This is a genomic window from Flavobacterium sp. K77, assembly GCF_021608205.1.
Taxonomy (GTDB): Bacteria; Bacteroidota; Bacteroidia; order Flavobacteriales; family Flavobacteriaceae; genus Flavobacterium; species Flavobacterium turcicum.
Window position 1 is genome coordinate 173,015 of record NZ_JAKIHO010000004.1, and the last position, 57,671, is coordinate 230,685.

Here is a 57,671-nt window from a genome sequence, read left to right on the forward strand (position 1 = left end):
GCCAGCTGCTGTACCATTCATTTGTTCCCAAGTGTAAGTTAAAGCATCACCATTGCTGTCAGCGCCTACTGCGGTTAGTGTAAATGGTGTTGACAAAGGAATACTGTATGATGTAGTTGTTGTAACAGTAGGGGCAGTGTTTGCTATTGTAGTTTCTACTTCGCACGTATTACCATTGATTGTGGCCGTCATCTGTTGAATGCTTATTGCGTGAAAATAAGCATCGCTGTTATTTTGAATATTTGGCGGACAAATACCTGCGTAACCCATAATTGTTGAGCCGCTACCTGGCTCTAAACCGGATACAGATGAAAATTGGCATGCATTATTTTGGGTGTGCCCTGCACCAAATTGGTGACCTATTTCATGGCATACGTAGTCAATATCGAAAGGGTCAAATTGAGGAGTTACAATTCCGGTTACTCCAGCGCCTTTGTTAGCGCCACAAGGTCCAGTACCTGCAATACCACCGCCTCCTGTACTAAATACATGACCGATATCGTAATTGGTAGCACCAATTAACCCAGTAATGTTAGGTGTGTTTGCACTTAGCATTTGGCTTCCATCATAATTGTCGTAAGGGTCGGCATCAGGTGTAGCATCAATGTTAACTCCATTTCTATAAATTAACCTATTATTTGATGGAACTATTTGAAATTGTACTGCCAAATCACGTCTGTAAACACTGTTTACGCGCACCATTGTTGCATTTATTCCTGCAAGTGCTCCAGCAACGGTGTTACCATAGTATTCTGTATACTCAGACGTACAGGCAATAGCAATGCGGTACGTTCTCATTTTCGAATCAGTTAGATTTGTTGTTTTCTGACTGTATGAATTGTTTTTTACTGATTCTGGTGCATTCATATCTGTATTACAAACAAAAGAGTCCGTTGGGCTTCGTTCAAAGTCTGCGCGATCGTACACAATGTAGTCTGTAACGTTGTTCTTAGAAAACGGATCGATATAAATAGTTCGCTCACCAGTAATTAAACCAGTAAAACCTTCTGGAGAAATACTGATGTAAATTTGGTTCAGAGGATTTTTTTGGCTTACTCCGTAAAATGATTGAATTTCCGGAAATTTAGCCTCTAAATCTGGGTGTAGTACACTTGTTTTTTCAATCAAGAAACTCTCCACTTTTCCATTTGCTAGTGGGAAATCGAGGATAATCGCAGAGGCAAGTCTGTTGTTATTGTCTCTTTTTACAGCAGACTTGAAGTTTGATTTTAAAGTTTTAAAATCTAGTGAAAAAACTTTGTACTTTAAGGGAATGTTTTTTCGTTCCGGTTTGTTAATTGCTCTTGAATTGTCGGAACTGCCTTTGAGTTGCCAGTTGTTGATTGATTGCGCCAGAGATACCTGATGCAATAGCAATACTAATAATGTTAGTAGGAAGTAATTTTTCTTCATAAAATTTGGATTTGGAGGTTCAAAAATATGTTAAAAAAATAGTAATTACAATCGATTTCGTTGAATTGTTAATTTTTAATTAAAATTTCACCTTTTTTGTTAATAATAGTATTCAATAGCTTTTTTCTCTTCAAGAAAAATCGGGTCGATTGATTTACGTATTGTTTGTGTATCTGGTTCTTATTCAGGTACAAAAATGTGTTTTGCATTTATTTAATGCTTATTTTTACCTTATAAATTATTCTTATGAAAATGAAATCCTTTTATGTCGTCGCTTTTTTACTAAGTTGTTTTTTTGGTCAGGCCCAAGGTAAGCTGACGGGCAAGGTTACTGATTTTAAAAATAAACCCATTGCTGAGGCTCGAATTTACCTAGACTCTATTGACGTGAGTTGCGTGACAAACAGCGAAGGCGAATTTGAATTGGTGTTGCCGCAAAAAGTTGGTTTTATCAATGTTTACACTAAAGCATACGGCCTGTTATCTTCAAAATATAATAACGAGGATCGCATGAGTTTTAAATATTTAGAATCGGCAAAAAACAATAAAATTCGTTTGCAAAAAGGAGAGCAGTTGCCTTTGACTTATTCTGCCGTTGATAATGAATACAAAATAAATTCTACTAAAAATGTGAATGTGCAAAACGACAAATATCAAGGTGTGTTCTCTAATATTTATGATTTGCTACGTGGTCGCGTTTCATCTGTTGTTGTGTCCAGGAATAACAAAATATCTATCAGAGGAATTAGTTCTATTCGTAATGCAGGAGAACCTCTTTTTGTAGTTGACGGAATGATTGTTACCAGTTTAGATTATTTGTCTCCAAACAATATAAAAGATATTACTGTACTGAAAGATGCAGCTGCTGCAACCTATGGTGCACAAGGGACCAACGGCGTTATCGTTATCAAAACAAAATAAGTGAGGCTTAGTTTTTTGAAAAAAGTATTTGCGATACAATTAGTAATACATTCTAAAATCTAGAAATTTACACAAATCATATTGCTTTTGATGCAATTCTTCAACTACATTAAAAATTGAGTCATCAGCCTCAAACAAACTAAAAAACAGTTGATCCAATGCGGTGCTGCTTACTGCCGCATGCGGTGAACCGTAACCGGAGATGGCTTTAGCACAAGTAATGTCTAAAAAGTACTGCGATTCATCAGGAGTCAAATCTAATGCTTTGGTGCTGGCAAAATGAATGATTTTACCTCTCATTTTTCCTTCGAATAACTCTGCAATTTCTTCTAGGGTATAAAAATAATTGTTCAAACAAATGGTGTTGGCTTCGCCTTGCATGACCAAGTAAATGATTTCATAATTGGTGAAGTTATGATCATCATACAGTAAACTATGTAAGCGCTCCTCTAACCCTTCTATCGAGTCGCAGGTGGTATGTATGCTGCTGATTCCTTTGTCAAAAGCCAATCGTTCTAGGTGTTGTACCACTTCGGTAGTAGTAACTTCTTCAATGTCAGCAACGGCTTCAAGGCAAAAAATAAAGGTGTCGTTCTCCATAAATTGTAAGGTTCGGTGGCAGAAACTCTCCTTTATTTTTCAAGGGATATGAATTTCTAAGTGAAAATTTTTCTGTAACAAAGATACTAAAGCCTTTCAAAACCCGAAAAAAACAACTGTGAAGGAATCCTTAATTTATACAACTAGTACACTAATTTTGCTACTTACAAACGGACAAAATCTTTTTTAAATAGCAATGAAAAACTAATTTTCAAATGTAGTTTCAAGTATTTGAACAATAAGATAGGATCAATAGTTCGCAGCGCTATTTGCATTTCAAAATGTATCATTTGCAAGACGGCTCGGTTTTCTTCCTTGGTTGTATTGAGCTGCAAGGCGTTGCGCACAATTTGGTAGGTGCTGCGGTTGTATAATCTTGTTTTTCTGTTCAAACGTTTAAAACGGCGCGAGCTTAAGGAATTACGGAGTTCTCTTTTTTTGATTAAAATACTATCAATAAAATCAAATTGATAGAAACGCGCTGTTTTAATCCAAAAATCATAATCTTCAAATTGTAAATTTTCATTAAATCCCTGAAAACGATCGTAAACTGCTCTTCTTGCCATGGCCGAAACAGAACATACATTATTTTCAAGTCGCAACAGACTCAAATATATATCGCCTACAGCTTGTGGTTTAATTCTTTTTTTGTTTTCATCGACTTCAAAAAAGTAACAAAAATGAGTGTCGTCTTCAAAAACTAATTCTGCATTGCCATAAACAATTCCAACATTTGAAAATTGGCTTTTTGCAAAAGCTTCTAATTGAAGTTCTACACAGTTGTGGGCCAATACATCATCTGCCGCCAAGTCAACTATATAACTTCCGTTGCTTTGTGCAAATGCTTTGTTGAATGATTTGGTGTTTCCTAAATTGTGTTCATTTTTAATGAATACTATGTTGGGTTCTTTTTTCAACCAAGTCGTTATTGCTTCCACAGAGTCATCGGTGCTGCAATCATCTACCACAATAAGTTCAATATTACTGTAGCTTTGATTTTTGACCGACTGCAATGCTTCTTGCACGTATTGGCCGTGATTGTAGCAAAGACATATTATGGAAACTAGCGGTTTGTCATTCATTTGTACAGCAAAGTGTTTATATTTGGTGCTAAAATAGTAATTTATTGCATGAGTACTCGTAAAACTAAAATAGCATTGGTGGGCGATTCCCTTGGCGGAGGCGGTGCTGAGAAAGTACAAGCACTTTTGTCTATTTTTTTTGAAAGTAAAGGCATTAACGTACACCACATTATTTTTGTTAATGACACCTCCTATGATTATGCCGGAGAGTTGTACAATCTTGGCAAGCAAAAAGCCGAATCAAACCTTGATAAACTAAAGCGTTTAAAAAAGATCAAGACCTATTTAGCCGAGCATAATTTTGATATTATTATCGATTTTAGGTTTCGTGTAAATGTTTTTAACGAATACCTAATGGCTCATTGGGTATATAAAAAACCTGTTGTTTATACCATACATAGTAGTATGTACACGAGTTATATTCCTGAAAGTCGTTTTTTAGCGCGACTTATCTATAGGAAGGATAGTTGGGTAGCTGTAAGTAAAGCGGTTGCATCTGCAGTGGCAAAGCGTTACAAGAAAGAGGTAACTTCTATTTACAATCCAGTTTGTATTCAGGAAATTCAGGAATTGGCAAAAGTCGAAGTTGAAATCGAATATCCGTATATCATAGCAGTGGGGCGAATGAACGAACGAGTAAAACAATTTGATGTTTTAATTCAGGCTTTCGCCGAATCGATATTGCCACAGCAAGGCGTGCAGTTATTGTTAATCGGATCTGGTGCTTTAGAAGAGGAGTGGAAAAAAGTCGCACTAAATTGCGGTGTACAAGATTCAGTAGTTTTTGCAGGTCAGCAACAAAATCCTTTTAAATACTTAAAAAAGGCACTTTTTACAGTGGTTAGTAGTCAGTATGAAGGACTTTCAAATGTATTAATTGAAAGTCTTGCAGTTGGTACTCCCGTAGTTTCGTTTGATTGTTTTGCTGGTCCGAACGAAATTATCGATCATGAAAAAAATGGTTTACTAGTGCCAAATCAAAATCAACAAGCACTGACAAAAGCCATAAATAGAATGATCGAGGATACTGATTTGTATCAAAAATGCAAGCGCAACGCAGCAGGCAGCATAACTCATTTTGAGCTGGAACACATTGGTCAGCAATGGCTCCATTTTTTAAACTTAAATTCCCATTCATGCAAATAGAAATTATTGATATCCCTAAGATTGAAAATGTTTTGGGCAATATCGCTGTTATCGAAAATGAGGTAATTCCTTTTGAAATCAAGCGCGTGTATTACCTGTATGATATTCCAAGTACATCCAAGCGGGGCGGTCATTCACATAAAAAATTGCAGCAGGTTTTAATTGCTATTTCAGGAAGTTTTGATGTGGTGCTAAATGATGGGAAAAGCCAAAAAACAATCACATTAAACAAGCCTGACAAAGGTTTGCTGTTGCGAAATAATACTTGGCGTGAATTAGAAAATTTTTCATCAGGTGCCGTTTGTATGGTTTTGGCTTCCGAAGTTTTTGACGAAGCCGATTACATTCGGGATTTTGATGTCTTTTTACAATCGGTACAATGAAAATCTTGTATGTAGTTCCCAGCATTAATGATGACGGAGGCGTAGCGCGTGTTTTGGCGCTAAAAGCCAATTACTTGATTCGAAATTGGCAATATGACGTGCATATTGTGACGCAGAATCAAGGTCACACACCGCTTTTTTATGAGTTTGATGCTGCTATTGCAATACATGATATTGTCCTGAAAAAAAACGCAATAGGCTTTGTTTTCGATTATATTACCAAACTAAAAAAAATCATTAATACCGTTCAGCCCGATGTAGTTTTGGTTTGTGATAATGGTTTGAAAGCTTTTTTATTGCCTTTTTTTCTTGGTGTAAAAATGCCATTAATTTTAGAAATTCATAGTTCTAAATTTATTGAAGAGCGCCCTGCTCGACATTTTTTAGATCAAGGATTTCGATGGATGAAATACAGATACAAAAACTTTTGCGCCAAGCGCTTTTCTCAAATAGTGTATTTGTCTGAAAATAGTAAAAAGGAGTGGAACAATATAAATGGCGTCATTTTACCGAACCCAGTTTGGATAGAAAATGTTGCAGTTGGTGAGGATAAACAAAAGGTAGTTTTGGCAATAGCACGTAACTGTTACGAAAAAGGCCTTGACAGACTTTTGCCTATTTGGTCAGCGGTCACAGCAGAACATCCGGATTGGAAACTACATATAATTGGACATCAAGTAGCGCAGTTACAAGCGCAAGTTAATCTTTTGGACATCTCTGATAGTGTGTGTTTGCAGCAATCAGTCACTGCAATTGATGTCGTATATGCTACTACAGCAGTCTTTGTTTTAAGTTCCCGTTTTGATTGTTACCCGATGGTTTTGTTAGAAGCCATGGCTAGTGGATTGCCTTGTATTGCTTACGATTGTCCCTGCGGTCCTGCAGCTATAATTGAATCTGGAGAGACAGGTTTTTTGATTCCAAATGGCAACCAAGAATTGTTCGTTTCTCATTTAAAACAATTGCTGGCTGATGAAAGCTTACGGATTGAAATGGGAAAAAAAGGTAAAGAAAAGGTTGCTCGACAAAGTATTGATCTCATTATGGAGCAGTGGCACGCTTTTTTGAGTGCTATTTAAAATCTTTGTTTTTTTGGGCCAGAGTACATAAATATCCAAGTTTAAAACATTTGAAAATCCATAATCGAGGATTTTTGCCAGTTAAGTTTTTTTCAATCCTTTTTTCATTTCGAAGGTATAAAAATGAAGTAAAACGAACTAGTTTTAACTTTTGCAACGACAGTAAAACTTGAATAATTTTTATAAAAGAAGCGGCTATTTTTTGGTCTGTGTATAAACTTAAAGCACTATCCAATGCTTCTTTGGTTTTTAAAAGGTACATTGAATTAGAGTCAACATCAGCATGTAAAATTGGGTTGTCAATATGCTGAATGCTAGCGTTAATTAGACTTAATTGATAAGCGAGTTGCGTATCTTCGTGGCCGTATTGTTTTTTGTAGGGTTCAAATTTTATTTGATCAAAAAACGATTTTTTTATCACCGTGTTGTTAAACAGTAAAGCTTGGTATTTTCTTTTTTGTCGCTGTGTTGCCGTTTGGTCTTCTGTAAATTTGCCGTATTTCCACCTTAGTTTTTGATCGTTTGATAGACAAGATTCTGGGTGAACACGCCCACCATAAACCACATCGTATTCTTCCAGATACTCTAAGTAGGTTGCTATAAAATGAGTATTGATGCATTCTGAATCACCATCAATAAATAACAAATACTTATGTTGGGCTTGGGCAGCAAGTGAATTCCGGTTTTCTCGATGGCCTAAATTTTCTGTTAAGGCCGTAAATTGGCAATTCGCAAGTGTGTTAATTTTTTCGTTTTCGGTATTGAAAACAGATCCAGAAGCATCATCTTGACACAAAATTTCAAAATCAATACCACAAGTTACGCATTGTTCGTGTAAGGCTTCTACCAACGGAAGTACGTTGTAGTTGTATACAGGAACAAGGATTGAGAGCATTATGCCGTACGTTGTTGTATTACTTCAAATATTTTAGAATCTTCGCACTTCAAAGTTTTTGATGGGAATTTCATTAACAAAGCGTAATCATGCGTTGCCATAATGATTGTTTTACCGTTAGCGTTGATTTTTTTCAATAAATCTAAAACTTCAGCACTAGTTTGCGGATCTAAATTTCCAGTAGGTTCATCGGCCAATATTAATTCAGGGTCGTTCAATAAAGCACGAGCAATCGCTACACGTTGTTGCTCACCACCAGAAAGTTGGTGTGGCATTTTTTTACCAAAATCTCTCATGCCTACTTTGTGCAATACTTCGTCAATTTTCGCATCCATTTCGCTAGGATTTGTCCAGCCAGTAGCTTTCAAAACAAACAACATATTGTCATTGATAGAACGGTCCGGAAGCAATTTGAAGTCTTGAAAAACAATACCAATCTTGCGTCTCAAAAACGGAATATTATCCTCTTTTAATGTAGCTAAATCGAATTCTACAACATGACCTTCACCTTCTGTCAAAGGTAAATCAGCGTATAGTGTTTTCATTAAACTACTTTTCCCAGAACCAGTTTTACCTATTATGTATAGAAATTCCCCGTGGTTAACTTCTAAATTTACTTCACTTAAAATAGATTTTCCTTCTTGATATATAGATACGTTTTTTAAAGACAGTACGGTTTGTGACATAATTTGTATTTGTTTGTGCGGTAAAAGTACTAAGATAACGCTGGTATTACAAATAAATTATTGGCTTGGAACTCAAATTTTGTAATTTGGTCACGTTTAAAGATGCCAAACGAAAAAGGTTAGGCTTTATGGTACGAAAGTTGTTGCCACAGCACTAGCTTTCATAAAAAAGGATAATAAAAACGGTAACGGATTCGTTATCCATTGTAGAATACAATACATTTGAATTATAAAAATAAAATCACAATGCATAAACTTTCTTGGAGTACGCTCTGCATCCTTTTTGGAATGTCAACCAGTATTTGGGCACAAAAATCTACTATTTATACCCATGATTCAAAGGATTTTAATACTGCTGTAGCCATGTTCAAGGACGGGCAGTATACCTCTGCACAACATTTGTTCAACCGAGTAAAAGCCACTGCATCAACTGAAGAATTACAATCGGATTGCGCGTATTTCGCAGCTTTTTGTGCAATTAAAACCAATCAGTCGAATGCTGATGAGTTGATGGAACAGTTTGTAGATACCTATCCTACAAGTGTAAAACAAAATCAGGCTTACGCCGAAGTAGCTCAGTTTCATTTTGCACAAGGGAATTATCCGCAAGCTTTGCAGTGGTTTGAAAAAGTAGAAGAAAACGCAGGCACTAGAGCAGATCAAGAAAAATATAACTTTCAAAAAGGCTACAGTTATTTTGCTGCAAAAAATAAAAAGCAAGCAACTGCCTATTTGAATAAAGTGGTGAACTCAGCAGAGTACGGCTCTCAAGCCAAGTATTATCTTGGTTTTATGGCTTACGAAGGCGATGATTACAAAGAAGCTACCAAATATTTTGATGCGGTCTCAGGGGAAGAAAAATACAAAGAAAAACTTTCGTACTACCAAGCAGACATGAATTTTAAGCTGGGTAATTTTCAAAAAGCAATTGATTTGGGTAAAAAAGCGATGCCTAATTCGTCGGCTTTAGAAAAATCAGAGCTCAACAAAATTATTGGCGAAAGTTATTTTAATTTAAAGCAATACGATCAGGCTATTCCTTACTTGGTGGCATACAAAGGAACAAAGGGTAAATGGAATAATACTGATTTTTACCAATTGGGTTACGCGTATTACAAACAAAAAGATTTTGAAAACGCGATCTCACAATTCAACAAAATTATTGGTGGAAAAGATTTTGTAGCTCAAAATGCTTACTATCATTTAGGCGAAAGCTATTTGAATACTGACAAAAAGCAACAAGCGCTAAATGCATTCAAAAATGCTTCTGAAATGGATTTTGATCTTGCCATTCAAGAAGACGCTGCCTTGAATTACGCCAAACTAAGTTATGAATTAGGAAATTCTTACGAAAGTGTTCCTGCCGTATTACAAGCTTTTTTGAAAAAGTATCCTAAAAATGCCAGTAGAGTTGAGGTCGAAAAATTATTAATCGACTCCTATATTTCATCTAAAAATTACAAAGAGGCTTTGGTTTTGTTAGAGCGCAACAAATCGCCTGAAAATAAGTTGGCTTATCAAAAGGTTTTATTTTACAGAGGTTTAGAGTTGTATACCGATACAAAATACACCGAAGCTTTATCAATGCTATCTAAATCTTTGAACGAAGCTAAAGATCCATATATTACAGCACGAGCTACTTTTTGGAAAGCCGAAACGGAGTATGTTTCAGAAGATTACAAAGAAGCCGTATTAAGTTTTAAACAGTTTAGTACTGCGGCAAAAGCGAGTACAACACCTGAGTTTAAAAATCACAATTACAATATTGCCTACACTTATTTTAAACTAAAAGAGTACGATCAGGCGGCTACTTTTTTCCAGAATCAAATAGAACAAGCGCCAACAGATAAGGTTCGTTTGTACGATTCGTATTTGCGCATGGCCGATTGTCGTTTTGTGACTTCAAAATACAGTCAAGCCATTGAAGGCTACACCAAAGCCATCGATGCCAAAAGTTCTGATGCAGATTATGCCTATTTTCAACGTGCCATCTCACAAGGTTTTTTAAGTAAAAATGACAAAAAAATTGCAGAACTGAACTCCTTTTTACAATTGTATTTAAAGTCGGATTGGCGAGATGATGCACTTTTTGAATTGGCAAATACCTATGCAGCTGACAATAAAAACGATTTGGCTGTTAAAACATACGACCGATTGATAACCGAATTTAAAAAAGGTTCTTTTGGGTCAAAAGCTATTTTACGTCAAGGCTTGGTGTACTACAATACTGATAAAGACGACTTGGCTTTGCAGAAATTCAAAAAAGTTGCTGCTGAATTCCCAAGAACTCCCGAGGCACTTGAGGCCGTAGCAACAGCTCGTTTGATTTATGTTGATAATGGTAGGGTAGATGAGTATGCAACTTGGGTGCGTACTTTAGATTTTGTTGCCGTAACTGATGCAGAGCTTGATAACGATTCATACGAAGCAGCTGAGCGTCAATACCAGCAAAACAATACCAAACAAGCCATTGCCGGATTCAGCAGTTACGTGAGTCAATTTCCAAAAGGGATTCACGCACTAAAAGCCAATTACTTTTTAGCACAATTGTATTTTGCACAAGAGTCTTTCGATCAAGCTGTGCCTTCGTATCAATATGTAATTGCACAAGCTAATAATGAATATACAGAGCAATCTTTGTCGCGCTTGGCACAAATTTTCATCAAAAAGGATAATAATGAACAAGCTATTTTGGTATTACTCCGATTAGAAAACGAAGCCGAAGTGGCACAAAACAAAACTTTTGCAGAAGCCAATTTAATGCGACTGTACCAACTTATAAAAGACAATGATAACGCTGTTCGTTTTGCTGAGAAGGTATTGCAAAACCCAAAAGCCGATGATGCTTTAAAAAGTGATGCACAAATTACCATTGCTCGCGCGGCAATAGCACTAGGTGACGAGGCCAAAGCCAAAACGGCTTACGCCAATGTACAGCTAATCGCTAAAGGGGAACTTGCAGCCGAGGCTTTATACTATGACGCATATTTTAAAACAAAAGAAGGAAAGTTTGAAGCTTCGAATGTGGCCGTGCAAAAACTAGCCAAAAATTATGCGGGCTACAAATATTACGGAGCCAAAGGTTTGGTGCTCATGGCGACTAATTTTTACAATTTGAAAGATAGTTTTCAGGCAACTTATATTCTTGAAAATGTAATTCAGAATTTCACAGATTATAAAGATGTTGTTGAAGATGCTAAGAAAGAATTGGATCGTATTAAAAACGAAGAGGCAAAAACCAATTCTTCGATAACCAAATAAACTAAATTAATCAGTAAAGGTGCTGTGAGAATTTTTACAGCAATCTTTTAGATATTTAAAATTGATATGACTTTACCTTTTTATATCGTAGATGTTTTTGCAGAACAAAAATATGCCGGCAATCAGTTGGCTGTTTTTGCTGATGCGCAATCACTTTCTACCGAGCAAATGCAGCAAATAGCAAGAGAAACTAATTTTGCCGAAAGTACTTTTATCACTGCCTTAAATCAGGACACGGGAACTGCTTCGGTACGAATTTTTACACCTGATCAAGAAATGAAATTTGCCGGTCATCCTATAATCGGAACATCGTGGATTTTGATGCATAAAATTTTTCAGAAAAACTTCGATGCTATTACGCTTAAGGTTCCTGTAGGAGCAATTGCTGTGCAACAAAAAGGCGATTTAGTTTGGCTTCGAGCTGCGCAGCCTTCCTTTTTAAATAGTTTTTCGGCAACTGATTTTGAAAATTTCAGTAACTTAAATTCAGCTGATTTTGATACAAATTTTGCCATTCAAGAGGTTACCACAGGCAGCGCTTTTGTAATAATTCCTTTGAAATCAGCAGAAGCATTGCAACGTTTGCAACTCGACAAGCAAAAGGCGCATGATTGGTTAGTAGCAAATTGTGGTACGGCGCACCGCGCTTTTTACTTTTTTACTTTAGAAGGAAATAAACTGGAATCGCGCATGCTTTGCATAGAAGACAATCAACTCAAAGAAGATGCCGCCACAGGAAGTGCGAGTACTTGTTTGCAAGCTTTTTTACTAAAGTATTACCAGCAAGAAATTCAAATAACCAATCACCAAGGCGATTATATGAACCGTCCTTCGCGCATTTATTTTGACGGAAAAAAAGAGGCCGAACATTTTGAAATAAAAATTGGAGGCAAAACACAATATGTAGCAAAAGGCGAATGGGAAGTGTAAAATTCTCTTTTTATTCACAAACAAACACACGTATAAAACAATACAAAATGGTAGTTATAAAATCGATCATACATACAATAAAAGCCTCTCAGACGAAGCAATATGCTTTTTTGAACACAAAAACCACTGCGGTAAGTTTGCTGTTTTTGTTGGTTTCTCAAATTTCGTTGGCACAAAATAAAGAACAAATAGGCAATGAAACAGTTAATGTTGTAAAGGCCTACACTCCTAAAATTTCGGATGCATCCAAAGCTAAAGAAAATCCTGATTTAGACGATGAAGGCAACGAGAAAAAGGAACGTATCAAGTACGCTATTTTCTCTTTCCCAGTAGCTTCGACCTTCACACCATCGAAAGGAAAAGCAGAAGGTGTGACCAAAGAAAAACAAGCACACGTTTTTCAAAATTATGCCACTTTGGGTGTGGGGAATTATGGTACTTTGATTGGGGAATTATTTGTAAACCACGAACTCAATAACACGGATTATGTAGGAGGAATGTTCCGTCATCATTCTTCGCAAGGAGGAATCAATGAAGTGGTTTTAGATGATAATTTTTACGATACGGCTCTTGATGTAATGTACGGTTCCAATCAAAAAGGATTGTCGTATAATCTAAATGCAGGCTATCAAAATCAAGTGTACAATTGGTACGGTTTACCGGATAGTTTTGGAGCAGGAAACACACCGCAAGCTAATGCTCAACTTATTAGTGGTATTGACCCACTTCAAGCATACACTACGCTTTCTTTAGGCGGAAATGTGGTAGTTTCTGAAAGTTTCTTGCAGGACGCAACGGTTAAATTTACTCACTTTTTTGATAAGTATGATTCAGCAGAAAATCACTTTGCAGTAAAACCAACCTTTGTGTTTAACGCAAATGATACAGCCATTAAAACCGAATTGACGGTTGATTATCTGTCTGGAAGTTTAAAAAATAATTTTAGCAATACCAATGCCGAAGCTTTAAAATACGGGTTTACAAATTTAGGTTTGGCACCAAGTTTTGAGATGCAAAGAGATGATTGGACATTGAATCTTGGAGCAGCATTCTTTTACAGTATGGATAACCAAAATAGTAAAAACTCGTTTTTTATCTATCCGAAAGTAACAGCATCATACAAAGTTGTAGGCGATTTAATGCTGTTTTATGCTGGTGCTCAAGGCGATTTAAAACAAAACAGTTATGAAAACTTGGTAGGACAAAATCCGTTTTTGTCGCCAACTAATTTGATGCGTCCTACAGATCAACAATATGATATTTATGCAGGTTTAAAAGGGAAATTGTCAAACTCAGTTAGCTATAATGTGCGTGGATCGTACTTAAACGAACGCAATAAATTTTTGTTTCGTGCGAACAATTACAGTGAAAACAATACGAATCCAGATTATGGTTTTGGTAATTCTTTTCAGGTGGTTTACGATGATGTGAAGACTGCTAGTTTTTATGGAGAGTTAAAAGCTGATTTTTCAAAAGCGGTTAGTTTTGGTGTAAATGGAACGGTAAGTACTTACAAAACGGCTTTCCAACAAGAAGCTTGGAACCTTCCAACGCTGCAAGTAAATGCCAATTTAGATGTTACTTTTCCTCCAAAATGGTTTGCTGCTGCACACGTTTATTATGTCGGAGAACGAAAAGACTTTCAAGAAAACACCTCCATTGTGACCAACAGCGCTCCAATAACTTTGGATGGTTATTTTGATGTCAATGCAAAAATTGGATATAAATACAGTGACCGTTTGACCGCATTTTTAAACGGAAACAACTTGGCCAATAATTCCTATCAAAAATGGTTGAATTTACCAGTGCAAGGTTTGCAACTTGTTGTAGGAGCCAATTATAAATTCGATTTTTAATTTAGAAAAATAAAATTCAGAAAAATCAACAAGAGGCAGCTTATTGAATTTGCTACATGCAATTCTTAGCTGCTTTATTGATTTTAGCATTATTTCATAAATATGACTTTCAAACAAAAAATACATAGGCACTACGCACAACTTGTGCAAGACCGAATTGATGTATTCAAAGACATGATTGTAGCTTTGACAGAAGATTCAAAAAACGATGCCAAAGGTTCCGCTGGAGACAAGCACGAAACAGCACTTTCGATGATGCATTTGGAGCAAGAAAAACTCAATCATAAACTCAAGGAAGTTTTGGCTCAAAAGGCCATTCTTGATAAAATTGATCCTTCAACTGTGGCGTCTACAATTATTTTGGGTAGTTTGGTCAAAGCCAATGGAATTCTTTTGTACATGTGTGCTGCACTTCCAAAGATTGCAGTCGATGAAGTTAATGTAATTGCACTTTCGCCTCAATCGCCTCTTGGCTCAAAACTAATGGGTCAACAAGTAGGCTTTTCGTTTGAGATAAACACCACCAAATATTTGATCGAAGAAATCAATTAATTCTTTCCATCTGAATTTAGATTGCAACAACAATTTTACAGTTTGTAATTAGAAGTACTAATTTTTTCAATCTATAATTACATATTTAATGTTATTGTTGTTTTTTGGTTTATTATTTAAACTAAAAAAGGCTTTTGTGTTTTTAAATTAGAAGTATAACCACATCTTTGCCTTATCAAAATAAATAATAATATCAAAAATATAGCAATATGTGCGGAATTGTATGTGCCTTCGATTTGAAACAAAAAGCTGAGGTTTTAAGGCCTCAAGTTTTAGAAATGTCTAAAATTATTCGTCACCGTGGTCCAGACTGGAGCGGAATTTTTAGCAATGATAAAGCCATTTTATCACACGAACGTTTGGCAATTGTTGATCCTGCCTCAGGAAAACAACCTTTGTTGAGTGCCGATAAACAATTGGTTTTGGCTGCGAATGGCGAAATTTACAATCACAGACTATTACGCAAACAATTCGAAGGGAAATACCAATTTCAAACAGAAAGTGATTGCGAAGTTATTTTGGCACTTTACAAAGAAAAAGGTCCACATTTTATTGATGAAATGAATGGTATTTTTGGGTTTGCTATTTATGATGTCGAAAAAGACGAGTATTTCGTGGCTCGCGATCACATGGGAATTATTCCATTGTACATAGGTTGGGACCAGCACGGCACTTTTTACGTAGCTTCAGAATTGAAAGCGTTGGAAGGATTTTGCACCAAAATTCAATTGTTTCCTCCGGGGCATTATATGACAAGTACAGATGGTGAATTTGTACAATGGTACAAGAGAGATTGGACAGAATTTGATGCTGTAAAAGACAATGAAACCGATATTAGTGCTATAAAAACAGCTTTAGAAGCAGCCGTGCACAGACAGTTAATGAGTGATGTACCTTATGGAGTATTACTTTCAGGCGGTTTAGATTCTTCTATCACTTCGGCTGTAGCCAAAAAATATGCTCAAAAACGTATCGAATCAGGCGATGTTGCCGATGCTTGGTACCCACAATTGCACTCTTTTTCAGTAGGATTGGAAGGCTCACCAGACTTAGCTGCGGCGCAAATTGTAGCTGATCATATTGGCACCATTCATCACGAAATTAAATTTACGATTCAAGAAGGTTTGGATGCTGTGCGTGATGTGATTTACAATTTAGAAACTTATGATGTTACCACGATTAGAGCATCAACACCAATGTGGCTTATGGCTCGTGTGATTAAGTCGATGGGTATTAAAATGGTGTTGTCTGGCGAAGGTGCCGATGAGCTTTTTGGTGGCTATTTGTATTTTCACAAAGCGCCAAATGCAAGAGAATTTCACGAAGAGAACGTTCGTAAATTAGGCAAATTACACATGTACGATTGTTTGCGTGCCAACAAAAGTTTAGCGGCTTGGGGAATTGAGGGTCGTGTTCCGTTTTTAGATAAAGAGTTTATGGATGTGGCCATGCGCATCAATCCACAAGATAAAATGATCAACAAAGAGCATCCTATGGAAAAATGGGTTGTTCGTAAGGCTTTTGAAGATATGCTTCCACAAAGTGTAGCGTGGAGACAAAAAGAGCAATTCAGTGATGGCGTAGGATACGGCTGGATTGATACGCTGAAAGCTACTGTTGCAGTTGAAATTACCGATGAACAATTGGCTAATGCCAAATATAAATTCCCATTACAAACCCCAACTTCGAAAGAAGAGTACTATTATCGTTCTGTTTTTCATGAGCACTTTCCGAGTGATGCGGCGGCGCTTTGTGTGCCACAAGAAGCAAGCGTGGCTTGTAGTACCAAAATTGCATTGGAGTGGGATGAGGCCTTTAAAAACATGAACGATCCATCCGGTAGAGCGGTGGCAAGTGTCCATGATGATGCTTATGAAAAAGTATAATATTTTGATATCAAATCCATTTTTGCCATTTTGGATTTCTTTAAAAGCGTTTCCTTTGGGGACGCTTTTTTTGTGAAATGTCTTCAAGGTTGTCCACTCTAAAAATATAATCGTTCAAGCGGTCAGTTATTTAGGGAGAGTTTTTTATATTAGCATTCCTAAAAAAACAACTATGAAATTTTATACTTTCTTTTTTGCATCGTTACTACTGATATCCTGTTCCAATAAAAACAAAATTGAGGTAGATACCATTGTAACCGATGCTACAATTTATACCGTAAACGAAGCTTTTGCTACCGCCACAGCCATGGCGATTGACAATGGGAAAATTGTTGCCATTGGCTCAGATAGCGAAATTACAGGAAAATACGAATCTAAAAACACTGTTGAAGCTGACGGGAAATTCATTTATCCGGGCTTGTATGATGCACATTGTCACTTTTATAATTTTGGGTTGACTTTGCAAGAAGTTGATTTACGAGGAACCAAAAGTATGGATGAAATCGTGAGTCGTTTGCAAGCTTTTCAAAAGAAAAAGAATCCTGCTTTTATTGTGGGTAATGGTTGGGACCAAAATGATTGGGCAGTGAAAAAATATCCAACAAAAGCCGATTTAGATAAAGCATTTCCAGACATTCCGGTAGTGTTAAATCGTGTTGATGGGCATGCCATAATTGTAAATAGTAAAACCCTGCAATTAGCAGGAATAACAAAAGATACGAATGCAGACGGCGGTCAAATTGAACTAGCAAACGGTGAGCCAACAGGTATTTTAGTTGACAATCCGATGGAATTGGTTTTTAAAATTATCCCAAAACCAACCCGTAAAATTCAAATAGCAGCTTTGTTAGACGCTGAAAAAGTAATGTTCGAACACGGTTTAACAACAGTTAACGATGCAGGTTTAGATCCAGATGTGATTCATTTAATTGATAGTTTACAGAAAGCCAAATTATTAAAATTGAATGTTTACGCTATGATTACTGCCAATCAAAAAAATATTGATTTGTACTTAAAAAAAGGAGTTTACAAAACGGATCAAATCAATGTACGTTCTTTTAAAATGTATGGCGACGGAGCGTTAGGTTCTCGCGGTGCATGCATGCACAAAGCCTATTCGGATAAGCCAGGACAATTTGGGGCTTTGCTAGCACCAATAGTGGGGTTAAAAGATGTTGCAAAACAATTAGCGCCTTCAGATTTTCAGCTTAATACGCATGCCATTGGTGATAGTGCAAACACGGTAATTTTAAAAATTTACAAAGAAGTTTTAGCGGGAACCAAAGATCGCAGATGGAAAATTGAACATGCTCAAGTACTACGCGAAGCTGATTTTGATTATTTTAAATTCGGAATCATTCCATCGGTTCAACCAACGCATGCTACTTCTGACATGTATTGGGCAAGTGAACGCATTGGTAAGGAACGTTTAAAAAATGCTTATGCTTACAAAAAATTATTGCAAAAAGCAGGAACTATTGCTTTAGGAACAGATTTTCCAGTTGAAGAGGTAAATCCTATGTTGACGTTTCACGCTGCCGTTGCTCGAAAAGACAGCAAAGAATATCCTAAAGGTGGATTTCAAATTGAAAATGCATTGTCGCGTGCTGAGACTTTGCGAGGTATGACCTTGTGGGCAGCATTTTCAAATTTTGAAGAAAAAGAAAAAGGCAGTTTAGAAATTGGTAAATGGGCTGATTTTGTGCTTTATGATCAAGATTTGATGAAAGTGCCAGAAAATCAAATTGTGAAAATCAAACCTGCAGGAACGTACCTGAAAGGGCAAAAAGTGAAGTAATTTCATTTGATGCTTTTGAATAAATGTCTTTTTAATTTGAAATGCTTCGGTATATTCTGATTACATTTTGAATTCAAATCTTATTTTTTACTTCAAAAACGAAAGTAGAAAGCAAAGTTGTGTTTGCACTTATAAGCGAGTAGCTCATATTTGCCAACTTGCTCAACAGTTAAATTATATGCTATGTGCGGATTATTAGCCATTATAGGTAAAGGAAAAGACGAACAGTTAGTACGAGACCTTTCGGCGCGTATGGCGCATCGTGGTCCTGATGAAAATGATTTATTTCAAACCGAAAAAGGACATTTCTTAGCTCACGAACGTCTCGCTGTCATCGATTTGCATTCGGGTAAACAACCCATTCAAGGTTCTGAATCAGTGTATATGGTGCATAATGGTGAAATCTATAACCATCAAGAATTGCGAAACGGGATTCTTGATGAGCGAACTTTTCGAACCAAGAGTGATTCAGAGGTAATTGTGCACTTGTATGAACTTTTGGGTTACGATTTTTGTACACAATTAGACGGTGATTTTGCTTTTGTTATCATTGATGGCGATGATTATATGGCAGCCCGCGATCCGTTAGGAGTAAAGCCATTATATTATGGTTTGGATGAGCGCGGTAGAATGTTTTTTGCCTCCGAAATGAAAGCGATAATCGACCAATGTAAAACATGTTCTACTTTTCCGCCAGGGCATTATTATACTCCAAAAACAGGTTTTGTGAAATATTTCAGACCAGAATTTGAGGATTATCAAACGGCTACTCAGGAGTCTGATTTGGTTCTAATACGAGAAACCTTGACAAAAGCGACTCAAAAGAGAATGATAGCTGATGTTCCTGTTGGTGTTTTGTTGTCTGGTGGATTGGATTCGTCACTTATTACATCTATTGCCAGCAGATTTTTCAAAGAAAAAGGTCAAAAACTAAAGTCATTTGCAATTGGTTTAGATAGTGAAGCTCCAGATGTTGTAGCTGCTCGAAAAGTTGCTCAGTTTTTAGATACAGAGCATACAGAGGTATTTTTTACAGTAGAGCAAGGGCTTGGAATTTTAGATACTTTAATCAAACAAATAGAAACTTATGATGTGATTACCGTGCGAGCCAGCGTTCCGATGTATTTTGTAGCAAAGGCAATTCAGCAGGCGGGTATCAAAGTAATACTTTCTGGTGAAGGTGCCGATGAAATTTTTGGTGGCTATTTGTATTTTGCGAATGCGCCATCTGCCGAAGATTTTCAAAAAGAAACAATCGAAAGAGTACAAAAATTATTTACAGCTGATTTATTGCGTACTGACAAAGCCACAATGGCGCACGGCGTAGAAGCAAGAGTTCCATTTTTGGATGCAGAATTTTTAAACGTGGCTTTTGGTATTCAACCGGATGAAAAAATGCCTCGAAATCACGATGGAAAAGAGAAATTCATTTTGCGTAAAGCATTTGATACGCCTGAAAATCCCTATTTGCCAGAAGAAGTTTTGTGGAGACAAAAAGAACAATTTTCGGATGGTGTTGGTTATTCGTGGGTAGACCAACTGATTGATTTTTGCGCCAAGCAAATTTCGGATGAGCAATTGGCTGGAGCTGCTCAAGAATACCCATACAATTCACCTACGACAAAAGAAGCGTATTTGTATCGTCAAATTTTTCATAAACATTATCTGCAGTTGAGTGCTGCACAAACGGTTCGCAAATGGATTCCAAAGTGGCAAGAAAACCAAGACCCGAGTGGAAGAGCTAATGCTGCTCATGTTAAATCAGCACTGTCGGGAAAGACAAAATGATAAAAGAATTATTTTAGTAGCTTGCTGCGCCACTCAAATCACCCATAAATTTTGAATTGAAAAACAGATTTTTAGAGTAAAACTGCTTAGTTTGCAACTAAAAATCTGTTTTTTATTTTGGATGATTTTTATAATTCAATACTAGCCTGCTTTTTATTGCTTTTACCAATTCAAACAGCTTAATTTTTTAAACAAATGTTAATAACTTAAAGCCTTTAAAAGTGATTTTAACGGTTATATAATTTGCGTTTTTATATATTTGCGTGTTATACAAAAAATTACATTTTTTAGATTAAAACAATATGAGCGAAGAAATCAATAAAGGGAATTATTCAGCCGATAGTATTCAGGCATTAGAGGGAATGGAGCACGTAAGAATGCGTCCTTCGATGTATATAGGCGATGTTGGAGTTCGAGGACTGCACCATTTGGTTTATGAAGTTGTCGACAACTCTATTGATGAAGCAATGGGAGGACACTGTGATACGATTTCGGTTGCAATTAATGAAGATGGTTCGATTACAGTTGAAGATAACGGTCGTGGTATTCCGGTAGGAATTCATAAAAAAGAAGGCGTTTCTGCACTAGAGGTTGTAATGACCAAAATTGGTGCCGGAGGAAAATTTGATAAAGATTCGTATAAAGTTTCTGGAGGTTTACACGGTGTAGGTGTTTCGTGTGTGAACGCCTTGTCAAACCATTTGATTGCTACAGTTCATAGTAGTGACGGTAAAGTGTACCAACAAGAATACGAGAAAGGTAAGGCCTTATATCCCGTAAAACAAATTGGGGATACAACCAAAAGAGGTACCATCGTAACTTTTTATCCAGATCCAACTATTTTTACACAAACAACAGAGTATTCATACGATACGCTTTCAGCACGTATGCGTGAACTTTCGTTCTTAAACAAAGGAATCACAATTACGTTTACTGATAAAAGAGAACTTGATAAAGATGGCAATTTCTTGTCAGAAGTATTTCATTCTACTGAAGGTTTAAAAGAATATATTCGTTACCTAGATGGGAACCGTGAGCCAATTATTGGACACGTAATTTCTATGGACCACGAAAAAGGTGATATTCCAGTTGAGGTAGCTTTGATTTACAATACGAGTTATTCTGAGAACATTTTCTCTTATGTAAATAACATCAATACGCACGAAGGAGGAACACACTTGCAAGGATTTAGAACGGGTTTAACTCGTTCCTTGAAAAAGTATGCAGATGCTTCTGGAATGTTAGATAAATTAAAATTTGATATTTCTGGAGATGATTTCCGAGAAGGTTTAACGGCTATTATTTCGGTTAAAGTTGCTGAGCCTCAATTTGAAGGTCAAACGAAAACTAAATTGGGTAACAGAGAAGTAGTTTCTCCTGTTAGTCAGGCAGTGAGTGAGATGGTAGAAAATTATTTGGAGGAAAATCCAAATGATGCTCGAATCATTGTTCAAAAAGTAATTTTGGCTGCACAAGCGCGTCACGCTGCAAAAAAAGCACGTGAAATGGTACAACGCAAAACCGTAATGGGTGGCGGTGGCTTACCAGGAAAACTGTCTGATTGTTCTGAGCAAGATCCTGCAAAATGTGAAGTGTATCTTGTCGAGGGTGACTCGGCGGGTGGTACCGCAAAACAAGGTCGTGATCGTGCGTTTCAAGCAATTTTGCCCTTGCGTGGTAAAATCTTAAACGTAGAAAAAGCCATGCATCACAAGGTTTTTGAAAACGAAGAGATTCGAAATATTTTTACTGCATTGGGTGTAACTATTGGTACAGCCGAAGATAGTAAAGCTTTAAATATTGAAAAATTACGCTACCACAAGGTAATTATTATGTGTGATGCCGATGTCGATGGTAGTCACATCTCTACTTTAATTTTGACGTTTTTTTTCCGATTCATGAAAGAATTAATCGAAGAAGGACACGTGTATATCGCGGCTCCGCCTTTGTACCTTGTTAAAAAAGGGAACAAAAAAGAGTATGCTTGGAATGATGTACAACGCGATCAAGCCAATGAGCGCATGGGCGGAAGCGCAGCAATCCAACGTTACAAAGGTCTTGGAGAAATGAACGCGGAGCAATTATGGGAAACTACAATGGATCCTAACTTTAGAACCTTACGTCAAGTAACTATTGATAGTTTGGCAGAGGCTGATAGAGTGTTCTCTATGTTAATGGGTGACGAAGTACCGCCTCGTAGAGAATTTATCGAGAAAAATGCAGTTTACGCAAACATCGATGCTTAATCAATTTTTTTGAAAAGCTCAATAAAATAAACCAAATAAACAATTAACCGAATAAACTATAAAAGATGAAAGTGACCATCGTAGGAGCAGGAAATGTGGGCGCGACTTGTGCAGATGTGATTTCATATAGAGGAATTGCAAGCGAAGTGGTTTTGCTAGATATAAAAGAGGGTTTTGCTGAAGGAAAAGCGCTTGATATCATGCAATGCGCAACCAACACTGGTTTTAATACCAAAGTGACAGGAGTAACAAATGATTATTCTAAAACAGCAGGAAGTGATGTGGTAGTTATTACATCAGGAATTCCAAGAAAACCGGGTATGACTCGCGAGGAGCTAATTGGCATCAACGCAGGAATTGTAAAGACAGTGACTGAAAATGTGTTACAATATTCGCCTGAAACTATCATTGTAGTAGTTTCGAACCCAATGGATACAATGACTTATTTGGCATTGAAATCTACTGGTTTACCAAAAAACAGAATCATTGGTATGGGTGGTGCGCTGGATAGCTCTCGTTTTAGAACGTATTTATCTTTAGCTTTAGACAAACCTGCTAATGATATTTCGGCAATGGTAATTGGTGGTCATGGTGATACAACTATGATTCCGCTGACTCGTTTGGCTTCTTATAATGGTATTCCAGTTTCTCAATTTTTATCTGAAGAGCAATTGCAAAAAGTAGCTGCAGATACAATGGTAGGTGGTGCGACACTTACAGGGCTTTTGGGTACATCAGCTTGGTATGCGCCGGGTGCTTCAGTAGCATTTTTAGTAGACAGTATATTAAACGATCAAAAGAAAATGATTGCTTGCTCTGTATTTGTAGAAGGAGAATATGGTCAAGATGATATTTGCATAGGTGTACCTTGTATAATAGGTAAAAACGGTGTAGAGGAAATTGTAGATATTCAATTGAACGAAATTGAAAAAGGCTTGTTTGAAAAGAGCGCAGCTGCAGTCCGACAAATGAACGACGCCTTAAAATCGATTTTAGCCTAAGAAAATCACAAATAATTAAGGAAGACTGCTTAAGGGCAGTCTTTTTCTTGAGATTAATTAATAAATAAATTGGTTAATCTTAACCTTAATTATATATTTGCTCGGTTTAAAAAAAATAGCCAAACGCAATTGTTTCTTTTTTATTGTTTGTAAAATAGAAAAAGTGTAGCAGGAGTCGAAGCAAATCATCAATAAACAAATTTAAAATAATTAATTTTTAGTAATAATGCAGAATAAAGGACTGATTAAATTTTTTGCAATTCTATTTGCACTGGTAAGTATTTACCAACTTTCTTTCACTTTTGTGGCCAATAACATCAAAGGTGATGCTAAAGTTTTTGCGGGAGACAATCCTGATAAAGAGTTGAAATATTTAGATTCTATTGGTAAAGAGAAGATATTGGATCTTGGTTTTACTGATTTCACTTATGATGAAATTAAAAACAAGCAAATCAACAAAGGACTTGACTTAGAAGGAGGAATTAACGTAATTCTTCAAATTTCTATTAAAGACGTTTTGAAAGGTTTATCTAATAACTCAAAAAACCCAGTTTTTAATAAGTCTTTGGCAGATGCTACTGCAAATAAAGAAGGAAACAAAACTTATTTAGATAAGTTCTTTGAAGCTTTCGAAGCAAACTCTAAGGGAACTGTAAAATTAGCTTCTCCAGATATCTTCGCAAACAGATCATTGCAAGGTGAAGGTGGTGTTAGTTTTCAAATGTCAGATTCTGATGTTCAAAAAGTAATCAAAAGAAAAGTAGATGAGTCTATCGAAAGTGCTTTTAAAGTATTAAGAGAGCGTATTGACAAATTTGGTGTGACACAACCAAACATCCAAAAATTAGGAGAAACAGGAAGAATTCTTGTAGAACTTCCTGGTGCTAAAGATGTAGATAGAATTAAAAAATTATTAGGTGGTAAAGCACAACTTGAATTTTGGGAAACCTACAATGTTCAAGAAGTTGGAAACTTTTTAGTGGCTGCTAACGAAGCATTGAAAAAAACAGAGGTTGCTAAAACGGAAGCAAAACCAATTGTTAAAGATTCATTGAGTGCTTTGTTGACTGATGCAAAAGATTCAGCTGCAACTAAAAAAGGAAACAACCCGTTATTTGACAAAATTGTTGGTCAAGGCGGTGGACCAGTTTTAGGTTTATTTGCTCCAAAAGATACAGCTACAATCAACGCGTACTTCAAAAGACAAGATATTAAAATTCTTTTACCAGCGGCTTTAACTTACGCTAAGTTTGTTTGGGGAAAACCATTAAAAATTACTGACGACAAACAAAAACAAGTTGAAGTAGTTGAATTGTATGCTCTTAAAGGGAACAGAGACAATGCGCCAGCAATGTTAGGTGCTGTAGTTACTGATGCAAAAGATACTTTTGATCAATTGGGTAAACCAGCTGTTTCTATGCAAATGAATGCACAAGGAGCTAAAGGTTGGGAAGAATTAACCGGAAGAGCTTTTACTCAAAAAAGCAACATTGCTATTGTTTTAGATAATGTTGTTTATTCTGCTCCAGGTGTTTCTAGTGGTCCAATTGCCGGAGGAAGATCTGAAATTTCAGGTGCTTTTGATGTTACTGAAACTAAAGATTTAGCTAACGTTTTAAATGCAGGTAAATTACCAGCTTCTGCTGATATCGTACAATCTACTGTGGTAGGGCCTTCATTAGGACAAGCGTCTATTGATGCAGGATTAATTTCATCTATAATCGGATTTTTATTAGTTTGTTTCTGGATGGTTTTCTATTACGGAAAAGCAGGTTGGTACGCTAATTTAGCTTTGCTATTGAACTTATTGTTCTTATTTGGAATTATGGCAAGTTTTGGTTTTGTTTTGACATTGCCAGGTATAGCAGGTATCGTTTTAACATTAGGTACAGCGGTTGATGCGAATATTATTATTTACGAAAGAGCTAAGGAAGAATTGCGTGATGGTAAAACTTTATCAGAAGCAGTAGTTTCGGCTTACGGATGGCACGGTGCAATGCGTTCTATCATTGATGCAAACGTTACACACGTATTAACGGGAGCGATTTTGTTCATTTTTGGAACAGGACCAATCAAAGGTTTTGCTTTAACATTACTTATTGGTATTGCTACTTCATTGTTTACTTCTATTTTCATTGCAAGAATTTTTATTGACAAAAATATTGCAGGAAAAGCTGATTTAACTTTCTGTACGAACATGACCAAAAACTGGTTCACTAACTTTAATTACGATTTCATCAAAATTAAAAAGTTTACTTATATCTTCTCTTCATTAGTAGTAGTGGTGAGTTTGATTTCTATCTTCTTCGTAAACGGATTAGATCAAGGTGTGGATTTTGTTGGAGGTAGAACTTTCCAAGTAAAATTCGAAAAACCAGTAGATGCAGCTGTTGTTTCTGAAGAGTTATCAGCCGCTTTTGGAACTCCAGTAGAAGCTAAAGTTTTAGGTGATGACGATCAATTGAAAATTACAACTAAATATAAAATTCAAGAGGATGGTATTGCGGTTGATAAAGAAGTGAATGAGAAATTATACAAAGCTTTAGCTAAGTATTATCCAAATACATCTTACGATAAATTTACGAATACATTTGATGGTAAAAAAGTAGGGGTATTGCAAGCTTCAAAAGTTGGTGCTTCTATCTCTGAGGACATCAAAACCAATTCATATTGGGCTGTACTTGGTGCATTAGCAGTAATCTTTTTATACTTAATGATCTCTTTCCGTAAATGGCAATATTCATTAGGTGCGATTGCAGCGGTTGCGCATGACGTTATCTTCGTATTAGGAATTTACTCTTTATGTTACAAATTCATGCCTTTCCACATGGAAATGGATCAGCACTTCATTGCAGCTATCTTAACTGTAATTGGATACTCTATGAATGATACTGTAATTGTATTTGACAGAATTCGTGAGTTTATCTTAGGAAAACGTAAAGGTACTTTTGATAGTATTGTAAACGCTTCGATTAACACTACGTTGTCAAGAACTTTAAATACTTCATTAACCATGATCTTGGTATTGTTGACAATGTTCCTTTTTGGAGGTGAGTCAATCAGAGGATTTATCTTTGCAATGTTAGTGGGTATTATCGTAGGTACTTATTCTTCTTTATTTATCGCAACTCCAGTAGTTGTTGATACTTTCACAAAAGAGGATAAAGATGCTATTGAAAAAGAACATGCTGCGGCATAACTTTCGCAAGTAATTAATAGTAAAAAGGTTCAACGAAAGTTGAACCTTTTTTTATGCTTTGATTTTAATTTTACTACATTTAATTTTTTACATTATAATCTATGCTAGGTCAAAAATCTTATCGAATCGTACTTGTTATTTGCATCTGTATATTTTGTGGTTCGGTTGTTCGTAGTCAATCAGTTTTTCGTCCCGCATCAATTGGAATTAATGCAGGTGCTGGTTCTGAGTTTAAAAATCGGAATTACAGCCACAGCGCTGAGTTTGTAAAGGTGGAGTTATTGTATCCGCTTATGAGTAAAAAATCTATCGGATTGGAGTTATTAATTCAACCCGAATTTAATAACGCTAAACATCAAATGTTGAACATCTTTTTCATTAAACCTGAAACGCCCAATTATGAAGATTTACGTGCGCTTTACAGTCAAAATAGGATAGTAAAAAGTTATATTTTAAATGTAGGCGGATTGCTTAGGAAACGATTATCTCCTGCAACAAGTTGTTATGTTTTGTTGAGTGTAGGACCAATGTTTACCGACACGCAAACGGAACGCCTATCCAAGGGTTTCGCCTTTTCAGATGTTTTGGCAATAGGATTTTCGTATAAAATAAAGTCGGTTACTGTTGATTTGAGACCAAGTGTACAACATCAGTCAAATGCGGGTCTTGGTGCTTCAAATGCAGGTTATAACATCAAAAATATTGAGTTGAGTTGTGCTTTTCAATTGTAGCAAATAAAAAAGCGCTAATCCTTCTGTGAGGGATTAGCGCTTTAAATTTTTTGTAATTTTTTTTATTTTAATTCTCTTTGAGCGGTGAGAATAAAATACAAACCGATCAGTACAAAAGGAATACTCAACCATTGTCCTGTTGAAAACAAGCCGAGAGCACTTTCAAATCCACCTTGGCTTTCTTTTACCGATTCTACTACAAAACGTACTGAGAATAATAACACCAAAAACATTCCGAACAAATAACCAGTGTATTTGCGTTTGTCTGTTTTCCAATACAAGAAAAATAAAATGGCAAAAACAAAGATGTAGCAAAACGCTTCGTACAATTGCGTTGGATGACTGCTTGGCACTTGCTCTAATAAATTTGCGAATTTAGGATCTGTAGCAATAGCGGTGTATGCCTCTTTAGGATTGGCTATTTGTGTGTTAGTAACCGCGTCTTGTGGACTAAAATGGTCTTTTATGAATTTAATTCCGAATGCAGAATCAGTTGCGTTACCAATAATTTCAGAGTTAAAAAAATTACCCAAACGTACAAAGATAGCACCACTAGCCACTGGAATAACAACACGATCTAAAATCCAAAGTTGTGGTCGCTTCAAGATATTTTTGCTGTAAAAGTACATGGCTATTATGATTGAAATCGCCGCACCGTGGCTCGCTAATCCTTGGTAGCCTGTAAACTCAAAACTTGGACTTAAGCGGAATGGTAGTATAATTTCAGGTAGATGATTGCGGTAATATTCCCAGTCGTAAAAGAACACATGCCCCAGACGAGCTCCAGCCAAAGTAGCAAGTACTGTCCAGATGAAAAGTGAATCTAGTTTTTCAATTGATTCTCCTTCACGAACAAAAATATGTTTCATGATGTACCAACCTAAACCAAATGCAATTACAAACATTAAGCTGTAAAAGCGTATGGTAAAAAATCCTAAATCGATTCCTTCTGAAGGATTCCAAACAATGGTTAAAGCGTGTGTCATAGTTTTTTTGTATTCTGTTAAATAGAGTTTATGTGTTATCTATTATTCTTTTTATTTTTTTGGTTGGCTTTCAGGAACGGGATCATAACCTGTTGGTCCCCATGGATTGCAGCGTAAAATTCGTTTTAATCCTAAAAAACCACCATAAAACAAGCCGTGTTTTTGCAAAGATTGAATCATGTACGAACTGCAAGTAGGTTCAAAACGACAAGCAGCAGGTGTAAAAGGAGATATCGCGTTTTGGTAGAATCGCACCAATAATACAAATGGTAAAATTAATATTTTCGATACCATACAGATTCTTTTATCTTGATTTTGACGCTTTAGCAAATAAAAGCAATTCCTTTAAATGCTAAACGTGGTTCCTTCTTTCCCGTCTTTTAACTGAATTCCTAATGCTAATAATTTATCTCTAATTTGATCTGACAGCGCAAAGTTTTTATTCTCTCTGGCTTGCTTACGCATTTCAATTAGTAGCGAAATTGTTCCCTCTAACTTATCGTTCTTGCTATCAGAAACTTTTTCATCCTCTAAACCAAGCACATCGTATACGAAGGCATTCATAGTTTGCTTCATAGTTTCTAAATCAGATGCGTTTAAAGTTTCTTTTCCATCTTTCAATAAATTGATAAAGCGTACTCCTTCAAATAAATGTGCGATTAAAATTGGCGTATTAAAGTCGTCATTCATTGCATCGTAGCACGATTGTTTCCATTCGGCAATAGCTAATGAACTTGTATTGCTTGCAGAAAGTGTTGCTAATGCACTCATGGCTTCCATTAATCTTTTGTATCCTTTTTCAGCCGCAACAATAGCATCATCTGAGAAATCTAAAATACTACGGTAATGCGCTTGTAACATAAAAAAGCGTGCTACTGCTGCAGAGAAAGCTTTACTTAAAATCGAATTTTCGCCTGTCAAAATTTCTCTTGGCAAAATATTATTTCCAGTTGATTTGGCCATTTTTTTACCATTCAACGTAAGCATGTTGGCGTGCATCCAATAATTCACAGGCGTTTGTCCGGTACAAGCTTCGTTTTGAGCAATTTCGCATTCATGATGTGGGAACTTTAAATCCATTCCACCACCGTGTATGTCAAAATGATTGCCCAAATATTTGGTGCTCATTGCAGTACATTCAAGGTGCCAACCCGGAAAACCATCGCTCCAAGGCGAAGGCCACCTCATAATGTGTTGTGGCTCTGCTTTTTTCCAAAGTGCAAAATCTTGTGGGTTGCGTTTGTCACTCTGCCCGTCAAGATCACGCGTATTGGCAAGCATGTCTTCAATATTTCGACCGCTCAACCTACCGTAATGATTGGTTTCATTGAATTTTACAACATCAAAATACACCGAGCCATTTGCTTCATATCCAATTCCATTTGCAATGATAGTCTTAATAATTTCTATCTGCTCGATAATATGCCCGGTTGCCGTTGGCTCAATGCTTGGTGGCAAAAAGTTAAAAGCGCTTAAAATATCATGAAAATCAACGGTGTAGCGTTGCACTACTTCCATCGGTTCCAATTGTTCCAAACGAGCTTTTTTGGCAATTTTATCTTCGCCCTCATCTACATCATCAACAATATGACCAACATCTGTAATATTTCGAACATAGCGCACTTTGTACTCTAAATGCTGAAAATACCTAAAAATGATATCAAACGACATAAAGGTACGCACGTTTCCTAAATGCACATTGCTGTACACCGTAGGACCGCACACATACATTCCTACATTTCCTTCGGTGATAGGTGTAAATGTTTCTTTTTCTCCTGAAAGAGAATTGTATATTTTAATGGCTTGCGTTTCGTATAATGGCATTTTGTTTTTTTTGGGAGCTGTTTCCTGCTTTTCGTTTCAATCTTTATATTTTTAAGAAAAATATAAAGGATTTTCACTGCAATCAGGGCTATAGTTTAGCAGTCTAATTACGAACTTACTAATTTAGAATTTTGTTTCTAATTTGATGTAATCTAAAAATTCTCTACGCGTTACTGTATCTTTAAATTTACCACCAAATTCAGAGGTTACTGTACTACTCTCGATATCACTAATTCCTCTTGAGTTTACACATAAGTGTTTAGCATCAATCACACAAGCAACGTCTTCGGTACCCAAAGCTTGTTGCAACTCTTGTACAATTTGCATCGTTAAACGCTCTTGAACTTGTGGTCTTTTTGCATAATACTCAACAATACGATTCATTTTAGATAATCCAATTACAGTACCATTTGAAATGTATGCTACGTGAGCTCTACCAATAATTGGTAGTAAATGATGCTCACAAGTAGAGTAAACAATAATGTTTTTTTCTACCAGCATTTCACCGTATTTGTAGTTGTTGTCAAAAGTAGATGCTTTTGGTTTTTTATTTGGATTTAAACCTCCAAAAATTTCCTTTACAAACATCTTTGCCACACGATTAGGCGTGCCTTTTAAACTATCATCTGTCAAATCCATTCCTAAAGTTTGCAGAATGTTTTCGACATCTTTTTTAATCTTTTCAATTTTATCATCGTCAGAAAGTGCAAAAGCATCTTCTCTTATTGGGTTTTTAGCTGATAAGCTTACGTGATTATCACCTATTTCGTCTTGAAATTCTTCGTTTTTTATCATTAAATGCAACTATTATAGTGGGTGTATTTATTTGAGCGGTAAAGATAAATAATAAAAATTTAAGAATTTCTATAGCGTACACTATTTAAGACTTCTTTATCGCTTTGCAACTGTAGTATTTTATTTGTATGAAATAAAAAAAGGCAATAGCGTGTTGCTATTGCCTTTTTGAAATCATTAGTTTTTAACTATTTATCCTTTTTGAACCAGAGCTTGGTATGCAGGAATTGCTGCTTTTAAAATACGAACCGCACTTATTAAATCGTCCTTTTTTAAAACATAAGCAATTCGAACTTGATTCAAACCTACACCTGGAGTCGAGTAAAATCCAGCGGCAGGAGCAACCATAACAGTTTCTCCGTTTAGGTCGTAACTTTCTAGTAACCATTGTGCAAAAGCATCTGCATTGTCAATTGGCAATTGTGCAATGCAGTAAAAAGCTCCTTTTGGCTTGCTGATAATTACGCCTTCAATTTGGCTTAACTCTTCAATCAATGTATCGCGACGCTCTCTGTACTCAGCAATCACTTCGTCAAAATAGCTTTGTGGGGTATCTAAAGCGGCTTCGGCTGCAATTTGTTCAATTGTTGGCGGACTCAATCTTGCTTGTGCAAATTTCATGGCCGCGTTCATTACTTCTTTGTTTTTTGAAACCATGGCACCAATTCGTGCGCCACACATGCTGTATCTTTTGGATACAGAATCAATCATAATAGCATGTTGCTCTAATCCAGGTATATTCATTACGGAGTAGTGCACATCACCATCATAGGTAAATTCACGGTAAACCTCGTCAGAAATCAAAAACAAATCGTGTTTTTGAACCAACTCAGCCAATTGCATAATTTCTTCCTTTGAATACAAGTAACCCGTTGGATTTCCGGGATTACAAATCAATATTGCTTTGGTTTTTGGAGTGATCAATTTTTCAAAATCAGCTACTGCTGGTAAAGAAAATCCAGTGTCTATCGTTGAAATTACGGGTACAACAGTAACTCCTGATGCAGTTGAAAATCCGTTGTAATTAGCGTAAAATGGCTCTGGAATAATTATTTCATCACCTTGATCCATAGTGCTGCCAATAGCAAATAACAAAGCTTCTGATCCACCAGTTGTAATGATGATGTCTTCTTTGTTTACAGCAACTCCTTGTTTGATATAAGATGCGCTCAATTTAGTTCTGTAACTTTCGTTACCAGCAGAATGACTGTATTCTAAAATAGTCAAGTCGATATTTTTTACCGCTTCCATGGCAACTTCTGGAGTTTTTATGTCCGGTTGGCCGATGTTTAAATGAAATACTTTGTTCCCTTTTTTCTTTGCGATTTCAGCAAAAGGAACTAATTTTCGAATAGGAGATTCAGGCATTTGTGTGCCTTTTTTTGATATTGTTGGCATAGTCTTTTTTTGTTGAATTGCAAATTTGCGATTTTTTTTCCGAACTAAATCCAAATAAATGCTCTATCAATTGTTAAATCTGTATTTATCATGCTTTTATTTCTTAATTTTAAAGGAAAGTTAATTTATGAAAAATTGTATTCTTATCCTATTTGTAATGTTGTGTAGCCCAATTTTGGTCGCACAGCAGGGATTTGAATTTAAAGGTAGTGAAACAAAAGTAACTGTTCCTTTTAAGTTGATCAATAATTTAGTCTTTGTGCCTATCAAAGTTAACGGTATCGAATTGAATTTTTTACTCGATACTGGGGTTTCTGAGACTATTTTGTTTAGCCTTGAGGAAAAAAAGGAAGTCCGTTTTTTTGATGCTGAGCGGGTTATGCTCAAAGGTTTAGGAAATCAAACTGCTGTTGAAGGCTTGAAGTCGGCTAACAATATTTTAGATTTTGGTCGCTTACAGTACAAAGGACATTTTTTGTACATCGTACTAGATCCTGAATTTAATTTGTCCTCTCACATTGGGATTCCTGTCAATGGCATTATTGGATACCACTTTTTTAAAAACAATTTGATTCAGTTGGATTACCGACGAAAAAAAATAGTTGTGTTGAAAGACACACCTCAAAACAGGAAAAAATATACTTTTAATACTTCAGTAATACCATTGCAGATAGATGGTAACAAGCCATATGTTATTGCTAAAGTAGATCTTGAAAAGCAAGACATTCCCGTAAAATTGTTGGTTGATATTGGCAATAGCGATGCAGTGTGGCTTTTTCATAATCGCAATTCATTGGTAACTGTTCCTAAAAAAAACTTTAATGATTTTTTGGGTCGCGGATTTAGTGGGGATGTTGAAGGCCAAAGAGCAAAAGTCAAAAAGTTTAAATTGGCAGATTTTACCTTTGATGAAGTTATTAGTGCTTTTCCCGATTCAATTTCGATCAAAAATGTGACGATGGTTCCTGATCGAATGGGGTCAGTAGGTGGTGAGATTATGAAACGATTTAAGGTTTTATTCGATTACTCTTCGCAGCAAATGTTCTTGCGAAAAAATAAAGCTTATTACGAGCCGTTTTCTTATAATAAAAGCGGAATTGAAATTCAACACCACGGTTTGCAATGGGTGCAAGAAACGGTGCAAATGGAAACCGTGCCGCAGTCAAGCTACAGTTTAAGCGGAGGAAAGTCAGTGTACATGAATGATTTTAAATACAAGTTCAAGTTAAAACCAGTATATGATATTGCCCATATTCGACAAGATTCTCCCGCAGCATTGGCTGGGTTGCAAAAAGGTGATGTCTTGGTTCGGATTAACAACAGAGTGCCTTATCAATATTCGTTAGAGCAGATTAACCAACTTTTCAAATCCGATGAGGATAAGTGGATCACTTTAGAAATTGAAAGGAAAAGTCAATTATTAACATTCTCCTTTCAGTTGGAAAACAAATTATAAAAAAAACTAACATTTTTCTGAAGTGAAAAATGTTAGTTTACAGTATTTTAAAATTTAATTTTCTACAACTTCACCACGAATTTTAAGGGCAATCCGACCGCTTTCGTAGTTAATAGCATTTGATTCTACTGTCAGTGTTTTTCGGATTGGTCCTGTTGCCATATTATATTTTACGGTTATTTTTCCTGTTTTTCCTGGCATTATTGGAGCATCTGGTTTTGTAGGAATCGTACAGCCGCAAGTAGAAAGTACGTTGGTAATCAATAAGGGAGCATTTCCCGTATTAGTAAAAATGAAATCTCTACTACCGTTATCGGTACTTTTAACTCGCCCGTAATCGATAGTGTTATTCTTTGCCGAAAATTCGATCTTTGGACCATTCTGCGCAAAACCAATTGTGCTGATTAAGGCAAATGCGAATAAGGCGATACTTTTTTTCATTATCAAAGGTTTAAATTCGTTTAGTAAAGTTACTTTCTTTTAAATAACGTACAAATTTTTATTTCGCTTTTTATAGTGTACTTTATTATTTACTTTTGTTTAATATTAGATTTACAAATATCAGACCAAATCTTATTTTTGGTTTTAACAGTTGCTTTTTATGACAATTCCTGCCCAATTTGACGCGAAAACTATTGAGAATAAGTGGTATGACTACTGGATGAAAAATAATTATTTTCATTCGGAGCCAGATCATAGAACACCATATACAATTGTAATTCCACCGCCCAATGTGACTGGAGTTTTGCACATGGGACACATGTTAAACAATACCATTCAAGACGTTTTAATTAGACGTGCTCGATTGAAAGGCTTTAATGCTTGTTGGGTTCCGGGTACGGATCACGCATCAATTGCAACCGAGGCAAAAGTTGTTGCTAAGCTAAAAGCAGAGGGAATAAACAAAAACGATTTAACTCGTGAAGAGTTCTTAGCGCATGCGTGGGAATGGACAGATAAATACGGTGGAGTAATTCTAGATCAACTCAAAAAACTAGGTGCTTCCTGCGATTGGGAACGTACAAAGTTTACGATGGATCCAGATATGTCAGGATCTGTAATACGTTCGTTTGTTGATTTATATAATAAAGGAATGATTTACAGAGGGTATCGTATGGTGAATTGGGATCCAGAGGCGAAAACTACACTCTCTGACGAAGAAGTAATTTACGAAGAGCAACACGGAAAATTATTCTTTTTAAAATACAAAATCGAAGGCAGCGAAGACTTTTTAACGATTGCTACTACACGACCTGAAACAATTTTTGGAGATACTGCTATTTGTATCAATCCTAATGATGAACGTTTTGCCCATTTACGTGGTAAAAAAGCAATTGTGCCAATTTGCGGTCGAGTAATTCCTATTATTGAAGATGAGTACGTAGATATGGAGTTTGGAACAGGTTGCTTAAAAGTAACGCCTGCTCACGATATGAACGACAAAACTTTGGGCGAAAAGCACAATTTAGAAATTATCGATATTCTTAATGAAGATGCTTCTCTCAATTCTTTCGGATTGCACTACCAAGGGAAAGATCGTTTTGTGGTTCGCGCCGAAATTGCAATCGAACTAGAAAAAATTGGTGCTTTGTTAAAAACAGAGTCGCACTTAAATAAAGTAGGAACATCTGAAAGAACCAAAGCAGTCATTGAGCCTCGTTTGTCAGACCAATGGTTTCTTAAAATGGAGGAGTTGGTAAAACCGGCTATCAAATCGGTTCTTGAAGATGGTGATATTAAATTGCACCCAGCTCGTTTCAATAATACTTACGCACATTGGTTAAACAATATTAGAGATTGGAACATCTCCCGTCAATTATGGTGGGGACAACAAATTCCTGCCTATTTTTATGGTGATGGAAAAGAAGATTTTGTTGTAGCAGAAAATATTGAAGATGCCTTAAAGTTGGCGAAAGAAAAGACTGGAAACCTAGAACTTTCGTCTACTGACTTAAAGCAAGATGTTGACGCGCTTGATACTTGGTTCTCGTCATGGCTATGGCCAATGTCAGTTTTTGGAGGGATTATGGATCCTGAAAGCGCTGATTTTAAATATTACTATCCTACAAATGACTTGGTGACAGGTCCAGATATTTTGTTTTTCTGGGTGGCTCGTATGATTATTGCAGGCTATGAATACACTGGTGAAAAACCATTTACAAATGTGTATTTAACGGGATTGGTGCGTGATAAGCAACGTCGTAAAATGTCTAAATCGTTAGGGAATTCACCAGATCCGTTAGATTTGATTGATAAATTCGGTGCAGATGGAGTTCGTGTTGGCTTACTTTTGAGTGCTTCTGCAGGAAACGATATTATGTTTGATGAGGAGTTGTGTAATCAAGGTAAAGCGTTTACCAATAAAATTTGGAATGCTTTTAAGTTGATCAAAGGCTGGGAAGTTTCAGAGGCTATTCCACAACCAGAATCTTCTAAAGTAGCAATTGAATGGTACGAAGCAAAATTGCAACAAACGCTAGCAGAAATCGAGGATAATTTTGAAAAATACAGAATTTCGGATGCTTTAATGGCTATCTATAAATTGGTTTGGGATGATTTCTGTTCTTGGTTTTTAGAGATGATTAAACCGGCTTACCAACAGCCAATAGACAGCGTAACTTTTGCGAAAGCAATTGAAATGCTTGAGAACAATTTGAAATTATTGCATCCGTTTATGCCATTTTTAACTGAGGAAATTTGGCAGTTTATCGCAGAACGTACTCCAAATGAAGCTTTAATTGTAGCTACTTGGCCAGAAATGAAACCGTTTAATGCGAGTTTGATTGCTGATTTTGATGCAACAATCGAGGTAATTTCTGGAATTAGAACGATTCGAAAAGACAAAAATATACCGTTCAAAGATACAATCGAATTAAAGATTGTTAATAATGATAAGTCATCAGATTATTTCGACACCGTTGTTTCTAAATTAGGCAACATTAGTAACTTAGAGTATGTTTCTGATAAAGTAGATGGAGCATTATCATTTCGTGTAAAATCAAATGAATATTTTATTCCAATTACTGGTAATATTGATGTTGCTGCAGAAATTGCAAAACTTACTTCAGAATTGATTTATACAGAAGGTTTTTTAAAGTCGGTTCAAAGTAAATTAGCTAATGAGAAATTTGTTGCTGGTGCACCAGAAAAAGTATTGGCTAACGAAAAACAAAAAGAAGCCGATGCATTAGCAAAAATCGAGACACTGAAAAATAGCTTAGCTGGTTTACAATAAACTATACTAAGATAGAATGAAAAAATCCCATTTTAGAATTGGTTCTAAAGTGGGATTTTTTTGTTTTAGTAGTGTGATAAGTAGTCTAAAAAAGAAAATTTGATATTGGTATAGTGTGATAGCAACCGTAAATGCTAGAACTGTTGCATTTGCCTATTATGTTTCAACATTGTGATTATATCGATTAACGGCAAGCGCCTTGTAATTAACAGAGTAAATAGCCCGTTCAACGATTATAGTTTTTTGTATTATGCAATATAAGTAAGTTTGTAATGAATTTCAAATACCACAAATGATCTTTCTATGAAAAGGATATTAAACGATTTATACAGGCAAAATTATTACAGAGGACTTGCAATTGGTTTAGACCCTTATCTAGAGTTTAATGATGCAATGAAAAATGAAGCAATCATTGCTGGATTTATTGCCGGTCGTATCGAGTTTGAGCGTCTTAATGGTTCTATAAGCAACGGCATCCCAGAGAGAATAGTTACTGATAAAATACTTGAAGATTTTTTAATAGCAGGATTACTCGGTTTACCAATAGATGACGAAGGTTATACTGCTCATCAATTGGGGTTAATTGCAGAATGGTACCAAAGTGGGGTAGAAAAATACGAACCCAATCAAAGTAATTTGTTGATTGAAATTCTTGAACATAACGGAATCGAAATGCATTAAGTTGTAAGTAATAAAAAAAACAAGCCCCAAAATAAAGCTATTTTGGGGCTTGTTTTTTTTGAAATACCATTAAAACTTATATCGTAAACTTGTCATGATTTGCCTTGGAGCAATTGGATTTACGCTGTAATTTTCGTGCACGGTGTAATTCAATTCATTCGTGACGTTAGCCAATTTACATAGGATAGCAATTTTTTTCCATTCATAACCAAGTGATACATCGATTGTGGTGTAGCCTTTAAGCGGTATTTCTCTATCCCAAATTCCGTTTGGTCTAGTCGAGTCGTATTGATTATTCCATCCGCCCACGCGATTGCCAATATAATTGCCAATGGCGCCAATTGCTAGTCCTTTCATGATACCTGTTTGCAGTGTATAAAAAAAGCTCAAATTTGCCGTATTGGCTGGCGTTCTAGCCAATCGATCTCCTACAATTGGACTTCCATTTAGACCTGAAGTTTTACTATAACGCATGTCATTGTAGCTATAACCTGCGTTAATTGTAAATCCTTCCATTGGTTTTGCACTCAAATCGATTTCGATTCCTTTACTTTTTGTTTCTCCGCTTAATTCGCGTAGGTTAGGATCTATAGGATTATTGTTCAAGGTTCCATCGGCTTTGAAAACTGCAGTTTGAACTAGGTTGCTATTCGTTATTTGGTAAACGGTAACATTTGTTGTTAAAGCTCCTTGCCAGAAATCTTTTTTAACTCCAATTTCATATTGATCAATAATTGATGGTCTTAACGGTTCTAATTTGACTGTAGTACCCGTATTTGGTGTGAAGGAATTCGAGTAACTGGCAAAAACAGACATTTCTTTTGTGGGCTGGTAAACCAATCCTATTTTTGGTGAAAAAGCATTGTCTAATTTTTTAGCACCTTCGATACTCGTATTTGGGATTCTAGTTAAATTTTGTGTCGTGGCTTGTTGCTCTTGCCAAGACCAACGAATTCCTGCCAAAAGCTTAATTTTTTCAGTAATCGAAATTAAATCTTGTGCGTATATTCCAAAACGTTGGGTATCTGTAATCACCAATTGTGTAGCTCTCGATGCTGGTATCGCGGGTGCTGGTGTATTGGGATTGTAAGTGAATAGATTTATTTTGTCGTAAATTGTTTGAACTTTATTTGCAGCATCGTAAAAAGCAAATGTATAAGCACTGGCACTTGAACTTTCATAATCTACACCAGTAAACAATTGATGTTTTACTTTTCCGGTATAGAATGTTCCTTGTAAGCTCAATTGGTCTCCAAAAATTTGTTCAGTATTGTCATTTTGTACCAAACCTCGGTTCCAATCGCCTGGTGTTGTATAGGTATCCAAATTGGCCAATTGTGCGGTAGATTTTAATCTTCTACTGTAATTTTGAAAAGAAGAATTGAAGTTTAATTTCCAATTGCTGTTAAATTGATGGTTTAAAAGAACCGATGCGCTTGATGATTTGGTGGTTCCGTTTGACCATAATGCGCCATAAAAAGCATTTCTAGGCAAGTTTAATATTGTTTTACCAATGATACCAGTTCCAAAATCAGGGGTCCAATCGGCTGTTAAATAATCACCTTGCACTGTAATTTGTGTTTTGTCGCTTACGTTAAACAAAAAAGAAGGATTAAAATACAAGCGCTCGTTTTTCACCACATCTCTAAAACTTTCAGAGTTCTCATACGATCCTGTAAAGCGGTAAGCAATGTCTTTTGTAAGCGGTCCGTAAAAATCTACTGCTGGCTTAAAGTAAGAATAACTACCGGCTTGCATCGAAATTTCGCCTCCTTTATGAAAAGTTGGTGTTTTAGTTACTAGGTTTAAAATTCCGCCTGGTGCAACGTTTCCAAATAAAAGTGCCGATCCTCCCTTTAAGAATTCTACCTTATCTAAACCTGAAACTTCTGGGATTGAACCGGAATTGTATCTAAATCCGTTTTTAAACATATTGTTGGCTGACATGTCATAACCACGTGAAAAGAATGATTCTTGAGCTCCTCCTCGGGCAGAGCCAACATATACACCATTTGCATTTTTAATAACCTCACTTAATCGAATCGCTTGTTGTTGAGTGATTATTTCGGCACCAATTACCTGAATGCTTTGTGGTGTATCCATCGGTTTTAAACCAGAACGCAACACCGATACTGGTTTTTTCTCTTTGTTGTTATTTATTATTACTTCTTTTAAAATTTCACCTTTTTTGTTTTTAATGGTGTCATTTAATGCTTGTTCAAAAGGGGTGTCTTTTTGTTCGATGCTTGTTGTATTTATAGGCTCTTGAGCAAATATGTTCGTACTAAAAAGTAACGTTGAGGCTGCAAATAATAGGTATTTCATGACTGTTTATTTAGAATAATTAAAAATAACAGCGCAAAGATAGAGTCCTCTTTTGAATTAGCAAAATTTATTTAGATTAAATATGAATAAGGATTTAAAAGGGAAGTTAAGGTGTTGTTTTAATGTTAGTTAGATTCATTATTTTTTTTAAGTATCTTAATTAGGATCCTCTTTTTGCAGTAAAATAGGATTAAAAAAATAGAATGCTACACCAATAAAATGAAATTAACTTGAGAAATAAGGTTTGTAAATTTCATAAGTCCCCACAATGAGCGACTAATTGAAAAGTATTACTTAGCAAGTCGGCGGCATTGAGTTAATCGCATCTACCTTTCAGTGAAAAATACTTTTTACTTGACTTTGTTTTTGAATTTTTTGATTCGGAAGTTTTTCGATCGAATGATCTTACCACTATCGGTAATCATGATACAGCTGTAATCTGGGAATTGCTGTAGTAATTGTAAGCCTGCGTCCGTGCCTAAAACCATCAGCGAGGTACTCAAACCATTCGCTGTTTCGGCATCAGGGCCAAAAACAGTAACGCTGCATAAGCCTGTTGCGGGGTAACCTGTCGCAGGATTGATAATGTGCGAATAGCGTTTGCCATCCAAAACTACAAATTTTTCATAACTGCCCGATGTGGTTACTGCCTCTTGTTTTAAAGGCACTACAGCCAATAATTTTTCAGGACGAAAAGGATTCGTAATGCCTATATTCCAAGCTTTGCCATTGGGTTGTTTGCCCCAAGTACTCATGTCTCCAGAGCCGTTTATAATTCCGGCTTGAATTCCTTTATCAATCATCATTTGGCGACATTTATCAGTTGCGTAGCCTTCACCGAGCGCACCAAAACCAATTTTCATACCTTTCAGTTTCAAAAAAATGGTTGTATTCGCGCTATCCAAAACAATGTTTTTGTAGCCTACTTTTTCAACTGATTTTTTAATAGCTTCTGCGGAAGGCATTTCAGTCATCGAACCATCAAATTTCCAAATTCTGTCCATTGCGGCAAAACTAACATCAAAATCGCCGTTTGTAACTTCCGAAAACCGTATCGCGCGTTGCGTCAATTCAAAAACTTCCCGATCTACTTTCACAGGTTGAACACCCGCATTCCGATTCACTTCTGATATTTGGGAGTCTGACTTCCAGTCTGAAATTAAATTTTCAATTCGGCTAATTTCTCCAATAACAACATCAATATTTTGTTCGGCGGTAAGCGAATCTTGCGCTACAATTGTAATGTCAAATCGACCGCCCATCAATAAAGTGGTTCGTTTACGCAATACTTGAGCATTAGCCGTAAAATGTACAACAAGCGCTATCAAAAGGAAAAAAGTGGTAATCGATTTTGTTTTCATAATTTATTTTTTACCAAAAACTATTAAGCGGGACAAGTCAATCAATTATTCTGACTAGAGTAAGCTCAGTAAATATCCCAAAAGTGAACCTCCTACAACCACCAAGGCGCTGTTTAATTTTTTGTAACTAAACAAAATGAGCATACTTAGCACTGCAATCAAAAGTGTTTTCCAATCTAGGACGCTTTGTGTTCCCATTGAAAAGCAAACCGACACAATAATAGCAACCGAAGCTACATTTACAGCATTCAGAAAAGCACCAAAAAGTACTGAGTTTCGCATTTTGCTGACCAGCGGATTGAGCAATGCTACACATACAAACGAAGGCAAAAAAATACCGATAGTAGCAACAATCGCACCTGTCCAATCGTTAATTTGATAACCAATAAACGTTACCGATGAAAAAACGGGTCCGGGCGTAAATTGCCCAATAGCAATAGCATCAATTAATTGTTGGCGGGTTAAAAGTCCCGTGGCAACTAACTCCGTGTCTAAAAAAGCAAATAAAACATAGCCGCTACCGTACAGTATAGCGCCTATTTTTAAAAAAATCCAAAACAACTTTGCATTACTGCTAGCCAAAAGTGTTCCTGTGGTTGTGGGTAACGCAGCTAAAGGTAGCATACCATTACTTTTAAAGGCATAATTGGAGTTCCAATACTTCAAAAAAAGACCCACAAAACCAGCCCCAAATAGCAAATAAATTTCATAATAATGCAGCAATGAACCCAGTAAAACTAGCAAGCCAATGAGGGCTAAGGTCACCGTTTTCAATGATTTTTTGGCCAACGGAAAAACTGCTGCAATAATTATGGCAATAATAGCGGGTTTAATTCCGTACAAAAAAGGTTGCACAGCCGGAGTTTGTCCGTATTCTTTGTAGCTCCAAGCCAAAAAAGCAGTAATCAAAACCGCTGGCGAGATAAAGCAAAGTCCGGCGACCAATAATCCTTTCCAGCCGCCTTTTTCATACCCAATGTGTATGGCCATTTCGGTGCTATTTGGGCCGGGAATCAAGTTGGTAGCGCCAATTAAATCTAAAAAATGTTGCTCGCTGAACCATTTTCTTTTAGCAACCACCTCGTCCTGCATCATCGCAATATGTGCTGCAGGACCGCCAAAACCAATGATGCCCAATTTCAAAAAAAGGCTTGCAATTTCTTTTAAGGGAACACTACTTTTTGCAGTCATGCGGTTCAGTTTCAATTGTAAAAGGTAAAGGTACTATTTGCAGTCCGTTTTCAAAAAAGGAATTTCTCGAGAATAGAATTATTTGGGCGTGCCCCTCCGTAAAAACTTCGGGTCGTGCTGTACGCTCCCGCTTTTTTTTAGCCTGCCCGAAAAAGGGCAGGCTAAAAAAGAGCTCCGCTGCCATCACTCACGCGGATAAAGTGCTACAAAAGACATGAGTTGTAAAAACATAGTTCAGCCTTTTAATAACAATCAGTGAGTACTTGTGCGTTTTCTTTATAAAAAGCAATGCCCTTGTTTGATTGCTGTAAACAAATCGTATCGAGTACTTTTTCAACGTCTTTTTGCATCGCGAGCGACCCACAAATCAAAACAGTACCGCCACCTTGCAAAAGTTTTCTAAAAAACAAAGCGTCACGCTGAATCAAATCCATTACATATTCTTGCTTGTCTTCACGAGATAGTGCCAGATGAAAACTGCTCAATTGTTGTTTTGTCAGCATGTCGTTGGCAAATTGTTGGTAACCCATCACCGTTGCGGTTTGCTGACGGAAACCACAATACAAGTGCGTTGCTATTTTATTTTGATTTTGTGCAATCATACCTAGAAATGGTGCAATACCCGTTCCGTTAGATATCATTGCTACTTGAGTTGCTTTTGCAGGTAAGTGAAACGATTTGTTTGGAATGATCCGCCCTTTAAAAATGCTGCCTTTCTCTAAATCATACAAGAAGTTCGACCCCAAACCTGAGGGATGTAGTTTGACAACCAATTGCATTTTCCCGTTTACTTTCCCGATAGAGTAGAGGCGCTCTTGATTATCATTGGCCGGATACACAGCAAGTAAATCGCCTGAGGTAAATTTAGAAAAAGTACCGGTTTGTAATGTCAACAGAAAAGTATGTTCGGTTTCTGAAATCAACGTTTTGTCGAGTACCTTTATTTTTTCAAGACCTTTTGGGACTTCATTATAAAGCGATGGAGTAGTGGCTATGTTTACGCCAGTTTGGGCGTTCCATAAGTTAATCCATGCAACAAATTCGGTTGCCGATTTGTCGTTGACTGTTTGCATTTCCAATATACGATTCGCCCATTTTTGCTGTGCTAAAGCTTTATCAACATCATTGGCAAAGGAACAAAAATCAGGATACGCTAGCGATCCAAATCCTACTACCGAAAACTGAATGGATTGTTGTTGGGCTGTTTTTTGTAAGCGTGCTAAAAAGCTAGTGGCATTTGCAGGTGCATCGCCCAAACCATGGGTTGAGGTAAAAATAATTAAGTGTTTTGCTTTTGGGTAGCTTGTGTATGAATTCAATTCGCCCAAAAATACTTTTTTGCCTTGTGCTATTAATTGTTTTTGAATAGCATTTGCAAATGCAAGCGTACTTCCGTTTTCTGATCCTACCAGTAAAATAAATTCACTTTCGGCAGCTTTAAACATGTTTTTGATTCGGCTTGCTCTGCGTTTGAGCGTCATAGCAAAACCAGAGTAAATGAAAAATAAAATATTGATGCTAGCTAGCGCCAAAACTATTGCCCACAAAATGCTCGTGCGGCCCGTGTGTAAATCTAAATTCCATTCGGTTGCAATGTTTTGCAACGGAAAAAGAGTTTCGCTCATGATGGCACCCGTTTTTTGGTTCACTTCAATTTCACGGTCTTGTAGCGTGATGATATAAAAATCTTCGGGATCGTCAGAGAACGGGAATTCAATTTTTTTAACCTCGCTTAAAAGAGTTGTCGAAAAGAAATTAGTAGTCGCTGCCGGAGGAGAAACGGTTTGATTGGTGGGTTCACTAGCCTTTTTTTCTAGGAAAAAATTAAATTTTTCTAAAGTCAAATACGTTCCAGAAACGGATAGTAAAATTATCGGAAGCAATGACAAGCGACCTAAATACACATGGTAGTATTGCGCAAAATTCTCCTTTATGATTTTGGAGTACAACGCTTTGATTCCTTTTTGGCGGTTGAGTAATAAGGCAAAACCTGAAATAGCAATCAAAAGCAATAAAAACGAAACAAAACCTACAATAAATCGTCCAGTTTCTTTTAGAAAAAGTGAGCGGTGCAAGGCGGTTGTCCATTGTATGAATTCACTTTTTTGCTCTGGTGTTCCTAAAATTTTGGCTGTTTTTGCATCAACATACGCATTGACATCATTGCCTTTTTGATCGATACCTTGTAGGCTTACAAATTGATTGTGATCTACTGTGAGTTCAGTGATTTCAGGATAGGTTTTTCGTAAAATAGGCAAGGTTTGATCAAGGCTAATGGCATCAAAATTGGCAATCTTGTAGGGTGGTGTTTTTTCTTGAATGGCATCAACGGCAAGGATTACTCCCGTAACCGATGCCAATACTAAGAACGCAGCAGAAAAAATGGCTAAAGTTAAGTGTGCGTAACGCCAGAAAGAAAGTGTCATGTTGAAAAGGTATTTTTCAGGACTCCAAAAGTCGGTTCGAGAAAAGGAGCGGGCTATTAAAAAGTTACTGCTTGACCAACGCAGATTTGTGTTTCAGGTGGTTTTGCGTGAGGGGTTGCAGTGGAGCTCTTTTTTATAAAGGCTTTTTTTGCCTTTATAAAAAAAGCGGGAACGGAAGACCCGACCCGACTTTTTTAGAGAGGGTCACGCCCCAAAAAAAACGTTGTTTTGTTTTTTAAATTTTGTTCAAACGCACGTAGCGAATGTAGTTTTTGCCTTCGGTTTTTGCAGCAATTCCCTCGGTTGTTAAAGGAATTTCAAGATCGGCAGTGTGGTATTTTTGATCTTCTACCGATGTTTCAAAGCGCAGTTTAAAACCTTTGTTGATTTTAGCATCTTCGATTTCGATGGTGGTAATGCTACGATCGCCGCCCGTTACCGATGCGCCCGTTTTAGCACTGATGTTCTCCGGTTTTTTCGAATAAAATTTATGCCATTCTTTGATGGTTTTGTACCATTTTTTATCGTCGCCCATTACGTATAAGGTTTTTACATATTCGCCTTTGGCATTGACCAACGACACTACGATATACGCGCCTTCGCCCATATAGTTAGACATTTGCAACATGCATTTGTATTTACTTGTTTGGGCTGTAGCCGAGGCAGATACTAGGAATAAAAAGGCTATGGAAAGGCTGATTTTTAAGATTGATTTCATGTTTTGCTGCTATTTTTTATTTTAAAAAGTCTAAAGAAATTTTGTTTTGAATTAATGACTCGTTTTCTTGCGCTAGTGCATACGGACTTTCGTCAAAGTCGGTTAAAATGTCTTTTTTTGCACCGATAGAAATGAGGTATTTCAAGATCGTATCGTCTTTTGCAATTAAGGCTGCTTTGTGTAATGCAGTTAAGCCGTATTTGTTTTTAGTATTAGGATCGATGTTTAAAGCTACTAATTTTTGCAACAGAGTAAGGTCGTTTTTAACTACGGCAAAATGCAATAAAGTGTTTCCATCTTTTTGAGGAGTAGCTAAATTTAAACCTTTGTCTTGTAAAAGTTTAATTTTCACTTCAAAAGGATCAGCAGTAGTGGCGCCACGAGGTGCAGGTCGGTAGGATTGTACAAGATAGAATCCCAAGTTGTTATTGTCCTTATCAAGTACATTTACGTCAGCACCTTTGTTTAGTAAAGCGGTAATTGCCTCGGGAGTTCCTGATTTTACTGCCATTGTTAGCGCCGATTCGCCTTTGGTATTCTTAGCATTATTATTTTTGGTCACTCCTAAAAATAAGTCTAAAGCAGTATTGTCTCGAGCAGTTGCGGCAATCATTAAAGGTGTAGTGCCGTCAATAGTTGCTGCATTAGCATCAACTCCTTGCGAAAGAAAGTAGTTGATGATTGTAGTTTGATTGGGTTTATTGGCCAAATAATGCAACACATTTTCGCCTGATTTACTGGTAGCTGTGGCTTTTATTTTTAAAGTTTCGACTAAATATTTAAAAGTTTCCAATGAAGTAGTTTCACGGCGTGTACCTTGTGCGGCAAACAATAAAGCGTTGTTGCTGTATTTTACGCCTTTGTCTAAAAGCGATTGTAAAAGAGCGGTATTGCCTGATTTGGCAGCATAGTCAAATGCGGTGTTTCCTGCAGTATCAGTGTCTTTTAGTGATAATCCTTTTGAGGTGAAATAAGTAGCAAGACTTAAGTTTTTATCGGCTGCAATCGACATGAGTAGCAGCGTCACTCCATCTTTGTATTTTTTCTTTGGGTCGGCACCGGCTTTAAAAAAAGCTTCATAAAGTGCTGGATTATTTTGTCCACCGATGGCTGCGAATGTTAAAGGAGTTTCACCCTTACTGTCTTCAAGATTTATGTCTGATCCTTTTTTGATGAGGTATTCAACTAACGCTACATTTCCTTTGTTGGCAGCCCAATGCAGATAAATACGGCTGTCGTGCGTAATTTTAGTTACTTCATTTCCGGGTTGGTCTATCAAGAACTGAATAGTAGCTAAAGGTGCATCATTATTGATGGCCATTACGGTTGCATCAAATGCGTTTGAAGTAGATGCCGCTGGATTATTTCCTTTTGCAATTTCAGCTTGTACAGTAGCCACATCTGGAGCGGTTTTCCAGAAGGCTTGCTCTAAAAGACTGTTTTTTTGTTGTGCATTCATCCATGCGGTGGTGCAAAGGGTAAGTGCTAGTATGAGATTTTTTTTCATAAGATTTATGATGCTTAAGTATGTTCTGTTGTATTGATTATTTAGATTAAATAAAAATAATACAAATGTAAAAATTAAATTAATATCTTCGGCAATAATTGTGGCAATTATCACAAAAAATTAAGATTTGTTAGCTAAATAATTCAAGCTTTCGTTTACCTTATTTATTTGCCTATTTGGATGTTAAAAACAAGAAAAGGTTTAATCGCATACAGTCTGACTTGCAATGCCTTTCTTTGTGTTTTTTTAAATTAATCTTTGGCAAACATTTATCATCAATAAGAAAGTTGCTTTAAAAGTTGCAATGAAATAGAGGTTTTATTAAAAGTAAGTACACTAAATTGTTTGATTTTTGACATAAAAAAAACTCACTACAAATGAGTGAGTAATATTATAAGTAGCTAAAGCTTCTATTTAATTTTTTTTAATCCAAATTGTTCGGAGCTCGGTTTTCCTTGCAGTTTCCCAGAAATTTGGGCCACAATACTATCAGCAGTGATTTTGGAGTAGGTTATTTTTTGTGGATAATCGTTTTTTTGGTTTTCAAAAACGAGTTGCTTTTCGGTTTGAGACAGTAAAGGAAATGCTACTGGCTTGTCGTTGTTTTGTCCTTTGATTGTTGCGGTATAGGTCAGTTGTTCTCCTACTTGTTGCAAACGAATCGTTTCAAAATGCACGGTATCTTTTAAATTGATAAAGTAAGAAGTAGCCGAAAATGTACTATCGTTTTCTTGCTTCCAATTTTCTTTTAAACTTCCTTCAGCTGATTTGTTCTCCCAATTGCCTAAAATCCAAGTGGTAGCTTTTATTTTTTCTTTCTCGGTTGTTTCTTGATTTTTACAAGCAACCAAAGCAAGCAGAAGTAGAAACGAGGTTGTTTTCTGAAACATAAGCTTAAAATTAGAAGGTTATTTTAACAAGCTAAATTATAAAAAAAAGGTATTGGTTAGGCTTTTTTACCGTTTGAATTCTAGAAAATTAATCGAGTTTTATATTGATTGGAATTTGACCAAAACAGCTGGGATATTTTGAGATTGAAATTTAATTAAACCTCAAAAACTGAACCTTAATTGTTCTACCAATTCATTTTTCAAAAATTTCTCACTCAAGTCTTTTCTCTCTTAAACCAACTTCAATTAACTTATATGTCTTATATGGTTTGAAATAAATTTATCCTTTTAAATGTTCGATTTCAAAATAGCATACACCAATTCTTTAGTTGGTTTTTGCTCTTGCAATTGCGTACGAACCTGTTCAAAAGTTACTTTAAAGTCACATCCGGATTTGTAATGACTGCAACCGTAAGCTGTTTTTCCTTTTAAAACGGTTCCTTTTTTGCATTTCGGACATGTTAATTCGTCAGGAACGGCTTTCGCTACTGTTTTTTTTGGTTCTAGAACAAGTTGGAAATTTTCGTCAAAGCGAAGTAATCCTTCAACTGTTCCAGTTTCGGTTTTAAAATCCTTCAAGTTCACCGTTGATCCTTTTTGAAGTAATCTTATAAATTGATTTTCGGATATTTTTTTATCACTGAAAATAAATGGCAATTTAAAATTACAACCCGTTTTATAATTGGTACAACCGTAAGCAGCTTTTCCTTTCAGTAAGGTTCCTGTTTTGCATTTTGGACAGGTTTCCGCCAAAATTCCCGCGGCTTTCTTTTTTTCTGTTTTTGCTACTACTTTTGGGCTGGTGGCAACCTGCGAAATATTGGCTCGCCTGCTTTCGCTGCGTACTTCATCAACCAAAGTGGCCACCATCAGTTTCATGTTTTTGATGAACGAGCCCGCTGTAAAAGTTCCTTTTTCAATATCTTTTAATTGCTTTTCCCAAGTTCCGGTTAACTCTGCTGATTTCACCAACTCGTTTTGAATCGTATCAATTAATTGAATTCCGGTCGTAGTGGGTAAAACTTGTTTTTTATTTCGAACGATGTATTGTCTCCTAAAAAGTGTTTCAATAATATTCGCTCGTGTTGACGGTCTACCAATACCATTTTCTTTCATCAATTCGCGCAAGTCTTCGTCGTCAACTTGTTTACCTGCCGTTTCCATGGCGCGCAACAAAGTAGCTTCGGTAAATTGGTTGGGTGCTTTGGTTTCTTTTTCTAAAAAGGAGGGTTGGTGTGGTCCTTTTTCGCCAACAACAAAACTGGGTAAAATATCAGCTTCTTTTTCCTTGGCGTTTGGGTCTTCGAAAACTACACGAAAACCTTTTTTCAGAATTTCTTTGCCAGTAGCTTTAAACAACACTTCTGCAGCTTTGCCTACAACAGTAGTATTGGCAACCAAACAATCATCATAAAAAACAGCAATAAAGCGTTTGGTAATAATGTCATAGACCTGTTGTTGATTGTACTGCAAATTGTTTTGTACTCCAGTCGGAATTATAGCATGGTGATCGGTTACTTTTTTATCATTGAAAACCTTAGGCGATTTTTTAATTTTTTTGTCCAAAAGCCGTTGCGTCAACGTTGCATAATTGGTTAATTTTTGCAAGATCCCTGGTACTTTTGGGTAAATATCGCTCGGCAAAAAAGTAGTGTCAACTCTAGGGTAGGTGACCACTTTTTGTTCGTATAATGTTTGAACAATTTTTAATGTCTCGTCTGCCGAAAAACCAAATTTTGTATTGCAATACACCTGCAAGCCCGTTAAATCAAAGAGTTTTGGGGCGTATTCGTTTCCGTTTTTTTTATCGATCGAGACAATTTCAAACTCGCTTTCTTTTACTTTATTGGCCAAAAATTCACCATCTTCCTTGTTTAAAAAGCGACCTTCTTCGTAGCTAAAAAGTGTATCTCTGTACAAGGTTTGCAATTCCCAATAGGGTTGCGGTTTAAAATTTTCGATTTCCTTGAAACGGTCCACTACCATTGCCAAGGTTGGAGTTTGCACTCGACCAATTGAAAGCACTTGTTTGTATCCGCCGTGTTTTACAGTGTACAAGCGTGTAGCGTTCATACCCAAAAGCCAATCGCCAATGGCTCTTGAAAATCCGGCGTAGTATAGATTATCGTAGTTTGAAGCTGGTTTTAGGTTCTGGAAACCCTCTTTTATGGCTTCGGTAGTTAAGGATGAAATCCACAGGCGTTGCACTTTGCCTTTGTAATTGGCCTCGGTCATCACCCAACGCTGAATCAATTCTCCCTCTTGACCAGCATCGCCGCAATTGATAACCAATTCAGCCTGGTCAAACAATTTTTTGATGATTTTAAATTGCTTCTGAATCCCCGAATTCGCAACTATTTTGGTTTCAAATTTCTTTGGTAGCATGGGCAAGTTGTTCAAATCCCAGCTTTTCCAGTGCGGTTTGTAATCGTTTGGTTCTTTCAGGGTACACAAATGCCCAAAGGTGTACGTAACTGCGTAGCCATTACCTTCAAAATAGCCCTCGTGCTTGGTATTGGCACCCAAAACAGCAGCAATTTCACGGGCGACACTCGGTTTTTCGGCAATGCAAACCTTCATTTTTTACTTTTTTTTGATGGCGCAAATCTAGGAATTTACAAATAGGTCTTGCAATTAAATCAACAGTAATTATGAGCCAGAAGTTTTAGCAAAATAATTAGGAGAAAATCAAGAGAAAGTTACTGCAATTCTTGCAAGTAAATATGAAAAGTAGATCCTTCATTTACTTCAGATTCGGCAGTGATTTTTCCGCCATGATTTTCAACAATTTTACGGGCAATACTCAAGCCAATACCCGTTCCATCATACTCTTTACGGTCATGAAGGCGTTGAAAAATTTCGAAAATTTTGTCCTTGTATTGTTTTTCGAAACCAATTCCATTATCGGTGATGGTAATGTGGTGGTAATTGGTATTTAGCACCATTTTGTCGGGCTGGGTTGCATCGAAAGTGGCTAGTTTACAATCGGGTTTTAATTTTCAGATTCTTGATGAGCGACAAAATCGGGTAAAAATTACTAAATTAAAAAATCTTTACTTACAATGTTTTTGCACAGACAAGAAACCTTTCAAATGATTCGCATCTTACTTGATTTAAGTTAAGCAGTCAATTTAAAGAGTTGCCACAGGCATTAGGTTAGTAGGTTCATATTTTTCTTATGTAAAGTTCTCTAAAAATGTTTCCTTTTTACTTTTTCAATTTCTTTTTAGGATTGAATATTACTGTGTCAATTTTTCTTAGGTATGTAATTATAATAATTAACAGTAAAATTACGCTGGATTATCTCTTTAAAAATAAATGAATTGATAATCTTATTATCCGAACCTAAAAAATAAGATCGCATTAGCAATCCGTTAGGAAAATTTGTACGAGCTTGCCAAATTTCATATTCAGTTGACAAAGCCAAGAGAGGCAAAAAATTGAATTTAGGATCAACTAAATATATTTTTTGACCTACATTTTTATTTTCCTTCAGTTTTTTATTTGTAGCAGATAAGCGGATATTTTTTAAGCGATTACCATCAATTATGGTGTCATCATGATTATTGAAATCATAGTCATTAATTATGTTTTTGTGTTTGTTAGTAAAAGAAGCAGCATTAAAAAGAGATATTAGTAAACTCGGTTTTTCAAATTCTTCTAATTTGAAAACTTGTTCTGCTCTAAGACCATTGTAATCTTGTACTATAAGTTTGTACTTGTTTTTCCGAATTGGAATTTTTACGGCAAAATAGCTATTGTCCTTGGAGTTGATTAAGTAGCTCCTAATATCATTATAGTTTTTAGTCGCGTAATTGTATTGGTACTTAATTTCATAATCAAATTTATAAATTTGTTGTGAATACAAGGTTTGTAATGCTAAAAGACAAAACAAAAAAGATAAATTTTTCATATATTAATTTGCATTTCGATATAAAACTTATTGTTTTAAATAAATCAGAATATCGAATCAGAAATTAGATATAATGAAATATACTGTTTTTCAAATATAATATTTATTTCCGAAAATACTTATAGAATTTTAGTTATTTTAGTTAGATCGAAGCCTAAAATTTAGTTACCATTATCTACACTCTCACTTAACGTAATGTTATTTTCTACTGCAATTCGGGCAAGTAAATATGAAAAGTAGATCCTTTATCTATGGTAGATTCGGCAGTGATTTTTCCGCCATGATTTTCAACGATTTTGCGGGCAATGGTTAAGCCAATGCCTGTTCCTTCGTATTCTTTGCGATCATGAAGGCGTTGAAAAATTTCAAAAATTTTATCCTTGTATTGTTTTTCAAAACCAATTCCGTTATCAGTGATGGTTATCATATGGTAATTAGTATTCAGCATCATTTTCTCAGGCTGAGTAGCATCGAAAGTGATTAGTTTACTATCGATTTTTACAATTGGAGTTCTTGATGAAGGACAAAATTTTAACGAATTACTGATGATATTTTGTAAAAGTTGACGGAATTGAAACGGTATGATCGTTATGTTTTCTGCATTAGCAATTTCAATTACTGCTTTCTTTTCAGCTAAATCTTCTTTGAGCATGGCCATTGCTTCGTCTACAATTTCCTTCAGGTTACAAGACACAAACTTTCGTTGTGTGGTGCTTGTTCTTGAATAGGCAAGTAGGTCATTAATTAAAGTCTGCATGTGTAGGGCCGAAAGTTTGGTTCGCTCTACGTAATATTTGCCCATGGCTGATAAATTGTCATATTCTTCAACAAAAATACGCCCTGAAAAGGATTGAATTTTACGCAGCGGTTCCTGTAAATCGTGGCTGGATATGTAGGTAAACGATTCAATTTCTTTGTTAGCCAGCAGGAGTTCGTTGGCTCTTTTTTCCTTTTCTTGATTTTGAAACTCCAATTCGGTATTGGCAACAGCAAGCTCTTCGGCTCGTTTTTGCTTTTCCTCGTTTTGATAGTGGAGTTCAGTATTGGCAAGCGCTAATTCGTTGGCTCTATTTTGTTTTTCTTGATTTTGATACGCCAATTCTTTATTGGCTATGAGCAATTCTTGCGCTCTATTTTCTTTTTCTTGATTTTGATACGCCAGTTCTTTATTGGCAATTAGTAATTCCTGCGCTATTTTTTCTTTTTCAATATTCTGTAATACAAGTTCTTGATTGGCAATTTGGAGTTGATGGGCTAATTCGGCATTCTCGGCGCTTTGCTTTTTTAGTAGGTCATTTAAAGCCTGTAATTCGCGCTTTTGCTGCTCTGTTTCCAGAATTTGCTGCGCTAAATTATGGTTCACTTTTTTTAATAGTGCTTGCTCGTCATTTGCTTCCATATCCTCTTTTTGCACCATTATGTTTTTTGCTTTAATAAAATTGAAAGGCAAAGATAGACTAACTAATGCTGTTAAACTACTTTTAGGTTTTTTATAAAGTTAAACCTATAAATGTGGTCGTGAATTTTTGTCTTGTAAATTTAATAGTTGGCTGTATTTTTAGATTTAGAAGAAGGCCACGCTATTTGTATATTTAAATAACAGCTTGACAAATGATTTATCTAAAACTACTACAAATTAGGTCGAAGGCGGTAAACTTTGCCTAGCGGAATCTTTAAGCTGTCCTCAATTTTTTGCTTTATTTTTTAAGTAGCAGAAGTTCGGTTTTCATTACACTCCCATTCCCGCCATCCGTTACAATCTTTACTGCCGAAACCCGGCAGCAAAGGATTTTCACTGCTATCGGGGCTAAATAGGCGTTGCACTATTTCAGAAGCCGAGAGGCGGTTTTGATAAAGCACAAAAGCAGCTCAATTACAAGCTGCTTTTGTGTTGTTGAGGACACTTTTCCTCCTAACAAATCAGTAAATAAAAAGGCGAGGTCAGGAGACTTCGCCTAGCGGGGGAAATGGCTGTTACCGGTAGTTTTATTATTATTGTTTAATTAACTTCGGAATTTCGTCTTGTCTATATTCGCCAAATTTTCTAATGAATTCTCCAGTTGGTTTGATAATAATGTAGTTACCGCATGATTTTGCATTTTCGAATAACATTTTTTTTATTTCGTCATTTTTATCTTTTAATACATTTTTTCTACTATAAACATATGATCGTTCTGTTATAAAAAACTGAACAATATTCTTGTTCTTTTTTATGAATTTTAAATATCCGTAATCATTAGTGTAATAATCAATACACGAACCATTTGGTTCTGTTTTTGGCTTGGTGTAAAAATTAACGACTAAAACATTCATTTTGTCAATTTTGATTCCTGAAAGTTGAGATAACTCTTCCAATAGTTTTATTCTGTTATTCTCTTCCAAAACTCCCCTGTCGAAGTCTTGTGAGTAAAAACTAGTGCTAAATGTCAATAATGTATATAATATGATCTTTTTCATGATTTTATGGATTCAAAATTACCGCTAACGTTATCACCTTAGCACGCGCGAGCTAAGGATGTTTTTTTAAGAGTTTGATCTTTTGTATTCAGTTACTACATCACCTCTTGTAATTTTAAGGAAACCATTATTCAATTCAATTTTCCAATTTTTTTCTATTGCTGTATTTCTTTCATATATTTTTAACGACCCGTTCACGTCTTTAAAATCATATATTTCTTGTAAAAATCCTGATTGACAAGGTTGTTTGTAGCTTCCATTTTGATCTGGTTTAGGATAACTCCATATCATATTATTTAAATCATTAAAAAATATTTGATCATTCATCATTCTACAATCAGGCTGATTTGGATCTGATGGAATTTCTGGTGTAATGCTGTTTATTTTCCATAATCCTTTATATGTTTTTGTTTCTAAATCATTTGAATTAGAACAATTTGAAAAGATTAATAGAAATGAAATGCTCAAAAGTAATTTTCTCATTGTTTTTGTTTTCTGTTTTTCTTTGTTCGTTTTATTTTTAGTTTGGATAAAATATCGAGCAACGTTCCCTTGCTACAAGAGGTTTGGGGTTAAATTAAGCCCATTATTCGGATTTGCCAAATCTTCCAAATACGAAACCAGTTTTGAATTAATCCTAATAACTAAATTGCTTGTAGCGTGTTTTGTGTGCTGTTTTTATTTTGAAATTGAATTTGATTTGAATGAATTGATTATTGGTTCCATTCGACCTACAAGTTTATCTTTGTAGCCTAAGTTTGTCCATGACATTATTTGATATAGATTTTTCTCGTCTTCCAGAATTGCGTATCTGTAATAAACTCCTTTTCCATTTTCTAAATCCTTACCGCTCATTGAGAAAAAAATAGCATTACAAGAGTTAATTTTGGTAACACCATAATCGGAGGTTTTGAAATCTGCTGTAATTTCATTGAAATGATTAGTTATCACTTTGTAATACCCAAACAAGCTCGGAGAAACTTTATGAACGCCCATTTTTATTCCATTTTGAAAACCTTCTTTTGTTTCTTCTAGCACGATAAAATGCAAATCTTCTTTGGATTTTCGAAACTGAACTTTAGCTAATTCATTCATTTCATTAGTTCTTTCAAAATCTGAAGGAGCTTCTATTGAATAATTTTCTGTAAAAATTCTTTCATTTTTATTTTCTCTTTTATCACACGAAAAAGTACAAATTAAAAATGTCAAAAAGATAATTTTTTTTAAGTGCATTTAGTATATATCTTTTTTGTTATTATTTGTCAAATTAGCAATTCTGTTCCTCGAAAATAGCACACAACTTCCCGCTATTAGGCGATAGTCGGGCTAAATAAAGCAATTATTTTCGTATTGTGAGTCATTTTCCTAAAACAAAACCATTTTCCCATTAAGCCTAATTCCCGACTATTGCTTACTAGCTGTTAGCTGGAGCCTCTTTTTGTTTTTCGTATTTTGAAAAGTAGAATCACAAAAAATGTCTGTCCAACAAAAAATATTAATAGTATCGTATAAAGTATCTGGTCAATCAAAGCAATCATTTGTAAAATGTTTGTTGAATTTTTTGCTGTGATTTGTCTAGTTGGAAAATTAAAGCGAGCCCAAATAACAATTGGAATTGACAATATAAAATGAATTAGAAACAACTTTAGATTAATTTGAGTTTCCTTTTTCGATATTCTCCAATATACAAATGTGATTATTGAAATTAATATAAGAACTATTATTTCAAGATAACTTGTACTAGGAATAACCATATTCCAACCACTTAAACTTTGAATTGTAAATCCAGATTCAAATGGAATTGCTAAAATGAGTAGTAAGGTAAAAGCAATAAGCGGAATGTATTTTCTATAGTTCATAATTAGAGGTTCGTGTTAGTCAGTTTGCAGCTAACTTGTCTATATTTGCTACTTCATTGCTCAAATCTCCCTATATTCGGTTTGATAAACGGCAGTTCATATCGATTTTCTTGTTCATCCAAATATATAATTTTTTTCCGAAAAAGCTGATAAAAACATACTTATTCATAAGTAATTTCTTTTGTTTTGAATTTTATAAAAACTGCAAACGCCATTTTTTAACGCAAAATTCCTAGCCCTGATGGAAGCGGCATCTCCCGATTATAAAAACAAGGCTTTTTAGCCGTAGTTTTTATTTATCGGGAATACAGCGGACAGCAGGAAAAAGCTCCTAAAAAAACCTTTGATTGTGCACTATTTTACTGTTAAAATTTGCTACCATACTGCTGTTTGTATTAATTATGCTTTCGCGCTGATTAAGATTTATGTAGATTAAGAATACGTCAAAAACGAGCCTTGCAAACTGAATACTTTTTTCGTAATTTTGCACCCTAAATAAAGGACTAAGAAAATGTTAGATAGACTGCAAATAGTAAAACAGCGTTTTGATGAGATTTCGGATTTGATTATTCAACCGGATGTAATCTCGGATCAAAAGCGTTATGTGCAATTGAATCAAGAGTATAAAAGTTTAAAGGCGTTGGCCGAAAAACGCGATGAATACGTTTTGTTAATGGCTAACATTGACGAAGCCAACGAAATTATAGCGGATAATAGTGATGCAGATATGACCGAAATGGCCAAAATGCAACTAGAAGAAGCCAAAGAACGTTTGCCAGTACTTGAAGAAGAGATCAAATTCATGTTGATCCCAAAAGATCCGGAAGATGCTAAGAACGTGATGGTGGAGATTCGTGCCGGTACAGGTGGTGACGAAGCCAGTATTTTTGCAGGTGATTTGTTCCGTATGTACACTAAATATTGCGAAAATCAAGGTTGGAGAACATCTGTAGTGGATATGAACGAAGGAACTTCGGGTGGATTTAAAGAGGTAATTTTTGAAGTTACTGGTGAAGATGTTTATGGTACTTTGAAGTTTGAAGCGGGTGTACACCGTGTACAACGTGTGCCTCAAACAGAAACGCAAGGTCGTGTACACACATCAGCAGCAACAGTGATGGTTTTGCCAGAAGCAGAGGAATTTGATGTACATATTGATATGAACGATGTTCGTGTTGATTTCTTTTGTTCGTCAG

The 57,671-nt window shown here is 36.0% G+C and carries 44 protein-coding genes (2 of these 44 running past the window's edge); 19 read left to right on the forward strand and 25 right to left on the reverse strand.

The window, feature by feature from the left end:
* On the reverse strand, positions 1-1,413 hold the beginning of the coding sequence (locus L1S34_RS09560; protein WP_236363833.1) for a reprolysin-like metallopeptidase. It extends 3,912 nt beyond the left edge of the window; the window shows 1,413 of its 5,325 coding nt (coding positions 1-1,413); the start codon lies at positions 1,411-1,413; its stop codon lies off the left edge, out of view.
* Between the two features lie 246 nt (positions 1,414-1,659).
* Here L1S34_RS09560 and L1S34_RS09565 point away from each other — a divergent pair, with 246 nt between their 5' ends.
* Entirely contained in the window at positions 1,660-2,334 is a 675-nt protein-coding gene (locus tag L1S34_RS09565) for a TonB-dependent receptor plug domain-containing protein (protein ID WP_166136688.1), read from the forward strand.
* Positions 2,335-2,373: 39 nt separating this feature from the next.
* On the opposite strand, the gene L1S34_RS09570 is transcribed toward L1S34_RS09565, so the two are convergent.
* Together L1S34_RS09570 and L1S34_RS09575 are read right to left on the reverse strand one after the other, a co-directional pair.
* Positions 2,374-2,934 (reverse strand): DUF6642 family protein, encoded by a 561-nt coding sequence (locus L1S34_RS09570; protein WP_166136691.1) that lies wholly within the window; start codon positions 2,932-2,934, stop codon positions 2,374-2,376.
* A gap of 164 nt (positions 2,935-3,098) precedes the next feature.
* The gene (locus L1S34_RS09575) at positions 3,099-4,016 is read right to left on the reverse strand and encodes a glycosyltransferase family 2 protein (RefSeq protein WP_236363834.1); all 918 of its coding nucleotides are present in this window, start codon (positions 4,014-4,016) and stop codon (positions 3,099-3,101) included.
* A 48-nt stretch (positions 4,017-4,064) separates the two neighbouring features.
* Here L1S34_RS09575 and L1S34_RS09580 point away from each other — a divergent pair, with 48 nt between their 5' ends.
* The 3 genes from L1S34_RS09580 to L1S34_RS09590 are packed head-to-tail and all read left to right on the forward strand — an operon-like array spanning position 4,065 to position 6,624.
* Positions 4,065-5,162, forward strand: a complete 1,098-nt coding sequence (locus L1S34_RS09580) for a glycosyltransferase (protein WP_166136698.1) — start codon at positions 4,065-4,067, stop codon at positions 5,160-5,162.
* Positions 5,153-5,545 (forward strand): sugar 3,4-ketoisomerase, encoded by a 393-nt coding sequence (locus L1S34_RS09585; RefSeq protein WP_236363835.1) that lies wholly within the window; start codon positions 5,153-5,155, stop codon positions 5,543-5,545. The genes L1S34_RS09580 and L1S34_RS09585 overlap by 10 nt, the downstream gene beginning before the upstream one ends.
* On the forward strand, positions 5,542-6,624 hold the full coding sequence (locus L1S34_RS09590; RefSeq protein ID WP_236363836.1) for a glycosyltransferase family 4 protein: 1,083 nt from the start codon (positions 5,542-5,544) through the stop codon (positions 6,622-6,624). Before L1S34_RS09585 ends, L1S34_RS09590 begins: the two co-directional genes overlap by 4 nt.
* Here L1S34_RS09590 and L1S34_RS09595 read toward each other — a convergent pair.
* Positions 6,617-7,519, reverse strand: a complete 903-nt coding sequence (locus L1S34_RS09595) for a glycosyltransferase family 2 protein (protein ID WP_236363837.1) — start codon at positions 7,517-7,519, stop codon at positions 6,617-6,619. The genes L1S34_RS09590 and L1S34_RS09595 overlap by 8 nt on opposite strands.
* Positions 7,519-8,205, reverse strand: coding sequence for a cell division ATP-binding protein FtsE (locus L1S34_RS09600; protein ID WP_236363838.1), 687 nt, complete (start codon positions 8,203-8,205; stop codon positions 7,519-7,521). Before L1S34_RS09600 ends, L1S34_RS09595 begins: the two co-directional genes overlap by 1 nt.
* A gap of 246 nt (positions 8,206-8,451) precedes the next feature.
* On the opposite strand from L1S34_RS09600, the gene L1S34_RS09605 reads away from it, so the two are divergent.
* The 11 genes from L1S34_RS09605 (at position 8,452) to L1S34_RS09655 (ending at position 27,453) form a co-directional block, all read left to right on the forward strand.
* Positions 8,452-11,466 carry a tetratricopeptide repeat protein gene (locus L1S34_RS09605; protein WP_236363839.1) on the forward strand — a complete coding sequence of 1,005 codons (3,015 nt, stop codon included), beginning with the start codon at positions 8,452-8,454 and terminating at the stop codon, positions 11,464-11,466.
* A 66-nt stretch (positions 11,467-11,532) separates the two neighbouring features.
* Complete coding sequence (locus L1S34_RS09610) at positions 11,533-12,396, forward strand: PhzF family phenazine biosynthesis protein (RefSeq protein ID WP_236363840.1); 864 nt, start codon at positions 11,533-11,535, stop codon at positions 12,394-12,396.
* A 47-nt stretch (positions 12,397-12,443) separates the two neighbouring features.
* The gene (locus L1S34_RS09615) at positions 12,444-14,252 is read left to right on the forward strand and encodes a TonB-dependent receptor (RefSeq protein WP_236363841.1); all 1,809 of its coding nucleotides are present in this window, start codon (positions 12,444-12,446) and stop codon (positions 14,250-14,252) included.
* A gap of 102 nt (positions 14,253-14,354) precedes the next feature.
* On the forward strand, positions 14,355-14,804 hold the full coding sequence (locus L1S34_RS09620) for a hypothetical protein (RefSeq protein WP_236363842.1): 450 nt from the start codon (positions 14,355-14,357) through the stop codon (positions 14,802-14,804).
* A gap of 209 nt (positions 14,805-15,013) precedes the next feature.
* Positions 15,014-16,690: an asparagine synthase B gene (gene asnB / locus L1S34_RS09625; protein WP_236363843.1), complete on the forward strand. Its 1,677-nt coding sequence runs from the start codon at positions 15,014-15,016 to the stop codon at positions 16,688-16,690.
* 172 nt (positions 16,691-16,862) lie between these two features.
* Positions 16,863-18,488, forward strand: coding sequence for an amidohydrolase (locus L1S34_RS09630; protein WP_236363844.1), 1,626 nt, complete (start codon positions 16,863-16,865; stop codon positions 18,486-18,488).
* A 183-nt stretch (positions 18,489-18,671) separates the two neighbouring features.
* Positions 18,672-20,276 (forward strand): asparagine synthase B, encoded by a 1,605-nt coding sequence (gene asnB / locus L1S34_RS09635; RefSeq protein WP_236363845.1) that lies wholly within the window; start codon positions 18,672-18,674, stop codon positions 20,274-20,276.
* Between the two features lie 302 nt (positions 20,277-20,578).
* On the forward strand, positions 20,579-22,522 hold the full coding sequence (gene gyrB, locus L1S34_RS09640) for a DNA topoisomerase (ATP-hydrolyzing) subunit B (protein WP_236363846.1): 1,944 nt from the start codon (positions 20,579-20,581) through the stop codon (positions 22,520-22,522).
* 65 nt (positions 22,523-22,587) lie between these two features.
* Complete coding sequence (gene mdh / locus L1S34_RS09645; protein WP_236363847.1) at positions 22,588-23,523, forward strand: malate dehydrogenase; 936 nt, start codon at positions 22,588-22,590, stop codon at positions 23,521-23,523.
* A gap of 226 nt (positions 23,524-23,749) precedes the next feature.
* The gene (secDF, locus tag L1S34_RS09650) at positions 23,750-26,722 is read left to right on the forward strand and encodes a protein translocase subunit SecDF (RefSeq protein ID WP_236363848.1); all 2,973 of its coding nucleotides are present in this window, start codon (positions 23,750-23,752) and stop codon (positions 26,720-26,722) included.
* A gap of 101 nt (positions 26,723-26,823) precedes the next feature.
* On the forward strand, positions 26,824-27,453 hold the full coding sequence (locus L1S34_RS09655) for an acyloxyacyl hydrolase (RefSeq protein WP_236363849.1): 630 nt from the start codon (positions 26,824-26,826) through the stop codon (positions 27,451-27,453).
* Positions 27,454-27,515: 62 nt separating this feature from the next.
* Here L1S34_RS09655 and lgt read toward each other — a convergent pair whose 3' ends face one another.
* From lgt to L1S34_RS09680, 5 genes are all read right to left on the reverse strand, one after another.
* Positions 27,516-28,439: a prolipoprotein diacylglyceryl transferase gene (gene lgt / locus L1S34_RS09660; protein WP_236363850.1), complete on the reverse strand. Its 924-nt coding sequence runs from the start codon at positions 28,437-28,439 to the stop codon at positions 27,516-27,518.
* A 51-nt stretch (positions 28,440-28,490) separates the two neighbouring features.
* Positions 28,491-28,733, reverse strand: coding sequence for a membrane protein insertion efficiency factor YidD (yidD, locus tag L1S34_RS09665; RefSeq protein WP_236363851.1), 243 nt, complete (start codon positions 28,731-28,733; stop codon positions 28,491-28,493).
* A 51-nt stretch (positions 28,734-28,784) separates the two neighbouring features.
* Positions 28,785-30,263: a cysteine--tRNA ligase gene (gene cysS, locus L1S34_RS09670; protein ID WP_236363852.1), complete on the reverse strand. Its 1,479-nt coding sequence runs from the start codon at positions 30,261-30,263 to the stop codon at positions 28,785-28,787.
* 123 nt (positions 30,264-30,386) lie between these two features.
* Complete coding sequence (gene folE, locus L1S34_RS09675) at positions 30,387-31,058, reverse strand: GTP cyclohydrolase I FolE (protein ID WP_166136754.1); 672 nt, start codon at positions 31,056-31,058, stop codon at positions 30,387-30,389.
* Positions 31,059-31,250: 192 nt separating this feature from the next.
* Entirely contained in the window at positions 31,251-32,456 is a 1,206-nt protein-coding gene (locus L1S34_RS09680; protein WP_236363853.1) for a pyridoxal phosphate-dependent aminotransferase, read from the reverse strand.
* A 127-nt stretch (positions 32,457-32,583) separates the two neighbouring features.
* On the opposite strand from L1S34_RS09680, the gene L1S34_RS09685 reads away from it, so the two are divergent.
* Positions 32,584-33,912, forward strand: coding sequence for a PDZ domain-containing protein (locus L1S34_RS09685; protein WP_236363854.1), 1,329 nt, complete (start codon positions 32,584-32,586; stop codon positions 33,910-33,912).
* Positions 33,913-33,966: 54 nt separating this feature from the next.
* On the opposite strand, the gene L1S34_RS09690 is transcribed toward L1S34_RS09685, so the two are convergent.
* Positions 33,967-34,353, reverse strand: a complete 387-nt coding sequence (locus tag L1S34_RS09690) for a DUF1573 domain-containing protein (RefSeq protein ID WP_166136764.1) — start codon at positions 34,351-34,353, stop codon at positions 33,967-33,969.
* A 160-nt stretch (positions 34,354-34,513) separates the two neighbouring features.
* On the opposite strand from L1S34_RS09690, the gene L1S34_RS09695 reads away from it, so the two are divergent.
* Positions 34,514-37,147 (forward strand): valine--tRNA ligase, encoded by a 2,634-nt coding sequence (locus L1S34_RS09695; protein WP_236363855.1) that lies wholly within the window; start codon positions 34,514-34,516, stop codon positions 37,145-37,147.
* 303 nt (positions 37,148-37,450) lie between these two features.
* Positions 37,451-37,828 (forward strand): hypothetical protein, encoded by a 378-nt coding sequence (locus tag L1S34_RS09700; protein WP_236363856.1) that lies wholly within the window; start codon positions 37,451-37,453, stop codon positions 37,826-37,828.
* Positions 37,829-37,897: 69 nt separating this feature from the next.
* Here L1S34_RS09700 and L1S34_RS09705 read toward each other — a convergent pair whose 3' ends face one another.
* The 14 genes from L1S34_RS09705 to L1S34_RS09770 form a co-directional block, all read right to left on the reverse strand.
* Positions 37,898-40,153 carry a TonB-dependent siderophore receptor gene (locus L1S34_RS09705; protein WP_236363857.1) on the reverse strand — a complete coding sequence of 752 codons (2,256 nt, stop codon included), beginning with the start codon at positions 40,151-40,153 and terminating at the stop codon, positions 37,898-37,900.
* Positions 40,154-40,503: 350 nt separating this feature from the next.
* A complete protein-coding gene (locus L1S34_RS09710) occupies positions 40,504-41,514 on the reverse strand; it encodes an FAD:protein FMN transferase (RefSeq protein WP_236363858.1) in 1,011 nt (336 codons plus the stop codon).
* Positions 41,515-41,568: 54 nt separating this feature from the next.
* Positions 41,569-42,705, reverse strand: a complete 1,137-nt coding sequence (chrA, locus tag L1S34_RS09715; RefSeq protein ID WP_236363859.1) for a chromate efflux transporter — start codon at positions 42,703-42,705, stop codon at positions 41,569-41,571.
* A gap of 242 nt (positions 42,706-42,947) precedes the next feature.
* Positions 42,948-45,131, reverse strand: a complete 2,184-nt coding sequence (locus L1S34_RS09720) for a PepSY domain-containing protein (protein WP_236363860.1) — start codon at positions 45,129-45,131, stop codon at positions 42,948-42,950.
* A 235-nt stretch (positions 45,132-45,366) separates the two neighbouring features.
* Entirely contained in the window at positions 45,367-45,849 is a 483-nt protein-coding gene (locus L1S34_RS09725) for a DUF2271 domain-containing protein (RefSeq protein WP_210788713.1), read from the reverse strand.
* A gap of 16 nt (positions 45,850-45,865) precedes the next feature.
* Complete coding sequence (locus L1S34_RS09730) at positions 45,866-47,356, reverse strand: ankyrin repeat domain-containing protein (protein WP_236363861.1); 1,491 nt, start codon at positions 47,354-47,356, stop codon at positions 45,866-45,868.
* Positions 47,357-47,766: 410 nt separating this feature from the next.
* Positions 47,767-48,246: a DUF6265 family protein gene (locus L1S34_RS09735; protein WP_236363862.1), complete on the reverse strand. Its 480-nt coding sequence runs from the start codon at positions 48,244-48,246 to the stop codon at positions 47,767-47,769.
* A gap of 288 nt (positions 48,247-48,534) precedes the next feature.
* Positions 48,535-50,826 (reverse strand): type IA DNA topoisomerase, encoded by a 2,292-nt coding sequence (locus tag L1S34_RS09740; protein ID WP_236363863.1) that lies wholly within the window; start codon positions 50,824-50,826, stop codon positions 48,535-48,537.
* A gap of 119 nt (positions 50,827-50,945) precedes the next feature.
* Entirely contained in the window at positions 50,946-51,191 is a 246-nt protein-coding gene (locus L1S34_RS09745; protein ID WP_305070434.1) for a sensor histidine kinase, read from the reverse strand.
* A gap of 302 nt (positions 51,192-51,493) precedes the next feature.
* On the reverse strand, positions 51,494-52,159 hold the full coding sequence (locus tag L1S34_RS09750; protein WP_236363864.1) for a hypothetical protein: 666 nt from the start codon (positions 52,157-52,159) through the stop codon (positions 51,494-51,496).
* A gap of 205 nt (positions 52,160-52,364) precedes the next feature.
* Positions 52,365-53,576, reverse strand: coding sequence for a sensor histidine kinase (locus L1S34_RS09755; protein ID WP_236363865.1), 1,212 nt, complete (start codon positions 53,574-53,576; stop codon positions 52,365-52,367).
* A gap of 575 nt (positions 53,577-54,151) precedes the next feature.
* Positions 54,152-54,616 (reverse strand): hypothetical protein, encoded by a 465-nt coding sequence (locus tag L1S34_RS09760; protein ID WP_236363866.1) that lies wholly within the window; start codon positions 54,614-54,616, stop codon positions 54,152-54,154.
* A gap of 66 nt (positions 54,617-54,682) precedes the next feature.
* Positions 54,683-55,099 (reverse strand): hypothetical protein, encoded by a 417-nt coding sequence (locus L1S34_RS09765; RefSeq protein WP_236363867.1) that lies wholly within the window; start codon positions 55,097-55,099, stop codon positions 54,683-54,685.
* Positions 55,100-55,294: 195 nt separating this feature from the next.
* Positions 55,295-55,849 carry a hypothetical protein gene (locus tag L1S34_RS09770; protein ID WP_236363868.1) on the reverse strand — a complete coding sequence of 185 codons (555 nt, stop codon included), beginning with the start codon at positions 55,847-55,849 and terminating at the stop codon, positions 55,295-55,297.
* Positions 55,850-56,986: 1,137 nt separating this feature from the next.
* Here L1S34_RS09770 and prfA point away from each other — a divergent pair.
* Positions 56,987-57,671: the 5' portion of a peptide chain release factor 1 gene (gene prfA / locus L1S34_RS09775; RefSeq protein WP_210788706.1), read on the forward strand. The gene runs 392 nt beyond the window's last position; the window shows 685 of its 1,077 coding nt (coding positions 1-685); it begins with the start codon at positions 56,987-56,989; its stop codon lies beyond the right edge, outside the window.

Bases quoted from the DNA above. Each gene is read 5' to 3' on its own strand.
- L1S34_RS09705 (WP_236363857.1), bottom strand. From the start codon at position 40,153: ATGAAATACCTATTATTTGCAGCCTCAACGTTACTTTTTAGTACGAAC.
- L1S34_RS09685 (WP_236363854.1), top strand. From the start codon at position 32,584: ATGAAAAATTGTATTCTTATCCTATTTGTAATGTTGTGTAGCCCAATT.
- L1S34_RS09585 (WP_236363835.1), top strand. From the start codon at position 5,153: ATGCAAATAGAAATTATTGATATCCCTAAGATTGAAAATGTTTTGGGC.
- folE (WP_166136754.1), bottom strand. From the start codon at position 31,058: ATGATAAAAAACGAAGAATTTCAAGACGAAATAGGTGATAATCACGTA.
- L1S34_RS09755 (WP_236363865.1), bottom strand. From the start codon at position 53,576: ATGGTGCAAAAAGAGGATATGGAAGCAAATGACGAGCAAGCACTATTA.
- L1S34_RS09580 (WP_166136698.1), top strand. From the start codon at position 4,065: ATGAGTACTCGTAAAACTAAAATAGCATTGGTGGGCGATTCCCTTGGC.
- L1S34_RS09760 (WP_236363866.1), bottom strand. From the start codon at position 54,616: ATGAAAAAGATCATATTATATACATTATTGACATTTAGCACTAGTTTT.
- L1S34_RS09620 (WP_236363842.1), top strand. From the start codon at position 14,355: ATGACTTTCAAACAAAAAATACATAGGCACTACGCACAACTTGTGCAA.
- L1S34_RS09750 (WP_236363864.1), bottom strand. From the start codon at position 52,159: ATGAAAAATTTATCTTTTTTGTTTTGTCTTTTAGCATTACAAACCTTG.
- cysS (WP_236363852.1), bottom strand. From the start codon at position 30,263: ATGCCATTATACGAAACGCAAGCCATTAAAATATACAATTCTCTTTCA.
- L1S34_RS09740 (WP_236363863.1), bottom strand. From the start codon at position 50,826: ATGAAGGTTTGCATTGCCGAAAAACCGAGTGTCGCCCGTGAAATTGCT.
- L1S34_RS09745 (WP_305070434.1), bottom strand. From the start codon at position 51,191: ATGGTGCTAAATACCAATTACCACCACATTACCATCACCGATAATGGA.
- L1S34_RS09770 (WP_236363868.1), bottom strand. From the start codon at position 55,849: ATGCACTTAAAAAAAATTATCTTTTTGACATTTTTAATTTGTACTTTT.
- L1S34_RS09730 (WP_236363861.1), bottom strand. From the start codon at position 47,356: ATGAAAAAAAATCTCATACTAGCACTTACCCTTTGCACCACCGCATGG.
- L1S34_RS09725 (WP_210788713.1), bottom strand. From the start codon at position 45,849: ATGAAATCAATCTTAAAAATCAGCCTTTCCATAGCCTTTTTATTCCTA.
- L1S34_RS09765 (WP_236363867.1), bottom strand. From the start codon at position 55,099: ATGAGAAAATTACTTTTGAGCATTTCATTTCTATTAATCTTTTCAAAT.
- L1S34_RS09565 (WP_166136688.1), top strand. From the start codon at position 1,660: ATGAAAATGAAATCCTTTTATGTCGTCGCTTTTTTACTAAGTTGTTTT.
- L1S34_RS09690 (WP_166136764.1), bottom strand. From the start codon at position 34,353: ATGAAAAAAAGTATCGCCTTATTCGCATTTGCCTTAATCAGCACAATT.
- L1S34_RS09600 (WP_236363838.1), bottom strand. From the start codon at position 8,205: ATGTCACAAACCGTACTGTCTTTAAAAAACGTATCTATATATCAAGAA.
- L1S34_RS09630 (WP_236363844.1), top strand. From the start codon at position 16,863: ATGAAATTTTATACTTTCTTTTTTGCATCGTTACTACTGATATCCTGT.
- lgt (WP_236363850.1), bottom strand. From the start codon at position 28,439: ATGACACACGCTTTAACCATTGTTTGGAATCCTTCAGAAGGAATCGAT.
- L1S34_RS09590 (WP_236363836.1), top strand. From the start codon at position 5,542: ATGAAAATCTTGTATGTAGTTCCCAGCATTAATGATGACGGAGGCGTA.
- L1S34_RS09605 (WP_236363839.1), top strand. From the start codon at position 8,452: ATGCATAAACTTTCTTGGAGTACGCTCTGCATCCTTTTTGGAATGTCA.
- L1S34_RS09720 (WP_236363860.1), bottom strand. From the start codon at position 45,131: ATGACACTTTCTTTCTGGCGTTACGCACACTTAACTTTAGCCATTTTT.
- L1S34_RS09700 (WP_236363856.1), top strand. From the start codon at position 37,451: ATGAAAAGGATATTAAACGATTTATACAGGCAAAATTATTACAGAGGA.
- L1S34_RS09610 (WP_236363840.1), top strand. From the start codon at position 11,533: ATGACTTTACCTTTTTATATCGTAGATGTTTTTGCAGAACAAAAATAT.
- L1S34_RS09570 (WP_166136691.1), bottom strand. From the start codon at position 2,934: ATGGAGAACGACACCTTTATTTTTTGCCTTGAAGCCGTTGCTGACATT.
- L1S34_RS09735 (WP_236363862.1), bottom strand. From the start codon at position 48,246: ATGTTTCAGAAAACAACCTCGTTTCTACTTCTGCTTGCTTTGGTTGCT.
- L1S34_RS09615 (WP_236363841.1), top strand. From the start codon at position 12,444: ATGGTAGTTATAAAATCGATCATACATACAATAAAAGCCTCTCAGACG.
- asnB (WP_236363843.1), top strand. From the start codon at position 15,014: ATGTGCGGAATTGTATGTGCCTTCGATTTGAAACAAAAAGCTGAGGTT.
- L1S34_RS09575 (WP_236363834.1), bottom strand. From the start codon at position 4,016: ATGAATGACAAACCGCTAGTTTCCATAATATGTCTTTGCTACAATCAC.
- yidD (WP_236363851.1), bottom strand. From the start codon at position 28,733: ATGGTATCGAAAATATTAATTTTACCATTTGTATTATTGGTGCGATTC.
- L1S34_RS09710 (WP_236363858.1), bottom strand. From the start codon at position 41,514: ATGAAAACAAAATCGATTACCACTTTTTTCCTTTTGATAGCGCTTGTT.
- L1S34_RS09655 (WP_236363849.1), top strand. From the start codon at position 26,824: ATGCTAGGTCAAAAATCTTATCGAATCGTACTTGTTATTTGCATCTGT.
- mdh (WP_236363847.1), top strand. From the start codon at position 22,588: ATGAAAGTGACCATCGTAGGAGCAGGAAATGTGGGCGCGACTTGTGCA.
- gyrB (WP_236363846.1), top strand. From the start codon at position 20,579: ATGAGCGAAGAAATCAATAAAGGGAATTATTCAGCCGATAGTATTCAG.
- asnB (WP_236363845.1), top strand. From the start codon at position 18,672: ATGTGCGGATTATTAGCCATTATAGGTAAAGGAAAAGACGAACAGTTA.
- secDF (WP_236363848.1), top strand. From the start codon at position 23,750: ATGCAGAATAAAGGACTGATTAAATTTTTTGCAATTCTATTTGCACTG.
- chrA (WP_236363859.1), bottom strand. From the start codon at position 42,705: ATGACTGCAAAAAGTAGTGTTCCCTTAAAAGAAATTGCAAGCCTTTTT.
- L1S34_RS09680 (WP_236363853.1), bottom strand. From the start codon at position 32,456: ATGCCAACAATATCAAAAAAAGGCACACAAATGCCTGAATCTCCTATT.
- L1S34_RS09695 (WP_236363855.1), top strand. From the start codon at position 34,514: ATGACAATTCCTGCCCAATTTGACGCGAAAACTATTGAGAATAAGTGG.
- L1S34_RS09595 (WP_236363837.1), bottom strand. From the start codon at position 7,519: ATGCTCTCAATCCTTGTTCCTGTATACAACTACAACGTACTTCCGTTG.